The sequence below is a fragment of the Gottfriedia acidiceleris genome, from assembly GCF_002128425.1.
Taxonomy (GTDB): Bacteria; Bacillota; Bacilli; order Bacillales; family Bacillaceae_G; genus Gottfriedia; species Gottfriedia acidiceleris.
In genome coordinates this window covers 115344-173014 of sequence record NZ_NESS01000004.1, presented here as the reverse complement: position 1 = coordinate 173014, position 57671 = coordinate 115344, and the positions used below count along the sequence as shown (strand labels likewise).

The 57671-nt window shown below is 32.3% G+C and carries 46 protein-coding genes and 1 riboswitch (1 of these 47 only partly in view); of the genes, 38 read left to right on the top strand and 8 right to left on the bottom strand.

Features of this window, described 5'->3' with window-relative positions:
* The first annotated feature begins 30 nt into the window (after window positions 1–30).
* The 7 genes from B6K90_RS09380 to B6K90_RS09350 all read left to right on the top strand — a co-directional run bounded on the left by B6K90_RS09380 (window position 31) and on the right by B6K90_RS09350 (window position 8275).
* A complete protein-coding gene (locus tag B6K90_RS09380; protein ID WP_088012479.1) occupies window positions 31–1803 on the top strand; it encodes an ABC transporter ATP-binding protein in 1773 nt (590 codons plus the stop codon).
* A 108-nt stretch (window positions 1804–1911) separates the two neighbouring features.
* Window positions 1912–3033 carry a polysaccharide deacetylase family protein gene (locus B6K90_RS09375; protein WP_235821765.1) on the top strand — a complete coding sequence of 374 codons (1122 nt, stop codon included), beginning with the start codon at window positions 1912–1914 and terminating at the stop codon, window positions 3031–3033.
* A 29-nt stretch (window positions 3034–3062) separates the two neighbouring features.
* The gene (locus B6K90_RS09370; RefSeq protein WP_235821764.1) at window positions 3063–3932 is read left to right on the top strand and encodes a 6-hydroxymethylpterin diphosphokinase MptE-like protein; all 870 of its coding nucleotides are present in this window, start codon (window positions 3063–3065) and stop codon (window positions 3930–3932) included.
* A 232-nt stretch (window positions 3933–4164) separates the two neighbouring features.
* Window positions 4165–4905 carry a 3-deoxy-manno-octulosonate cytidylyltransferase gene (locus tag B6K90_RS09365; protein ID WP_088012477.1) on the top strand — a complete coding sequence of 247 codons (741 nt, stop codon included), beginning with the start codon at window positions 4165–4167 and terminating at the stop codon, window positions 4903–4905.
* Between the two features lie 2 nt (window positions 4906–4907).
* Window positions 4908–6527, top strand: a complete 1620-nt coding sequence (locus B6K90_RS09360; RefSeq protein ID WP_167555326.1) for an aldolase catalytic domain-containing protein — start codon at window positions 4908–4910, stop codon at window positions 6525–6527.
* Window positions 6528–6549: 22 nt separating this feature from the next.
* Entirely contained in the window at window positions 6550–7203 is a 654-nt protein-coding gene (locus B6K90_RS09355) for an HAD hydrolase-like protein (protein ID WP_088012475.1), read from the top strand.
* A gap of 166 nt (window positions 7204–7369) precedes the next feature.
* Window positions 7370–8275 (top strand): LCP family glycopolymer transferase, encoded by a 906-nt coding sequence (locus B6K90_RS09350; protein ID WP_139840706.1) that lies wholly within the window; start codon window positions 7370–7372, stop codon window positions 8273–8275.
* 65 nt (window positions 8276–8340) lie between these two features.
* Here B6K90_RS09350 and B6K90_RS09345 read toward each other — a convergent pair whose 3' ends face one another.
* Window positions 8341–10581, bottom strand: coding sequence for a right-handed parallel beta-helix repeat-containing protein (locus B6K90_RS09345; protein WP_167555325.1), 2241 nt, complete (start codon window positions 10579–10581; stop codon window positions 8341–8343).
* 931 nt (window positions 10582–11512) lie between these two features.
* Here B6K90_RS09345 and B6K90_RS09340 point away from each other — a divergent pair.
* Genes B6K90_RS09340 through B6K90_RS09325 form a run of 4 tightly spaced genes read left to right on the top strand, consistent with a single transcriptional unit; the run spans window position 11513 to window position 14689 of the window.
* A complete protein-coding gene (locus B6K90_RS09340; protein ID WP_088012472.1) occupies window positions 11513–12283 on the top strand; it encodes a hypothetical protein in 771 nt (256 codons plus the stop codon).
* 53 nt (window positions 12284–12336) lie between these two features.
* A complete protein-coding gene (locus B6K90_RS09335; protein ID WP_088012471.1) occupies window positions 12337–12912 on the top strand; it encodes a hypothetical protein in 576 nt (191 codons plus the stop codon).
* Window positions 12912–13484 carry a signal peptidase I gene (lepB, locus tag B6K90_RS09330; RefSeq protein ID WP_088012470.1) on the top strand — a complete coding sequence of 191 codons (573 nt, stop codon included), beginning with the start codon at window positions 12912–12914 and terminating at the stop codon, window positions 13482–13484. The genes B6K90_RS09335 and lepB overlap by 1 nt, the downstream gene beginning before the upstream one ends.
* Window positions 13485–13510: 26 nt before the next feature.
* The gene (locus tag B6K90_RS09325) at window positions 13511–14689 is read left to right on the top strand and encodes a hypothetical protein (RefSeq protein ID WP_088012469.1); all 1179 of its coding nucleotides are present in this window, start codon (window positions 13511–13513) and stop codon (window positions 14687–14689) included.
* Window positions 14690–14785: 96 nt separating this feature from the next.
* Here the strand turns inward: B6K90_RS09325 and B6K90_RS09320 are convergent, their stop codons facing one another.
* The 3 genes from B6K90_RS09320 to B6K90_RS09315 form a co-directional block, all read right to left on the bottom strand.
* Window positions 14786–15106 carry a helix-turn-helix domain-containing protein gene (locus tag B6K90_RS09320; RefSeq protein WP_088012468.1) on the bottom strand — a complete coding sequence of 107 codons (321 nt, stop codon included), beginning with the start codon at window positions 15104–15106 and terminating at the stop codon, window positions 14786–14788.
* 62 nt (window positions 15107–15168) lie between these two features.
* A complete protein-coding gene (locus B6K90_RS23680; RefSeq protein WP_167555324.1) occupies window positions 15169–15306 on the bottom strand; it encodes an anti-repressor SinI family protein in 138 nt (45 codons plus the stop codon).
* 35 nt (window positions 15307–15341) lie between these two features.
* Window positions 15342–15472: riboswitch (cyclic di-GMP riboswitch) on the bottom strand.
* A 456-nt stretch (window positions 15473–15928) separates the two neighbouring features.
* A complete protein-coding gene (locus B6K90_RS09315) occupies window positions 15929–16450 on the bottom strand; it encodes a sigma-70 family RNA polymerase sigma factor (protein WP_088012467.1) in 522 nt (173 codons plus the stop codon).
* Between the two features lie 303 nt (window positions 16451–16753).
* Here B6K90_RS09315 and B6K90_RS09310 point away from each other — a divergent pair, with 303 nt between their 5' ends.
* Window positions 16754–17287: a competence protein ComK gene (locus B6K90_RS09310; RefSeq protein WP_088012466.1), complete on the top strand. Its 534-nt coding sequence runs from the start codon at window positions 16754–16756 to the stop codon at window positions 17285–17287.
* Between the two features lie 116 nt (window positions 17288–17403).
* Here the strand turns inward: B6K90_RS09310 and B6K90_RS09305 are convergent, their stop codons facing one another.
* Entirely contained in the window at window positions 17404–18312 is a 909-nt protein-coding gene (locus B6K90_RS09305) for an accessory Sec system S-layer assembly protein (protein ID WP_088012465.1), read from the bottom strand.
* Window positions 18296–20680, bottom strand: a complete 2385-nt coding sequence (gene secA2, locus B6K90_RS09300; protein WP_088012464.1) for an accessory Sec system translocase SecA2 — start codon at window positions 20678–20680, stop codon at window positions 18296–18298. Before secA2 ends, B6K90_RS09305 begins: the two co-directional genes overlap by 17 nt.
* Window positions 20681–20961: 281 nt before the next feature.
* On the opposite strand from secA2, the gene B6K90_RS09295 reads away from it, so the two are divergent.
* Both B6K90_RS09295 and B6K90_RS09290 read left to right on the top strand, forming a co-directional pair.
* Window positions 20962–22608 carry an outer membrane protein assembly factor BamB family protein gene (locus B6K90_RS09295; RefSeq protein WP_088012463.1) on the top strand — a complete coding sequence of 549 codons (1647 nt, stop codon included), beginning with the start codon at window positions 20962–20964 and terminating at the stop codon, window positions 22606–22608.
* 199 nt (window positions 22609–22807) lie between these two features.
* Entirely contained in the window at window positions 22808–23386 is a 579-nt protein-coding gene (locus B6K90_RS09290) for a YARHG domain-containing protein (protein ID WP_235821763.1), read from the top strand.
* A 130-nt stretch (window positions 23387–23516) separates the two neighbouring features.
* On the opposite strand, the gene B6K90_RS09285 is transcribed toward B6K90_RS09290, so the two are convergent.
* Entirely contained in the window at window positions 23517–24899 is a 1383-nt protein-coding gene (locus B6K90_RS09285; RefSeq protein ID WP_088012462.1) for a M48 family metallopeptidase, read from the bottom strand.
* Window positions 24900–25145: 246 nt separating this feature from the next.
* Here B6K90_RS09285 and B6K90_RS09280 point away from each other — a divergent pair, with 246 nt between their 5' ends.
* The 4 genes from B6K90_RS09280 (at window position 25146) to B6K90_RS09265 (ending at window position 32590) form a co-directional block, all read left to right on the top strand.
* A complete protein-coding gene (locus tag B6K90_RS09280) occupies window positions 25146–26444 on the top strand; it encodes a TcaA 3rd/4th domain-containing protein (RefSeq protein WP_088012461.1) in 1299 nt (432 codons plus the stop codon).
* A 262-nt stretch (window positions 26445–26706) separates the two neighbouring features.
* Window positions 26707–27267: a lysozyme family protein gene (locus B6K90_RS09275; protein ID WP_235821776.1), complete on the top strand. Its 561-nt coding sequence runs from the start codon at window positions 26707–26709 to the stop codon at window positions 27265–27267.
* A gap of 333 nt (window positions 27268–27600) precedes the next feature.
* Window positions 27601–30825, top strand: a complete 3225-nt coding sequence (locus B6K90_RS09270) for an SH3 domain-containing protein (protein WP_167555323.1) — start codon at window positions 27601–27603, stop codon at window positions 30823–30825.
* 127 nt (window positions 30826–30952) lie between these two features.
* On the top strand, window positions 30953–32590 hold the full coding sequence (locus tag B6K90_RS09265; RefSeq protein ID WP_088012458.1) for an Ig-like domain-containing protein: 1638 nt from the start codon (window positions 30953–30955) through the stop codon (window positions 32588–32590).
* A gap of 478 nt (window positions 32591–33068) precedes the next feature.
* Here the strand turns inward: B6K90_RS09265 and B6K90_RS09260 are convergent, their stop codons facing one another.
* On the bottom strand, window positions 33069–33725 hold the full coding sequence (locus B6K90_RS09260; protein ID WP_088012457.1) for a sugar transferase: 657 nt from the start codon (window positions 33723–33725) through the stop codon (window positions 33069–33071).
* A 1234-nt stretch (window positions 33726–34959) separates the two neighbouring features.
* Between B6K90_RS09260 and B6K90_RS09255 the strand changes: the two genes are divergently transcribed.
* From B6K90_RS09255 to B6K90_RS09160, 20 genes are all read left to right on the top strand, one after another.
* Window positions 34960–35580, top strand: coding sequence for a YigZ family protein (locus tag B6K90_RS09255; RefSeq protein ID WP_088012456.1), 621 nt, complete (start codon window positions 34960–34962; stop codon window positions 35578–35580).
* A gap of 84 nt (window positions 35581–35664) precedes the next feature.
* On the top strand, window positions 35665–36708 hold the full coding sequence (locus B6K90_RS09250; protein WP_235821762.1) for an LCP family protein: 1044 nt from the start codon (window positions 35665–35667) through the stop codon (window positions 36706–36708).
* Between the two features lie 291 nt (window positions 36709–36999).
* Complete coding sequence (locus B6K90_RS09245; protein ID WP_088012455.1) at window positions 37000–38184, top strand: sensor histidine kinase; 1185 nt, start codon at window positions 37000–37002, stop codon at window positions 38182–38184.
* A gap of 149 nt (window positions 38185–38333) precedes the next feature.
* Window positions 38334–39011, top strand: coding sequence for a response regulator (locus tag B6K90_RS09240; RefSeq protein ID WP_088012454.1), 678 nt, complete (start codon window positions 38334–38336; stop codon window positions 39009–39011).
* 288 nt (window positions 39012–39299) lie between these two features.
* Entirely contained in the window at window positions 39300–40142 is an 843-nt protein-coding gene (locus B6K90_RS09235) for a DegV family protein (RefSeq protein ID WP_088012453.1), read from the top strand.
* A gap of 229 nt (window positions 40143–40371) precedes the next feature.
* Window positions 40372–41715 carry a DEAD/DEAH box helicase gene (locus tag B6K90_RS09230; RefSeq protein ID WP_088012452.1) on the top strand — a complete coding sequence of 448 codons (1344 nt, stop codon included), beginning with the start codon at window positions 40372–40374 and terminating at the stop codon, window positions 41713–41715.
* The gene (locus B6K90_RS09225) at window positions 41712–42392 is read left to right on the top strand and encodes a ComF family protein (protein WP_088012451.1); all 681 of its coding nucleotides are present in this window, start codon (window positions 41712–41714) and stop codon (window positions 42390–42392) included. Before B6K90_RS09230 ends, B6K90_RS09225 begins: the two co-directional genes overlap by 4 nt.
* A gap of 157 nt (window positions 42393–42549) precedes the next feature.
* Window positions 42550–42807 (top strand): flagellar biosynthesis anti-sigma factor FlgM, encoded by a 258-nt coding sequence (locus tag B6K90_RS09220; RefSeq protein WP_088012450.1) that lies wholly within the window; start codon window positions 42550–42552, stop codon window positions 42805–42807.
* 312 nt (window positions 42808–43119) lie between these two features.
* A complete protein-coding gene (locus tag B6K90_RS09215; protein WP_088012449.1) occupies window positions 43120–44940 on the top strand; it encodes an APC family permease in 1821 nt (606 codons plus the stop codon).
* A 278-nt stretch (window positions 44941–45218) separates the two neighbouring features.
* The gene (cspD, locus tag B6K90_RS09210) at window positions 45219–45416 is read left to right on the top strand and encodes a cold-shock protein CspD (RefSeq protein WP_056469532.1); all 198 of its coding nucleotides are present in this window, start codon (window positions 45219–45221) and stop codon (window positions 45414–45416) included.
* Window positions 45417–45690: 274 nt separating this feature from the next.
* Window positions 45691–46236 carry a ribosome hibernation-promoting factor, HPF/YfiA family gene (gene hpf / locus B6K90_RS09205; protein WP_088012448.1) on the top strand — a complete coding sequence of 182 codons (546 nt, stop codon included), beginning with the start codon at window positions 45691–45693 and terminating at the stop codon, window positions 46234–46236.
* Between the two features lie 211 nt (window positions 46237–46447).
* The gene (gene secA / locus B6K90_RS09200) at window positions 46448–48961 is read left to right on the top strand and encodes a preprotein translocase subunit SecA (protein ID WP_088012447.1); all 2514 of its coding nucleotides are present in this window, start codon (window positions 46448–46450) and stop codon (window positions 48959–48961) included.
* 138 nt (window positions 48962–49099) lie between these two features.
* A protein-coding gene (gene prfB / locus B6K90_RS09195; protein WP_235821761.1) for a peptide chain release factor 2 occupies window positions 49100–50198 on the top strand; the annotation gives its coding sequence in 2 pieces (ribosomal slippage) (window positions 49100–49162 and window positions 49164–50198; 1098 coding nt in all).
* A 374-nt stretch (window positions 50199–50572) separates the two neighbouring features.
* Entirely contained in the window at window positions 50573–51451 is an 879-nt protein-coding gene (locus B6K90_RS09190) for a YitT family protein (protein WP_088012446.1), read from the top strand.
* 69 nt (window positions 51452–51520) lie between these two features.
* Window positions 51521–51850 (top strand): cytochrome c551, encoded by a 330-nt coding sequence (gene cccB / locus B6K90_RS09185; RefSeq protein ID WP_235821760.1) that lies wholly within the window; start codon window positions 51521–51523, stop codon window positions 51848–51850.
* Between the two features lie 339 nt (window positions 51851–52189).
* The gene (gene ftsE / locus B6K90_RS09180; RefSeq protein WP_088012445.1) at window positions 52190–52876 is read left to right on the top strand and encodes a cell division ATP-binding protein FtsE; all 687 of its coding nucleotides are present in this window, start codon (window positions 52190–52192) and stop codon (window positions 52874–52876) included.
* Entirely contained in the window at window positions 52866–53759 is an 894-nt protein-coding gene (ftsX, locus tag B6K90_RS09175) for a permease-like cell division protein FtsX (protein WP_088012444.1), read from the top strand. Before ftsE ends, ftsX begins: the two co-directional genes overlap by 11 nt.
* Before the next feature lie 135 nt (window positions 53760–53894).
* Window positions 53895–55265, top strand: coding sequence for a murein hydrolase activator EnvC family protein (locus B6K90_RS09170; protein ID WP_088012443.1), 1371 nt, complete (start codon window positions 53895–53897; stop codon window positions 55263–55265).
* A gap of 231 nt (window positions 55266–55496) precedes the next feature.
* Complete coding sequence (locus B6K90_RS09165) at window positions 55497–56960, top strand: catalase (RefSeq protein ID WP_088012442.1); 1464 nt, start codon at window positions 55497–55499, stop codon at window positions 56958–56960.
* A 178-nt stretch (window positions 56961–57138) separates the two neighbouring features.
* A protein-coding gene (locus tag B6K90_RS09160) for a S41 family peptidase (RefSeq protein WP_088012441.1) crosses the window boundary here: on the top strand, window positions 57139–57671 show its 5' portion. It continues 901 nt past the right edge of the window; only the first 533 of its 1434 coding nucleotides appear in the window; it begins with the start codon at window positions 57139–57141; the stop codon falls past the right edge of the window.

Here is a 57671-nt window from a genome sequence, read left to right as displayed (position 1 = left end):
TTAATCTACGAAAGTAAAGGTGTGAATGAATTGGTAGATACTACGAAGAAATTACTTCTCTTATTTGACAGAGGGGAAAAGAAAAAATTACTTATATTATTTTTTATGATGATAATTGCTGCACTTTTTGAAACTTTTGGAATAGGAGTTATCGTACCTTTCGTAGGAATTGTAACAAACCCTTCCATTATCAAAGAACATTCTAGCATCAATTTTTTATATAAATTGTTTAATTTCCAATCTACTACATCTTTTTTAATATTTTCGGTATGTATACTACTTATAATTTTTATTTTGAAAAACTTATATATCATTCTTTTCCAAAATGCACAAAATCGAGTTATTTTAAATCAACAAGTTAAACTATCTAGAAGATTATTTAGAGAGTATTTATCTAAGCCATACATATTCCATATTCAAAGAAATTCCTCAGATTTACTTCGAAATGTAAATATAGAAGTGCAGAATCTATTTCAAGGAATTATTATGTCGGCATTTTTGTTATTAACAGAATTGCTTGTAATTGCTTGTATATTAGGATTGCTACTTTATACAAACACACTTTCAACCCTTGTGGCTTCTATTTTATTAGGGGGAAGCGTGTATTTATTTTTTAAAGTTTTTCGAAAAAAAGTAAACGAACTTGCAAAAGAGCAACAGGCTGTTAGCGGTACGATGATCAAATGGGTTAATCAAGGTTTAGGAGCAAGCAAGGAAGTAAAAGTTTCAGGCAAAGAAAGCTTTTTTGTTAATGCATATACAAGTAAAAGCCAAATTAATGCAAATATCAAAAGGTATAAAATAATGTTAGAACAATCTCCTCGTCTTTTTATTGAAACTATTTTAGTAATAATAGTATTAGTAATGGTTTTAATCATTATTTTGCAAGGTAAAAATACATCTAACATAGTATCTACAATGGCACTCTTTGCCATGGCGGCGTTTCGATTAATGCCATCAATAAATCGTGTTATGGCAGCAATAACAAGCATTCGCTTTAGTAAGCCTTCTTTATCTGTAATTTACGAGGACTTATTTACTAATAATAATATTTACCCAACTCAAATAAATTGTGATTCTAAATTAAATATAAATGAAAATAAAGCATTTACAGATTCTATTGAGTTAATGAATGTTTCATTTCGTTATCCGAATCAACAGGAATACTCTTTAAAAGATATTTCATTATCAATTCAAATAGGACATTCTGTGGCATTCATTGGTGAGTCGGGTGCTGGTAAAACGACATTAGTAGATATGATTTTGGGGTTATTCGAACCAGAAAAAGGCAGTATTTTAGTGGATGGTAAAAATATAGTTGAATTGAAATCTGTATGGCAAAAGAAGATTGGTTATATTCCACAAACAATATTCTTAACTGATGATTCGATTAGAGAAAATGTAGCATTTGGAATTCTGAAAGATCAGATTGATGATCATGCAGTTTGGAAAGCATTAGAGCAAGCTCAGCTAAAAGGTTTTGTTAAAAGTTTACCAAGTGGATTGAATACACCAGTAGGAGAACACGGAATAAGGCTTTCTGGAGGGCAACGTCAACGAATTGGAATTGCTAGAGCTCTATATCATAATCCGGAAATAATATTTATGGATGAAGCAACTTCAGCTTTGGATACTGACACCGAAAAAGATATCATGACTGCAATTGATGGTTTAAAAGGGGAAAAGACTTTAATTATAATTGCACACAGATTAAGTACAATTAAAAATTGCGATACAGTTTTTAAAATGAGTAATGGTAGATTAGTATCGATGGAGAATAAGCTAGGAATGTCAGTGATATAGGGTTGTACAATAAATAAAGAGATTGTGGGGTAAAAAATGAAGAGGCAAATTAATGAAACTTTTAGAGATATAATTTCGATATATTATAAAAGGAAGTTTTGGAGAAAGGTGATTTCAAATATTAAAAATGACAATAAGAAATCTAATGAGTTAAATTTTAATGAGCAAAGTATTACATATGTTAATAAACCAGGTATTGCATTCTCATTTGACGATAGTTTTAGAGTAAACGATTGGTATAAATACGGAAAAGATATGTTTGGACATTATGATGTAAAAGTAACTTTTAATATAAATGCCTTCCATCATCATGAAGATGAAAGGGAGCATACACAAGAGGAAATAGATAGAATAATTGAGTTGCAAGCAATGGGACACGAAATAGCTCACCATGGATTCAGACATCAAAATGCTGCTAATTACGTCAAAGAAAATGGATTAAGTACATGGATTGATAATGAAATAGAAGCTTTATTTAATTGGGTTGAAAATCAGGCTCATTCAAAAACGAGAGAAAAATTAAAAAAACCTGTTTCCTTTGCTTTTCCATTTTCCAGTTACACTGAAAATATTATTTTAGAAATTTGTCCCAAATACTTTAAATGTGTTAGAGGAGAATTAAACAGTACTAATCTAGTTTCGTTAAATCATACAGGCTTTGTTCCATCGATTTGTATAGATCAATTAATATTAGATGATGTTAGTTCCGTTAAAAAGATCCTTAAAATAGCAAAAGTTGCTGGAAAGAATGTAATCTTTATGTGTCATTCAATCTTACCAAATGATGTAGACTGGAAAGATTTTGGTTGGGGCGAAAAATCAGAGGAAAGTGGGAAATGGAGAATATCTACCGATACAATGAAATCTATTATTGAGGAGGCTAGAAAGCTCGACTTAGAGTTTTATACAACCGCAGAAATTGGGGGTGTAGCTACTTTTATTGATCGAAATATGGAAAAAGCAGTAAGAGAAAAAATAGAAACCCCATTTGAACAGTGGATATCAATTTCAAAACTAATTGAGATTACAGAACTAGATCTAAGTGGAAGAAACATTAGTAACCTAGATGGAATTCAATATTTTATAAATCTAGAAAAGGTTAATCTAAGTAATAATAATATTTCTGATTTTAGACTTTTGGATAAACTCCCAAAATTAAACAAGCTAGATATTAACAACAATCCAGGAAACGATGAGCACTATTATTCTAAAAAAATTGCAAAAAGATAATAAAAAAAGTAGGTAAACGCGAGGGGTGAATGATTCTGAAACTCTATGAAGCACTACGTAAAAATAGATTTACATATTTTTTTATTTACCATATAAGCCGAACTAAAACAAAACTACTTAATCATGTATTACCTAGAAGCATTTTTAACCTAAATAAATTCTTTCGAGTGATTAGACTATATAAAAATAGCCAATATGAACAATTGAAATTAGTAAAAAATAAACATAAAGGTCAGAGATGTTTTATTGTAGCTACTGGTCCTAGCTTAACAACCACGGACCTTGAGCTATTAAAAGAGGAAGTAACGCTAAGTATGAATTCAATCTGCTTAGTGTTTGACGAGACAGACTGGAGACCAACCTACTATGGTATTCAGGATGTAGGTGTATTTAATTTGTTGCAACCTTCGATTGAAAAATATGATTTACAACATAAATTTATAAGTAATTCAATTTCGAAACAAAAGCAGGTAACGAAGGGATATCTTGTTTTTCCATTAAATTTGTTAAATCACATGATCTTTCATAAAAAATATAAAACAAAATTTAGTGGAGACGCTTTTAAAGTAATATATGATGGATATTCCATTACATATTCAATGATCCAATTAGCAGTCTATATGGGATTTAGTGAAATCTATTTGTTAGGTGTAGATTGTAACTATTCACTTAATAGTCCACAACATTTTAAGGACTATGGATATAAAGAAACTTCATCTGAGGCAGTTATTAGAATGATTAGTGCATATAAAGAAGCAAAGAAATATGCAGAGCGTAATCAAATCAAAATCTATAATGCTACAAGAGGGGGAATGCTTGATGTATTTGAAAGGGTAAACCTAGATGATATTTTAAATAAGAATGATAACCAGCCATTATTAAGTAAGAGGACCATTTAGTTATAAAAGCTGGATCATTAAGATTTAGATTTTAAGTATAGAATTGAAACAAAAAAATTCTATCTTTGCTAATTGACACTACTATAAATAAGTGATAATTTAATTTTACTAATTGTTCTTTATTGTGAACAAATTGGTTTAATTATTAATTTTTTGTAAGTAATTATCATAACTTTTATATAATTTTGTTCGTTATAAGAAACACAGTTCATGAAATTAGGAGGAGGATTTTATGGAAATGATTGGAGTTATTCCGGCTAGATTTAATTCATCAAGATTTAAAGGTAAACCTTTAGCTGATATATGTGGGAAGCCAATGATATGGTGGGTCTATCAACAAGTAAAGATGGTGGAGGAACTTAGTGAAGTTTATGTAGCAACAGATGATATAAGAATTCAAACTGTTTGCGAGGAGTATGGTATTAAAACGGTGATGACGTCTGAAAGTCATAAAACACATTTAGATCGACTTTATGAAGTTTCTACTAAGGTAGATGCTGATTTTTATGTAAATGTAAATGGAGACGAACCATTAATCGATTCTGAAGCTATTTCTAAAATATTACCAAAAGATGCTAATCCAAGTTCAATTTATGTAGCGAATCTTATGACGGTTTTAAAAAATCCGTTAGAAGCGGTAGACTTTTCAAAAATAAAGGTTACAACAGATATATTCGGTTATGGACTGTATATGGCTAGAAGTCCAATTCCATATCCAAAAGGTACTTATGAATTTAATTTTAAAAAATTTGTCGGCGTGCAATGTTTTACTAAAAGTGCTTTAGAGTTTTGTTATAACGCTAAAAGGGGACCTATTGAAGAAGCGGAAGATATCGATGAATTTAGATTTTTAGAAAACGGACAAAAAATCAAATTTATTGAGGCTGAAGTTACTACATTATCCGTTGATACCCCTAAGGATTTAGATAAAGTGAGATTGATCATTAAAAATCGGTTAGAATGCGTGGTGTAAATATGAATAATATTAGGTTACTCGACTGTACATTACGCGACGGTGGTTATATAAATAATTGGAATTTTGGGCAAAAGAGCATAAAGAAAATAATTGAAAAATTAGCGAGATCAAATATTGATATTATTGAATGTGGTTTTGTCAGAGATGTTGATTTTGATAAAAACCAATCAATTTTTAATGATGTTGAAAGGATTAAAGAATTTATAAGCCCAAAGAATAAAAACATTACTTATGTAGGTATGATCGATCAACCTTATATTTCAATCGATAAAATTAAGGATAATGATGGTACATCCATAGACGGTTTTCGAATAACATTTCACGAGAACGAAAAAGAAATTGAAGAGGCCTTAGCTTATGGGCAAATGTTAATGGATAAAGGATACAAAGTTTTCATACAACCAGTTGGTACTACTAGCTATTCTGATGAAAAGCTCCTAGAGTTAATTAAAAAAGTAAATAAGTTAAAGCCATTTGCATTTTATTTAGTCGATACACTTGGCATTATGTATAAAAATAATTTGTTAAGAATGTACCACCTAACTGATCATAATTTAGATGAATCAATAAGTATAGGGTTTCATTCACATAATAATCTCCAATTATCATTTTCAAATGCTCAGGAACTACTAACACTCCATACTAAGCGAAATATCATTATTGATTCCTCAGTATTTGGAATGGGGAGAGGAGCGGGCAATCTATGTACTGAGCTGGTAACTCAATATATTAATGAAAATATAGAGAAAAAGTACAATGTTGTCCCTTTACTGGAAATTGTTGATGAGTATTTAAGTAAGTTTTCAACCGAGTCTAATTGGGGATACTCGGTCCCATACTATATTGCAGCTATAAATAATTGCCATCCCAATTATGCTTCATTCTTAATAAATAAACAAACCATTTCAGTAAAATCTATCAATACAATTTTAAAACAACTCCCAATTAAGAAAAGGGATATTTATGATGAGTTATATATAGAAGATTTATATATTAATCATCAAATTCATTTGGTTGACGATTCAGAAGAACTAGAAGTTTTAACCGAAAGAATATCCAATAAAAAGATACTAATAATCGCGCCAGGTAAATCCATTGAATCAGAAGGAGAAAAAATTTCTAATTTTATTGAAAATCAAACCCCTTACGTTTTTAGTGTAAATTTTATGCCAGAACAGTATAAAATTGATGCGTTATTCATAAGTAATATCAAAAGATTCAATAGTATGTTGGATTCTATCAAAGAGATAAAAAATTCTACATCAATTATAACTACTTCAAATATTCCTAATACGTTAGAGTCTGGCTCACTTATAGTCAATTATTCTGACTTACTCGTAGACAAGGTAACAATATCCGATAATGCTGGTTTAATGTTATTAAATCTATTAAATCGCTTGTCGGTAGATACAGTATATCTTGCTGGCTTTGATGGTTTTACTCTAGATAAAAGGACAAACTATTTTTCTGCTGATTTGATTAACAATATAGAGATGGAAGAGCTTGTAAAGAAGAACGAAGATATGGGAAAGCAATTAACATTACTTGAAAAATCAATGAAAATAAACTTTGTAACGCCCACTATGTATTGTGATATGAGCCTACTTAATAAGGCTTAAACTTTAAATAACTGGAGGTAAAATGAAATATTCTACTGTTATATTTGATTTAGATGGAACATTACTGGACACATCAGAAGGAATTATGGTAGGCGCTAGTTATACAGCAAATAAGATGGGTGGTCCAGATTTAACATCAGCTCAACAAAAAAGCTTTATTGGTCCATCACCTTTTTATTCCTTTATCCGAGAATGTGGTTATAATGAAAGCGAAGCGAGAGAAGCTGTAAAAATTTATAGAGAAAGATATAAGGAAAAAGGTCAATTTGAAGCAAAACACTATGAATTTATTCGTGAACTATTAGTTACATTAAAAGAGAAAGAGTTTAAAACTGCAGTAGCTACTCTTAAAAGAGACGATTTAGCAAAGGAAATCTTATTAAATTTTGAGTTAATGTCATACTTTGATTCCATTAATGGGATTGATGAGATGGATACGCTTAGTAAAGCGGACATTATTCAAATGTGTCTAAAAGATTTACAGCAGAATGATTTATCAGAAGTTGTTTTAATAGGTGACAGCATACATGATGCAGTTGGGGCTGAACACGCCGGTGTTGATTTTATAGCTGTAACATATGGGTACGGTTTTAAAAATAAGGAAGAAGTATTAAATAGTAAAAATGTTTTTATAGCAGAAAATGTCAAAGACATTATGAAATTCTTAGATTTATAGAGTTTATTTTATAATCTATTTAAATTTTTGGGGCGAAGGTTCAATTTTCTAATATGCTGTAGTAATTAAAAATTCAACTAAGTTTTGTTCTTAATAAAGAATCGTCTGTTGGTAAAAGAGAGCTGTTCTTATTTATGAACATATAGTGTAAAAGGAGTAAGTAATTGTGACGTGGAAAAAGATCCTTTTAAGATTGGGTTTAACATTAATAGGTTTAGTAGTAGTGGCTGGTTTGACTGGCTTGTTCATTTATCATCAAGTAGAGAGTACAGGCAAAGTCATCTATCAACCGATTAAAAAAACAACTAGAAGGCCTGAGCCAGTAAATGTCGTTAAGAAAGATCCATTTTCTATCTTGTTACTGGGTGTTGATAAACGTGAAGGTGATAGAGGGCGGTCTGACTCATTAATGTTATTAACTGTGAATCCAAATACTAATACAACGAAAATTATAAGTATTCCTCGTGATACCCGTACATTAATTGTTGGGAAAAATAAGGTAGATAAAATTAATCATGCCTATGCTTTTGGTGGAGTACAAATGTCAATTAATACAGTAGAAAAATTCTTAAATATTCCAATAGACTATTATATGGAAGTAAATATGGAAGGGTTTAAGGATGTTGTAGATTCAATTGGTGGTGTAAAGGTTGATAACGGATTAGATTTTTGGAATGATGGAGTTCATTTCAAAAAGGGGTCTATTTCACTTGATGGGCAAGATGCACTTAGTTTTACACGTATGCGCCACGATGACCCTAGAGGTGACTTTGGTAGAGAAGAAAGACAAAGACAAATTATAGAAGCTGTTATCCACCAGGGGGCAAAAATTGAAAATTTAATTGCTTATAATGATATTTTAAAATCCATTCAAAATAATTTGGTAACAAATTTTACATTACAAGAAATGTATAATATTCAAAAAGACTATCGCCAAGCGGGTGGGAATGTTGAACAAGAACAGTTGCAAGGAAGCGGAGAAATGATTAAAGGGATCTACTATTATCAAGTCCCTGAAAAGAATCGCCTAGCACTCTCAAGTGAATTACGTGCACAACTAGAATTAGAGTAAAGGTTTGATTAGAAAAAAAGCGGGATCATTTGATCTCGCTTTTTTTAGCTTGTCCAATTCATATATTAGTTAAAGATATTATTTTGAACAGAAGGTAGTAAGACTTTTGGAACAGTAATCTTATTGACCGCATTACCAGTTAAGGTATTATTTATAATGGAGACATTTGTTGGCGGAGTAGTATTTTGGTCTAATTCAATTGCTGCGCCAGTGTGCCATGCATCACCTTTATCTGTAGTGTAAGAAATAAGGTTCCCTGAAATAATTAACCCAGATAACGAGCCTTTTTTTCCACTGGCTGTTTGGTAAAATCCATTTTTACCAGAGGAAATCGAGTTGTTTGTTATATTTATGTTAGTCATAGGCCCATCTTGAACAATTATTGAAACACCGGAAACTCCATTAAAAGTATTATGATCAACTGTTACATTTTTTGTAGTTCCCTTAATATTTACTCCATAAGAGCTAATATTTTTAAACGTATTGCCTTGAACCGTGAGTCCATCTACTTTTAGAACGTCATAAATATTATAATCAGTGACAATCCCGGTATCAAAATTCGTAAACGTATTATCAATGAAGGAAGTATTTTTTATATCTGTCACGGATGCAAAAGTATATACAGCTGCGCCAGTACCATTTCCAGTAAAGTTATTTCTCGTAAATTTTGTGCCTTCTGACCCTGCCACGATTGTAACTGCATTTTGGTTTGTAGAAATGACGTTATCGTAAACTTGAGTATTTACAGAATTGATTCCCCAAGTGCCCTCTACTCTAAAACCTTCCTCTGTATGAATTTTATTATTGTAAATTTCTAGTTCCTTGTTTTTTATCCAAATAAAAAATTGTTCAACATTTATATTATTATCGTGAATTTTTGCGCCATTTGTTTCCATTACTAAAAATCCGCCAGTAGTACAAGTAACTGTATTATTGTAAAATTCTACATGATTAAAATAGTTATTATCATTCTTCCCACCTTCAAGCTGAATACAGTATGCTCCATCGGTTGCATTAGAGGTAAAAGTATTGTTGTATATTTTTGCATCATCAAAATTCATTTCTTCCCAAGGTTCAAAGTGTAATGCAGGACGTCCTATTGTGCTTGTACTAATATTATTGAAGATTTTTAAATGATTTGCTTGTTCAACTACTATATTTGAACGACCATTATTTTCTAGAATATTATTAGAAATTGTCACATCGTTACTAGCAAGTGTGGAGCCAGATATAGAGACTCCATCACCAACAGCATTTATTAATCGGTTGTTATCTATTACGATTCGATCCGCATCATATGCAAAAATACAATGCATATGCTCAATACCATCCGGGTGTTTTATTGCATTTCCATCACATGTAATATTTTGTATCTTTGTATCATTTGCCATTGTTATGACACGATAATAACCAGAACCACTTGTATTGGATAATTTTAAAGTTACAGTATCACGGTTATCACCAACTATGTTTACAAATGGTTTTAAAAAGATTGGATTTAAGCTATAAGTGCCTGCGGGAACAAATACAGTACCTCCACCTCTTGAGCCAAGATAATCAATTGCTGATTGAAAAGCGGCAGTGTCATCAGTTGTACCGTTACCAACTGCACCAAAATTTTTAACATTGACTTGCCCAATCGGAGCTGAGACATTTACTAGAATTGACTGAGTTAAGCCGCCGAAACTAGCGCTGATTGTAGCTGACCCAGCATTAGTAGTCGTTACAACACCTGAAGTGTTGACGGTTGCCACATTTAGGTTAGAAGATGAAAATACACTTTGAGAAGTCACGTTTACTACTGATTGATCTGAATAGTTTGCTTGAACGACGAGGGGTTTAGATTGGTTCGTCGTTAGATCGAGACTACTTGGAGCGATATTTAAAGATACTAATGTCTTGATAGGGGGAGCAGTAGTATTAACCTTAATGGTAGTAGTTGCAATTACACCATTCAGGCTTGCCGTTAAAGTTGTTATCCCATTACTTTTAGACTTTATTAAACCAGCACTACTTATTGATGCTACTAATTTGTTTGAGACTGAATATTTAGCTGAGTTTGTGACGTCTTTTTTAGTTTGATTTGAATAAGTAGCCGTTACTTTAACTTGTTGGGTTTGATTAATTTTGGTAAATGCGTAGTTTGATGAATTAAATGATAGAGAAGTGAGACTAACTATTTTTGCTTGTTGTGTTTTATCGGTTCCTGAAGTTGATTTCTGTGGATTTTTAATTGCAACAACATTTCCTATTACTATAGCAAGCAATAATATTGCACTAATAAATAGAAATAATGTTTTTTTCAAGAATTTAACATCTCCAATTACTTTTGATATATGTAATATATTATGGTCTTAATCTATTATGGTGATAGTAGATTAGTGGAAATTAGTTGCATAGCTATATCAATTTACTTAACTGTTGCAATTCTTTTTAAGTAAATCATATTAATAGGATTAACAGATTAATAGAAGTTTATTCAATTTCAATAATTTTTTTAGAATTAGATAATTTTTTTTAAAGATTAATATAAATGTAGTACAAGAAAATAAACCAAAAGAAATTTAATAATTTTAGGTTTTATTACTTTAAAGATTTAGTACTATAAACTAAATTTTTATATAAACTTTAATAGATAAAAGCTATATTTAGCACCAATCGAATTGCGAGAACAGTTGGGGTTACACAATAGTTTTTAATTCTAGGCTGTAAAATTTAGCACCCGATATGTAATGTAGTTTAAAAGTACATTTACATATTGGGTGCTTTTTTGGTTCGATTGGACCTACTCATGTTGAATTAGAACGATTAGGTAAGTCCTTTCACTAGTCCTCGGTTATTTCTACAAATTTCTACATTTTTGTTATTCGCATGTAAATCCCTATTACAAAAGAACTAGTACTTAATCCCGGTTTTTCCACTGAAATATGACACTAAATTGAGACTAAAAAGTATTTACGTCTGTGTAAATTCTAATTTTATATGTAAAAAGTACTAATAAATAGAGTAGTAGATAGTAAAGTTCTGTTTTGACAACAATAAATAACGAATAAATACAATTTTTGTCAAAAAATGATATAAAAAAATGATAATTATGATGTTTTTTGTCGTAATAACACTTTTTATAAGGTTTCAACTCAATTGTTAGATTATTTAGTCTTTTGTATAGTTAAAATGTATACGTTCTCATAGAAGAACAAAATACAAACTATATACATTTTAGGGAGCGAGAAAGAAATGAAAAAAGTTAAGAGTAAAGTTGTAATAGGGATTGTATCTGCTGGTTTAGTTATTTCTGGAGGAATTGCATTCGCAAGTACTAACGCAGGGGAGTTATTAACGAACTGGGCTAATTCGAAAACTTCTGATGCGAAAACAGATCTTTCTTCATCATATAAATCAAAATATGATACTTCTGTTGCAGATATGAAAACTGATGTAAATAACTACAAAGTTGATGCTGCAAACACGATCGAATCAGTAGGAGATGCTCAAACAAAATTAGCAAATCAACAAATTAGTGCAGCGTTAAATGAACATATTACTGCAATTTCTGAAGCTATGGCAGCTTTAAATATGAGTATTCCAGCTGATTTTGCTAACTATGTTTCAACAACAAATGGTAAAACAACATCTGATTTAAATGCTTTAGCAGATACATTAAACAGTAGCTTTAACGCGCAACTATCAGCGGTTGCTAAAGGTGCGGATTCAAAACTTCAGTCTAATTTAAATTCGTCTCGTACATCAGCTGTGAGCACTTTAACGCAAAAAATTAATGATGCTAAAACTGAGATTTCTACTTTAATTAATGGACAATCATCTGATTCTGAAAAAGCTGTATTAGAGCATTTATCATCTGAGATTGCTCGTATTGAAGCTTCACTTAAAGCTGAAATTGATGCCGAAGAAGCTGCTTCTATCAAAACTTTAGAGGATACACAAAAGCAAACTGTTAGCAATGCAACTAAAGAACTGCAAGATTTAGTAGATGCAATTAATAAGTAAGAAGTAAATTCCTTAAAAGTTTGTTTTTCATTGTAGTCATTGGGAGGTAAATTATGCAGAATAATACTGAAAAAACTAAAAAACAAACATGGATCTCCAAAAAATTTAATAAGCTTTTAATTGGATCTGTTACGTTAAGTGGCGGGTTACTAATTGCAACAACGTTTTCATTTGCTGATACGAATTTACCAGCAGCAATGACTGCATGGACAAAAAAACAAACTCAGGAAGCAAGTGATTATATTATTAGCATGACAGAAGCAGAAACAATAAAGCAAAAAGCACGCTTAGTTAAAGAAGTGCAAGAAAAGTCTTATGAATCTGCAGAAGAAATTCAACAATATGCAACGCAAAAAAGCTTAGAATCACAAGAAGAGCTTCAAAGGTATGGAGATCAATTGATCAAACAAATAGATAGTAAGAACGAAAAAGATGTACAAGAAGCAAAAGCAAGAATTGATAAAATAATACAAAATGCTCAGGAGCAGGCAAAAGAAGAAATTAATAAGCAGGTTCCTAAGGCAAATTCAAATAATGGAAATAAATCCAATGAAACATCAAATTCGAAAAATGATGATTCACAAAATACAAACAGCCAAGATCAGTCTAGCGGGGAAGGTCAACAGTAATGAATGCTTCAAAAATTGAAGAACAAAAAACAGTAGAAGATAAAAACGCAAAAAATATTGGTCAGTCATTAATAGAATGGATGAGGTTCTTTCTTATTTTAAGTGTTCTTTTAGTAGTTTTACTAAATACAGTTGGACTTACAAAAGTTAGCGGATTTTCAATGTACCCTACTTTGAACGATGGGGATTTAGTATTTGTGAATAAATTAGCTCGTTACACTCATGATCCTGAACTTGGTGATGTTGCGATTATGAAATTACAAGCTGAAGGATTTGATGTTGTAAAACGAATTATTGGAGTTCCTGGAGACACTGTTTTTATAAAGAATGGAATTATTTACGTAAATAATGAACCAGTGCCGGAAATCTCGACAAACGGGACTTCTGAAGATATGGAAAAAATAACGGTTCCTAAAAACAAGATATTTGTTGTTGGTGATAATCGAGAGCCGGGAATAAGCTTCGATAGCCGAAGTAAAGATTTTGGATTTATACCTATTAAAGACATTAAGGGTTATGTACTTATTTCAATATTACCTATTCATAAAATTGCGAAACCACTTAAAGTGTAATCTGTCTAATGGAGGCACGAACGAAAATGGAGAAGAAATCAATTAAAAAGAAAGTTGTAGTCGGTATATTGGCTGCAGGAATTTTAACAACAGGTACAGCATTTGCATCTACAAATGCTGGGGAATTATTTACAAATTTTGCCTCTCAACTATTAAAGGACGCGCAATCAACTGTAAGTAGTACATTAGGTGCGAAAACTTCAGATGCAATTGGTGCGATGAAAGATCGATTAGGTTCTTTGTTATCTAACTCAGAAGATGGGGTAAATAATAAACAAGGTGAATTATCTCAAGCGGGAGTTAATACAATTAATGATCAGTCGAACGAACACGTTGAAGCGATCAACAACGCTTTAACGGGCATTAAACAAAATACGCCAAACGAATTTACTCAATTAGTAGATCGACTAAATGGACAAACTACTAGTGGAGTTGAATCTGAAGTAAACGGATTAAAACCAGACTTCAGTTCACAAGTTGCAAACGGTAAACTATCAATAACTGCTGAGCAAGCAAAGGCACTTGATGCTTTAGAAGAGGAATTAGATAAAGCGAAAGCAAGTTTAGCAGAATTAATTGAAGTACAAAAAAACACTAGTGATGCAAAACTAAAAGACTATTTAGCAGGTGAAATTGCTAGAATAACAGATGTCATTAATACTGCAACAAATGATTTAGAATTTAAAAAATCAAAAGCATTAGCTACTAAAGCGACAACAATTAAAAACGATACGATTAGCCAGTTAGATGCTATTGTTGGTGATGTGTATAAGCCACAAAACAGTACTTTAGAAGATTTTGAGGGTGCAAGTTCACCTTTCTCTATTTCTGGTGATTGGGAAAGAATTAAATCAAATATAGATGGGAAAACTGACTATTATTTAATTAGCAATAATATTTCTAATAATAGTTCTTCTACTGCTGAAGTGACAATTAATGTACCGGATAACGCTTATAACGCATTCTTATCTTTTGATTATTTAGTTCTTTCACAACTAAATAAAGATATCTTAACAATTTCATTAGATGGCGATGTTCTTGTCGATGCATCAGGAACAGATAACCACTGGTCTAAAGTAAATCTTGGGGTTAAACCAGGTAAACATGTGTTAAAACTTACGTATGCTAAAGATAAGTCTGGAAGTGCAAGCAAAGATGCTGGATATATCGATAACATATCTTTAAAATATGATTTACGTAAATAAATAATAAGAAGGGCACTCTCCGTTTGAAGAGCGCCTTTCTTATCTTTGTGCAAAAAAAACCTTCAAATTAAAATGGAAACATTTTAATTTGAAGGTTTATTTGCCTTGCTTATACTTATTAAACTCAATAAATTTTATTAATTCATCTTTTGGTATACCTGAATTAATTGCTTCTTGAAGGATGTCCATCCATTCAGAATCAATTATTTTTGTTGGATCAATATCATCTTTCAGGAGGCTTTCTGCCGTTGTATTGAAGACGCCAGCAATTTTTTCAAGTACTTGAATTGAAGGATTGCTTTGTAGATTTCGTTCAATCGAACTTATGTAAGATTTTGCTATACCAGCACGTTCTGCAAGCTCTGTAAGTGACATTCCATGTTGTAAACGTAGTTTTTTAATTCGTTCTCCAATCATATAAGCTACTCCATATCTTTTTGACTATTACAAAAAGTATATCATAGTAGGGAGTAGTTCCTCTAGTTTTGACATGAATCTTTAACGCAATTGTAAAGAAATGACCGCACTTCATCAGGACTTATGCCTACTTCAATGCACTCTAGTAGTAAGTCGATCCAGTTTAATTCGGCAGAATGATTTTCCAATTCACTGTACATGGATAATGGCCTCCTAAAATTAAGGTATAAAATACCTAGGTAACCCTGCTATCTTAGTTCGTTTAATAGTTAAAAAATACAGTGAACCAGTGCTTTTTCTCTATATTTACAACTAAGATCAGTGGCTTTGCGTCCCAATCTCTCAATTGGTTTGCCTTTTTCTAGAGAGAGTTCCGATATAATTATTACAATTTTTAAAAAATTTATAAAACAATTATATAATGAATCCAATACGTAGTTTGTAGGAATTTGTAGTATCAAAAAAAACAATAACATTAATAATATTTCAATTATATTAAATACATTAGATAAATCAATGAGTTTTTTCACACTTGAAATATTTAAAAAAATTTTACGGAAAAAAATTTCGACATTTGTTGAAAAAAATGTCGAAACATCGATATCACTTGGTAAAATTTAGTAATTTTAGAATAATATTAAAGTCTAGGCCAAAATGGAAGAAAACGTTAAAAATGTGTAAAGTTCTACTTAAAACGGCACGGTTTTAAAATTGGTGAAAGTAGGAGGAAAGTAATAGGTCATTTGAATGGGACTGGACTTGTGTTTGGTTGACTAAAAAAAATAAAGTAATCAAAAATTAGATTACTTTATTTTTTACACTTTATTTTGACTCTCTTAATCTTTTTAATGCATAACGATAACTAGATCGTACACTGGATTCTTTCATATTTAAATATTTTGCGATTTGAGGAAACTCGTGATTGTAATAGAAGCGTTTAATTAGAATTTGCTTCTGTAAGGGGGAAATACCATCTAGTAAACTTATAAAATTAACAAGTGAAAACGCCTCTTCACAATATATGACATCTTCTATACTGTGCTCGAGGACTATGTTTCGTTCATCGTATTTACTTGCTTTGGATAACTCATTTAGTAAATAGCCTCTTACTGTAAAAAATGCATAAGTTGAAAAGCTCCCTTTCTCACTTTGATACTGTTGATAAGCCGTCCATAATGCTATTTGACCAATTTGATAATATTCATCAAAGTTTTTATATAAATGTAACTTCTTCATAATTGCTTTTATCATTCGGGAATATTGGTTTAAGCATTCCTCAAATGTATTTGGTTTCAATTTTCCTGAAAAAACTTGATCATCTACATGTTCTTCACTACGTTTCATACTTACTGCCTTTCATAAGGCATGCCCTTAAGTTTATTCCGCGGTGAAGTAACTATATATAAATATAAGAAATATATCATATTTGGAAACATGAATTAAAAGTAAAAAAAATAAAGTGAAATTTGAGTATTGAATCTAAAACTTCAAATTTTCCAGAAAGAATCAAATGAAATTTTATGTATTTATATTTTTAAAAGAAGTAAAGTTTACTAAAACACTAGCAATACGGTCATAGAAGTTTCAAAAATACGGAAAGATAATTTTGATATAATCGATATGTAAAAATCCTCAAAGGAGGCATATATGTCAAAATTAGATTATGTCGTATCATATGAAACAATGTTGATTGAAGCTGCAGATCACCCAGAGTATTTAACGAAAATAACAGATAAAAACAAAGGAGTAATCTATTCAAAACGGCCAATGAGAGCAATCTTGAAAGAATCCGCCCTCTACCATAATCAATCCATTAAAGGTCATCTCGAAGTCGTAAAAAGTAAATATCCAACTATGAAAAAGATTCCTCTTATGATTAATCCCGCATTATCAATTATTATGATTCCTACATCTTCGCAAAATAACATATCTTGCAAATGGCTAAATTTTATCCAAATAAATAAATATATAAAAGAAAAAAGAAAAACAAAAATACAGTTTAGGAATGGGGAAGAGAGGATCTTGCCAATTTCTTATTACATTTTTGATAAACAAATCAGTAAAGCCACAAAGATAATTAGTATGTATTTAAGTCAGAAAGTAGAGTATAAACTAAAATCAGATGAAGAAAAGTTAATGATGATTAAGGAGTTAATAGAAGGATATTCAGCTGATGGGTAGGTTAAAGGCAAGTAATTATTTTAAGCAGGGGCCAGGAAATACAAAAAGCAGGCCTCAAGATCTTACTTGATCAAAAATCCTGCTTTTAAACTTTGGAATCTAGTCTTTATTCTGCCTTAAATAACTTCTTGATCTGGTATTCTAATTGTCCATTGTGAGAACTCTTTTATTTCTACTAGTTCTTTAGGGAAGATAAATGTCCATGGTTTACTTGTATTAGCATGGAGTGTTAATGGTGGTAATGTGAATAAACCTTTTGCAATTATTTCGCCATTTTCATTTAACAATTCTAGTGGTAGTAATTCTAGATTAACTGCTTGTGTTGATCCATTTCGAACTAAAATATTAACTCCTAAGTTTCCATCTTCATTATAGCTTGCTCTTAAAGCGTGTAAGCTTACTTCATTTATACGTAATTTAGGTAAAGAGTTTACAAGATTGCTTAATTCTGCAATTTGTTCGTCATTAAGTCGGCCTTCCCATGTTGGATCGATATCTAATCTGTGGATAGTTTTTGATAAATCAAATGCTAACTCAAAGCCTTTTTCAGGCAAGTCCTCTTTTAGTAAATACTCTCGTTCAAATACAAATCGCCATGGGCGGCTACTGCAAGGAGGCATTTCGCCAAGCTCTTCTAATCTAAATCCCTTTTTAGCTAATAGCTCTCCTTCTTCACTAATCAATAATAGAATAGCATCCTCTAAACGAACTAATTTTTCTAAACTGTTACGAACGAATGCTGTAACAGTTGCACTTCCGTCATCATTGGTTTCAAGTTCGATTGCAGATAATGACAATTGATTTGGTTTTAAAGGAGAAAGCTCGTTATTTAAAAATTGATAAACATATCGTTTTTCATCTTCAATATGCATTAGTGGATGAAATGAAATTTTAGGAAAAATTTCAACCATTTCGTTTTCTTCAACCTGAACTGCTTGATCAGTAGATGTTTGTTGCAATAAATCACTCGATGAAACTGTTGAATCTTTACCCATTTGTAATAAACGCTTAATCGATGATAACATTTTGTTTTTCTACCCCCTGTGGACAAGATAATTCTTGAAATGTTGAAGCAAGACTTGCTGATATTTCTTGTTGTATCGAGTTATAAGTATGTTCAAACAGAGTGAATCCATCAAATTCATATAGTCGAATTGGATCTTCTTGTTGATACTGTCTTAAGTGTATCCCTTCAATTAATTGTTGTAAATGTTCTAAATGTTCAGTCCAATACAAATCTATAGTACTTAATGCCATGCTTTTTAAAATACTAATAAGCTTAGATTTTTTCTCTTCCTCTATACCACGTAATACATCTTTATATACTGAAAAAGCTTCTTTGACGTTATGCCAAATCTCTTGTTCATTATTAAAATGTTCAACATCTATTCGAAGGGGTGGTATAAGTTGTTCAAGTGCTGTTTTTCCTGCAAGTGGATCCCAATCTTCAGGTGTACTATCTTTAGGATAGAATTGCATTAATAAGTGATCAACAGTTTCTTCAACTTGACCAATAAACCAGTCTATGCCAGTTTCATTTTGTAAGAAATTATTTCTTAATCTATAAATAATACGGCGATGTTCATTCGCGACATCATCTAATTTAAGCTGCCAATTACGAACTGAGGACTGATTTCCTTCGCAATACTTTTGTATAGATGTAACAAACTCTTGTATTGTAGAGTTTAGTACCTTTCCAAATTGATCAACTTGTAGATTCTTATATAATTTCTCTAGCTTTACTGGATTATGTCTTACAAATAACTCATCCTCTAATGAAAGATAGAATTGAGATGAACCTCGGTCTCCTTGTCGGCCAGCACGTCCTTTTAATTGTAAATCTATGCGCACACTCTCATGACGTTCGGTTCCAATTATGTGAAGACCTCCTAGATCTGACACACCTTCAGCTAGTAATATGTCAGTCCCTCGCCCTGCCATATTGGTTGAGATGGTAATCATACCTATTTGACCAGCTTGGGCAATCATCTCTGCTTCTTCTTCAACATTTTTTGCATTTAAGAGCTGAAATTTTATCGATTCTTTTTCTAATAATTCTGCAAAAATTACAGATTGACGAATGGAGGTTGTACCAATTAGAATTGGTTGTCCTTTTTTATTTCGTAATTTTATATCGGCCAGAACTGCCATGAGCTTTTCTTCTGTTTTATCAAATACAAGATCCTCGTGGTCAATACGAATTACCGGTTTATTAGTAGGAATTTGAATAACTTCCATGTTATAAACATGTAGGAATTCTTTTGCTTCTGTCTTTGCAGTTCCAGTCATGCCGGAAAGAATAGGGTACATACGGAAATAATTTTGTATTGTTACAGACGCAACGGTATGATTTTCTTCAGTTGTTTTTAATCCTTCTTTAGCCTCGATTGCTTGATGGAGACCGTTACTTAATGAGCGTCCTTCCATAATTCGGCCGGTAAATAAATCAATTAGTTGAATCTCACCTTCGTGAACAATATAATCAACATCGCGTTGAAATATTACATTAGCTCGCAATGCGTTATGAACATAGTGGAAAAGTGTTGTATGTTCTAGCTCATATAAATTTTCAATCATAAAGGCTTTTTCAATCTTTGAAATACCTACTTCAGTTAAAGTAATTGCCTTAGTTTCTTCATCTAATAAATAGTCCCTATCTTTAATAAACGTACTTATAAAGCGCGCACATAGCGAGTATAAGTGTGAATGTGCAGGTTTTTTTTCTGCAATAATAAGTGGTGTTCTTGCTTCATCTATTAATATTGCGTCAATTTCATCAATAATTGCATAATGATATGGGCGTTGAACTTGTTCCATTAAAGAGGTGGCCATATTATCACGTAAATAATCAAATCCGAATTCTGTTCCGATTCCATAAGTAATATCTGCTTTGTATGCAGCTTTTTTAGCTTCTAAAGTTAAATCGGGAATGTTCAAACCTACAGTAAGACCTAAAAATTCATGAATTTGACCAATTTGCTCTGCATCACGTCGGGCTAAATATTCGTTTATGGTAATAATATGTACACCTTTTCCTTCTAGCGCACGAGTATAAGCAGGTAATGAGGATACCAATGTTTTGCCTTCACCAGTTGGCATTTCAGCAATATTTCCATCTAGTAAAGCAAGTCCACCGATTAATTGAACATCATAAGGGCGCATCCCTAAAACACGTTTTGATGCTTCACGCACTAGAGCAAAAGCATCTACCGTAATTTCATGAATAACAGCTTCGTTATTAGATATTTTTTGCTTCAATAGATAAGTAAATTCACGCAAAGACTGATCTGTATGACTTTCAAAGAATGGCTCCTTTGAATTTATCTCTTGAACAATTTTTTCATACTCCTTTAATTTCCGATTGCCAATTATTTTTTGCAAAGTCTGGATCAAGGGTGTTCCCTCCTGAGCTGGTAATCTATCAAACCTCTTCTTTAAATGTATCATAAGTTATAACGTACTCAAGATGTAAATAGTTGGAATTTATCGAAAAGATTGAAAATTAAACTGTCAATACTGGTGTACTAGGTTTTAGCATTCAAAATGTTGCTATCGATCTTTAAGTAAAAATAACTAGATGATTTCAAGATGTGACAAAATGCTTACTTCCTATTATATATAATCTTAGTAGTTTCATATAAATAGTCTACTAAGATATGAGGGAGAGAGCTTAATTGAAGACAAAGATCGGTATAATCTTTTCTGCTGCAATACTTTTAACAAGTATATTTAGTTCACCATCGATGAAACATAGAAGCACTAAGCATGAGACTAATTTAATAAGTAATAATGAAGTAAAAGCTGCAACAAATCAAAAGAGTAGAGGACAAGTAACAGTTCAAAAAGTCGCGACAAATCAACAAAAATGGGAAGCACTTCAACTAAACCCACTCCCAAGTAGTAAAAACTTATCTTATAGTTTCAGTAATAGTACAAAAGTTTTTACAAAGCCTTTCCCAGAGCAGTATCAAACTATTAATGGAATACTGAGCTTTCGAGGCGGACCCTTCCGAAATAATGCTTCGATGGGAACGACAGTTATTTCAAAGCAAAAGTTAGTTAAGAGCTGGTCTTTTCAAACTTCTTCTTCATCTGGATGGGGCGGGGGCTCAGGATGGACTGGTCAACCTAGTGTAATTGAATGGAAACCACAAGAACAAAAAATTATGAATTTATATTCTCAATTTAAAACAAAGTCGAACTTTAAAGAAGTAATTTATGGCTCTTTAGATGGAAGAGTTTACTTTTTAGATTTGGCAACAGGTAAAAAAACAAGAAATCCAATTAATATACAAAATCCAATTAAAGGTAGCGTGGCTCTTGATCCACGCGGTTATCCTCTTTTATACGTTGGACAAGGTATACCACAAACTGGAAAAATAGGTATGAGGATTTTTAGTCTAATTGATGGCTCTCAACTAGCATTTATTCCCGGAATTGATTCTTATTCTTTTCGTGGATGGGGAGCATTTGATGGCTCAGCGTTATTTAACCGGGATGATGATGCTATGTTAGTTGGCGGGGAAAATGGATTAGTTTATTTTATAAAACTAAATACCAAATATGATCCAAAGGTTAAAAAGATAAATATTTCTCCAGTAATTTCAAAATATCGATATAAACAAAAAAATAATTCATACCAAGGAATTGAAAATTCAGTAGCGGTATTCAAAAATATTGCATATTTCGCTGATAATGGAGGTGGTATTCAAGCTTTGGATATTATTAAGAAAAGGCCAATTTGGGCAAATAATGCATTTGACGATACTGATGCGTCAATTGTTATTGAGAATTCTAATGGTAAACCCTATTTATATACAGGCTCCGAAATTGATAAACAAGGCACTAAAGGCTACGCACGTATTCAAAAATTAGATGGTTTAACCGGTAAAGTAATTTGGGAGAAAAAAATACCGGGTTATTCGATAAAAGGTAATCACCCTGTTAACGGTGGGCTGTTAGCAACACCAATTGTTGGAGTTGGTCCATTAAAGGGACAGGTTATTTTTAATATTTCAAGGTATAAAAAAATAAATGGTGGCTTACTAATTAGTTATGATACTGTTACTGGTAAAGAAAAATGGCATTTGGACTTACCTAGTTATGCGTGGTCATCGACGGTAGCAGTATATACAAAAGATAGTAAGGCTTACTTAATCCAAGGAGATTCAGTTGGTAACTTGTACTTAATTAGTAGTAGCGGAAAAATTGTTAATAAGATTAATCTAGGTGCCAATATCGAAGCTTCTCCAGTTGTAGTTGGACAGCAAGTAGTCGTAGGAACTAGAGGAGGTAAGTATATTAGCGTCAATTTACACTAAATATAGTGGTGGATAATCCCTACTTTCATTTGAAGAGTAGGGTTTTTTTGTTTGTTTGATATAATATTTTTTAAAACGGTCTTTTCAATTGTGTTAATAACATATTAAACTTGTATTAAAATAATAGGATTTTTTATAAAATGATTAGATAATATTATGAACCTACTTAATTATAAATGTATTAGAGGAGTGAAAAGATTTGGCTTATAAGGCAGAAGATAAAGTTGAAAGTCGTTCAGAACATAGAAAACTTAAAAATAAGGAAGATGGTTTTATTAATAAACGATACTTTTCGTTGATACTCTCGATAGCTGGAGTACTTATAATAGGTGCTACAGCAGTATTTTATGTTTATCCAAAAATAATGAATGATGGTAATATTCCCCCGAAAAATGCTTATACAGAGACTGTAGCGAATAAAGATGTAAAAAAAGTTTCAAATAGTGAAAAGAAAACTGAAACAAAATCTAAGGAAGTCGCTAAAGAAACTACTACTAAGGAAGCAAAAGCTACCGATGCAGAAAAGCAATCAAAAGATTATTTATTACCAGATAGTAATAGTAGAAAACTAACGAATGCAGATCTAATTAAATTAAATCCAAATGATTTGCGTATAGCCAGAAATGAAATCTATGCTAGGCATGGTTTAGTATTTAAATCTAGTGACTTGACGATTTATTTCACTTCTAAGTCATGGTATAAGCCTAATCCAGCATACGGCGGAGAGCTAAATGATGTAGAAAAATATAATATAAATTTAATTAAATCAAAGGAATAGTTAGAAAAGTTTCTTAAATTGTATCAAGTTATGCATTTAAGCTATTAAAAAAAGCAAAGTTCAGTGATTAATGAACTTTGCTTTTTTAATATCATACAATGCCTATGATAAGAAAATTCTTGTGTATGTCTTATAGTTTAATCTCGGTTCCTTGACTATCAAACCATTTTAAGATTTTCTTTGCTCCATTTTCCTCTGCGACTTCTCTTACTGTCATTCCATCCACATTCTCTATTGATAAGTCTGCACCTTTCTTAATAAGGTACTGGAATGTAGTTAAATCGTCTACTTCATAGATTGTATCAAAAATAGGGGGCTCTCCAGCATTGTCAGGCTGGTTAATATCTGCTCCATATTTTAGTAGTAAGTCAATTGCTTCTTTGTCTCCCAAAGCAGCAGCACAGTGTAAGATTGTCCAATCATCTGCATCTCCTATAGAAGGATCAGCTCCGTTATCAAGTAATAACTTTACCATCTCTAAGTTAAGATGGTCCTCATCAGTATATGAAGTTTTGAGAAGTGGGGATTCGTGATCACCATTCAATTCATTTACGTCTGCGCCTTCATCAATTAACTCTTTAACTTGTTCAATATCATTATCAAGAACTGCCTGTGTTAGAGGTGTTTCTGTAGCTAAGTAACCATCAACGAATGATTGTGCTAGTGGAATCGCTTTTTCTACTAATAAACCTGCACCGACTATAATTCCGACTGACAATGCGAATATCATTACAGCAATCCCGTATACGCGTTTTGGTGTTTTAAATATAATATCGCTCTCTATATTATTAAAATGATATAAAGCATTAATACGTTTTGGTAAAGTGGGATGGGACATTAATCGTTCACTTAACCAAATTAAAAATCCTTTTTCGTTGCTACTATTTAATAAATATTCACGCTGATCAATTCGTTGATAATATTTGCGACCAACTGCTAACATTGTAAGTGCTTGAGTCGATGCTTCAAAATCATTTATATAATGACTAGCCATTCGATCACTTGTATACTCGCATGCACGAGAATAAGCCGAACCTAAAAAAGGAATCCAATTTGCAGGCAATACAACCGCTTGTTTTAAAATATGGTTTCGTTTAATATGTGCAAGCTCATGTGCAATCACGAAATCAACTACTTTTGGATTTGATTCCATTTCTTCGAATAGATCTGAATATAAAACAATCATATTTCGTCCAAAGAAACGTGTAGCAAAGGCATTTAATAGTCCTCCAGATTGGATTACATAAACATCCGGTAGAAAATAAAAGCCCATTTCCTTTGAAATCTCTCTTGTTCTCAAATATACTTCTGGAAATTGTTTTTCAGTAATCTTAACGCCATTTATCCGTATGTGGGCAGTAAAGATTAAATGGGCAAAGAGCGGTAAAACTACTAAAATTCCTAAAATAATAAGACCAACACCACTAAAAATAAGTAATAAATAAATTGGAATACTAGTAATTAAAAGTAATATAAAATAAATCGATTCTTTCCGATTAACTAACGGCTTCAATTTCTCTCCTCCTATATCTCAATTCTTTTAGTTTAACAATTAAATGGATAGGATGTCATACATATATTTAAGAGAAATGAAACCAATTACTTCCACTAAATTATAAAAAAATTTCTTTTTACCCTTTAATTAAAAAATAGTATGATAGACTATAGTTTACCTTTTTTAAGTATTTATTTAGATTCAGTTTATATATTAAAAACAAACATTTTATAGAATGAAAATTTAAGGGGAAGTTAAAAATAAATGGAAACTCAGTTAAGAGAACAAAATTCCTTGTCAAGAGCGGGTATACGAACAATGCGAAAAAAACGAATACCTAGTTTTAAAAGAAAATGGATGTTTATTTTTATACCAATTATTGCGATATTAATTACACATTTAACATTAAATTACTTGAATTCACCTAAAAGATTGGTGAAGATTTTTGATAAAGCTGTGTCAGATAATAATTATAAAGAAGTCACACATATGCTACAAAAAGGCGGTACTGGAGCATCTTTAGATGAAGACTCAGTGATCGCATTTATGGATTACATGAATAGTAATGACATGTTAGATAAAGTAGACGAAATGGTTCAAAATAATTCAGTGATTAATAGTAAGTTAATAGATAGTCGTGGAAATTATGTGCTTTCAATAAAAAAAGGTAGTAAATTTTTAGGGATTTATCAAACCTATTTAATAAGTGCCCAACCATTTGAATTAAAGATTTCTTCGCCAATTGACGACATTGAACTAAAATTAAATAATCATATTACACATTTGAAAAAAGACGAGTACGAAACAACATACCACAAAATTTTACCAGGAAAGTACACTATGGCTGTTTCATATAAAGGTATTTATAGTGATATTAAGGACGCAGTTGATATTGATTTTTCAGCTGCTTCAAAAAATAGGTTATCTCAGGAATTAACCTTTAATGTTAGTTATGTACAAATTTACTCAAACGAACCTGATGCTGAACTTTTTGTAAATGGAAAAGACACTGGAGAAAAAATAAGTGAACTAGATCGATTTGGTCCGTTTTTATTAAATGGTAAAACTGTTGTTCACGCTGAAATTGAAAAGAATGGTAAATTATTTAAAACGGATGATATTCCGGTTACAGGAAAATATGTGGATTTAATGTTTGATACGCCAGTTGAAAATCCAGACGAGACAGATGAAAAAGATGGTTTCTTTGCAGGACTTAACCGATTTTTTGATAAATATTTACCTAGTCCTAAGCCTTCTTCTGATTTAGAAGAAAACCAACTAATCAACGGATTGTTTAATCAAAATGGCCAAGCATTCTTACAGTCTAAGGAATATCAAAACAAAATTAAGAAAAAGGATACAACTCAAAAACTCACAAGTTTTTCTATGAAAAATTCAAAGCAAGATGATTCGGGCATGATCATTACAACAAATGAGACGTATGAGATAACTGATAAAAAAGGTAAAACTAAAATGAAATCGTTTGAAATTACTTATCACTTCTCAAGAGAAAATGATGAGTTAAAAATGGATCGTATAGTTGAAGTGAAAGAGATAAAATAAATTATAGTAAAAAAGTCCAATTGCAGGTTGGACTTTTTTTATGGCTTCGGAGTTAAAGGAAAAGCCATTTTTTAATATAAGGGGACTGTTATAAGAAATATTTCTTTTTTCACATTTTAATGTCAAATATATGTAGTTTTGACACATTGCTTTTTTAAATATGAATATTCGTTATAATGTATTAAAGAGAAATGTTTGGAGGTAATGAAAAAGAATAGAAATGTGGAAATTTATTAAAAGACTTCTTTTATTTACACTTCTAATGTCAATTATAGGGTTATTTGCGATCTATCGTTACTATTTCCAAGATGTGTTGAAATACGAAACACAAGTTTATACCGAATTAAAGACGTCTGATTTAGAAGAATACACTCCTTTATTACTAGGACTTATGATGCAAGAAACGAAGGGTAAAGGAAAAGATCCAATGCAGGCTTCAGAGTCACTAGGACTTGCAAAGGATACTATTCAAGATGCTACAAAAAGCATTCAGCAAGGGGTAAGTCACTTTAAAGACGTATATTCTTATGGTAAAAAACAAGGCGTTGATTTACAAACTATAATACAAAGTTACAACATGGGAATTGCATATATTGATTTTGTAAAAACACATGGCGGTAAACATTCAGCTCAACTTGCTAAAACTTATTCTTTATCGATGGTAGAGACGAATCCTGAGCTTTATACGTGTAATAATAATAAGAAAAATTTCAGATATCCATATTGTTATGGTGACTTCACATATAGTCAAAAAGTAATGAAAAAAACAAAGTTCTTTGAGATTTTAGTCCCACTTAAACATAATATTGCGGGAAAACCATAGTCCATGAAGGAGAGCTAAATGTCTTCTTTATGGGCTTTTTAACTTTTTTTTAGAATTGTGTCAATTTTATTACAAAATGGTTGTCGTTTCGATAAAACAAAACAATTTCCATTTTTTACCGATATAATTATTGAACAAAACAATTCAAATTCTGACATTTTATGACTTATACTTAACTTTAGTGTTTATTTTTTTGTTAAATTAATTGTTTTTGGAACTTATAGTTTATTTATTTTACTAGTTTAATAGAATTTGACTGTTTTATTCTATGGTTTAAAGTAAAAATGGTAGGAAAGGAAAGTAAGATACATGAAGAAAATGGGAAGAGTCCTTTTGGTATCAACAGGGATTTTAGTAGGCACCTCCAGCATTTCCTGTCCTAATGTTGGTTTGGAAACACCAAAAGCGAGTGCAGCAATCGTAAATATTAAAACGAAGTATCAATCGACAGCAAATCTCAATTTAAGGCAAGGTGCAGGTGCAACCTATAAGTCACTGTTGACGATTCCAAAAGGAAAAGTAATTACTGCAACACAGAAAAATGGTAACTGGTATAAAGTAACCTACAGTGCAAAAACTGGTTGGGTAAATGGTACCTATTTAAAGGAATATTATACATATACTACTCAAAGTACGGCTTATTATCTTACAAATAAAACTACAAAGCTATATCCGACACCTGATACAAAAAAAGCTGCAGTATATACTGTAGTTGCAAATAATGGATTTAGCAGTACTCAAAAAGTAGTAAATAGCATTGGCCAAACTTGGCTCCGCGTCAGTTATAATGGCAAAACATTATATGTAAATAGCACTGATGTTACGAAAAGTACTGCAGCTACATTTGCTCAGACAGAGTATAAAGCAATTAAAATGGCTGGTCTATATCAATCATTTGGAAATTCCTCTAAAGTTCTAGCGAAAATTCCAATTGGTACTATTGTTTCATCATCAAAACGAGTTGGTAACTGGTATTACGTTACGTTTAATGGAAAATCAGGTTATGTTTATATAAGTAACTTTACTAAAGTAAATAATACATATATTACTCAAAGCACGGCTTATTATTTAACAAATAAAACTACAAAGCTATATCCAACACCTGATACAAAAAAAGCTGCAGTATATACTGTAGGTGCGAACAATGGATTTAGCAGTACTCAAAAAGTAGTAAATAGCATTGGCCAAACTTGGTTCCGAGTCAGTTATAATGGCAAAACATTATACGTAAATAGCACTGATGTTACGAAAAGTGCTTTAGCTACATTTGCACAGACAAAGTATAAAGCAATTAAAGTGGCTGGTCTATATCAATCATTTGGGAATTCGTCTAAAGTACTAGCACATATTCCGATTGGTACCGTTGTTTCATCATCAAAACGAATTGGTAACTGGTATAACGTTACGTTTAATGGAATAACAGGTTATGTTTATATAAGTAACTTTACTAAAGCAAATGAAATAAAATATGAAACAACAAGTACGGCATATTATTTTACGAAAGCAGTTTCTAACTTATACGCAACTCCAGACGCTACAAAACCTGTAGTCACTACAGTTAGTGGAGATAATGGCTTCGCTTCAACTCAAAAAGCGACAGATTTGGTAGGGAAGATCTGGTATCGAATTAATTACAACGGACAAAATCTTTATGTTAAGAGTGAAGATGTAACTGCAAATAGTTATACAACATTTACAACTACGAATTATAAAGCACTTAATGCAACTTATTTATATCAATCGTTCGACAATGCATCAAAACAGCTTATTCAAATTCCAAAAGATACTGTTCTTCCGATTAGCAAGAAAATTGGTAATTGGTATAACGTTACGTTTAATGGAAAAACAGGTTATGTTTATATGAGTAACTTTACTAAAGCAAATGAAATAAAATATGAAACAACAAGTACGGCATATTATTTTACGAAAGCAGTTACTAACTTATATGCAACTCCAGACGCTACAAAACCTGTAGTAACTACAGTAAGTGGAGATAATGGCTTCGCTTCAACTCAAAAAGCGACAGATTTGGTAGGGAAGATTTGGTATCGAATTAATTACAACGGACAAAATCTTTATGTTAAGAGTGAAGATGTAACTGCAAATAGTTATACAACATTTACAACTACGAATTATAAAGCACTTAATGCAACTTATTTATATCAATCGTTCGACAATGCATCAAAACAGCTTATTCAAATTCCAAAAGATACTGTTCTTCCGATTAGCAAGAAAATTGGTAATTGGTATAGTGTGAAATATAACGATGTAAATGGATATGTAAGAGCAGGAGATTTCGGAAAAAGCGATGTCGTAACGATAACTAATATAACAGATACGACATATATTACGACTTCAGATTTAAATTTACGTCAAACGTATGATGCAGCTTCACCATTGCTTACAGTAGTTCCGGTTAATATGGTTTTAGTAGTGACTGATAAAACTTCAAATAATTGGTATAAGGTTAGTTACAATGGGAAAACGGGATATGTTTCAGGATCATATATCAAACAAGTAAAAACTGGTGACCCATTGACATCAAGAGATAGCTACCAGTTTATTGATCTGCGTACACCATCGACTGTAACTGCTACGCAAATTAATAACTATATTGCTAGTAAGGTGAAAAGTGGCGTTCTGAATGGTCAAGGACAATTATTTGTTGATGCTGGCAAAAAATATGGTGTGAATGCTCTTTATTTAGCAGCTCATGCAATTCATGAAAGTGGATTTGGAACTTCCCAAATTTCACTAGGAAAAAATAACTTATTTGGATTTGGCTCATATGATACAACACCATATATAGCATCATACAAATTTATGAGTGTACAAGAAAATGTAGAATATATTGCACGCTCAATAAAATCAACTTACTTAAATCCAAGTAACTGGAAATATCATGGTGCATACCTAGGTTTTAGTACAAAAGATATGAATAATGTAAGAATGGATGCAGCGAGTGAAGGGATGAATTTTTATTACGCGACTGATCCAAACTGGGGTGCATTGATTGCTCAGCATATGCAAAAAATTCTTCCATTTGATAAAGCGTACTATGATAAAGCTCAACCAAATACTACGATTCCTGGTAGTCCATCTACTCCTGTTGGTAGTGATATATTCCCTGCTAATATCCAAGCGGTTGCAAAAGGAAACATCGATCTATACAATGCAAAAGGCGATACGAGTAAAGTAAAATCGATAGCAGCTAGTACAGCTTTCCTTCTTCTTGAAAAAACAAATAATTATTGGATTAAATTATCAATTGATGGAAATGTATATTGGACAAACAGTATCAAGTTAAATGCATATAGCCAAACTTTATCTGTTAAAAACTTAGGTAGAACAACTGATGTAGTAAATGTACGCTCAACTGCAACTACAGCTGAAAACAACATAATCAATACGTTAAACCTTAATACTTATGTAAGTATTGTTACAAATACAGATGGTACTTTAACAATGGATAGTACAAAAAAATGGTATAAAATCCAATTGCCGAATGGTAGCTTTGGATGGGTTTCTTCAAAATATGTTAAACAAGAATTAAAATAATTTTTTAATGGCTCAGGAAAAACTGGGCCATTTTTTTATGAGATTTATAGAGAAATAGAAAGTTAAGAAATGAAATATGATAGAATAGATATATTGTTTCATATTTAGGTAGATTGGAGAATAAACAATGAAATCTTTTTTACTGAAATTTGGCTTAGTAACAGCTTTAACAGTAAGTTTGTTTAATGGAAAAGCTAGTGCAGAAACAAACACAGCTTGGGCTACGAAATGTGGCGATGCTAGTAAAGTGAAATCACCATCGAATCAACAAATTAATTGTTTGCTGACTTACGCTGCAATTAACGCTGATATTCCGCCTGAGGTCGTAAAGACAGTTGCGTGGAGGGAATCAGGTTGGAAACAATCAAAATTGGCATCTGATGGTGGAATTGGTATTATGCAAATTACAAATCAACCTAGATATGATCAGAAGAGATTAAAAACTGATATTGCATATAATATTCAAGCTGGTGTTGAGATTTTAAACGAGAAATATAATTGGAAAAATCAAGATGGAACGTACAGATTACCAAGAATTAAAGATGCAAATCGTCATATTATTGAAAACTGGTATTTTCCCATAATGGCCTATAATGGAATAAAGCGGGTTAATAGTCCGATTATTAAAACACCGGGAGCTAACTATGGCAAAATAAATACTACTGCCTATCAAGAAATTGTATTAAATTTGCTTGAAATGCAGAGTTACTTAAAAGATGAAGATGGTCCAAATATTTTAGCAAGATTCCCATTCACGACTAGTGATTTTGATTACAGTCCTGATAGTGATGAGGATATTGTATTCAAAACTCCGCTTTATACAATAAATAAAAGCCTTCATGAATCGCCATTTTTTATGAAAAAGGGAGATATGGCGTACGTTACGGCGGATAAAGTTAAATTCCGACCTGACCCAAATACTTCGAAAACCGAATTAGAAACACTTGCTAAATACACAACCGTAACAATTTATGATGTATTTAAGTTTGATACAAGTAACGACCATAACCAATTCGTTTGGTTTAAAGTGAAAAATAAAAATGGAAAGATAGGCTTTATTCCATCTGCTTACCTTAATCCTATGGTAACTGGGGTTGCTAACGGAGCATTCTATAATAAAGACGTAAAAATCCATGTTAATGAGGCAGTTGCGACATTAAATGGAACTCGTATTAATAATGACTATTTAGTTTCAAAAGCGGGCAGTTATACACTTTTTGTAAAAGGTTCAGTAGCGAATACAACTATCAACTTTACGGTCGATAAAACAAAACCTACCACACCTACAATGAATACAGTTTCAGATCAATCAACTACTGTAACAGGATCAGCAGAAGCAGGTTCTACAGTTAAACTATATATTAATGGCAAGCTTCAAAAAAGCACAACAGCTGCTTCAAATAAAAGCTACAAATTTACAATTTCAAAGCAAAAAAGTGGAACGACAGTTAGTGTAACTGCTACTGATAAAGCTGGAAATGTAAGTGCAACAAAGTCTTTAAAAGTATTAGATAAAACACCACCAGCTCTTCCAGTTGTTAATAAAGTTACTTCAAAATCAAAAACTGTAACAGGTAGTGCTGAGAAATATGCTTCGGTGAAGGTTTATCGAGGAAGCACATTAATAGGTCAAAGCTCAGTTAATTCTAGTGGTAAATTTTCTGTGTCAATAAAAGTACAGAAAGCAAACACATATTTAAAGGTTTATGTCATTGATAAATCTGGAAACAAAAGTAATGCTCGTACAATTAAAGTTGTAAAATAGTTAAAATGTGATGCGATAAGAGTATTTCTTATTGCATCTTTTTTTGATTTTTAGAGTTCTCAATCGATAAAATAAACGGGCATATATTTTTACATAAAATTTATTTAAGATAAATGCAATTTGTTTTTAATATGTGGATAACTTGTGAATAAAATTATGATTTATCGACAGGAAGAAAGGTTTAATATTTTTCATTTTAGGAGAATTTTGTCGTATCTTTATATTTCTTCACGACTAGAACTAATTTATAAACAAGTGGCATGTGGATAAGTATTATATGTTATCCACAAATTGTTAATAAACTACTGAAATTGTGGGTAATTTTCGGAATTTAAAATGTTTTTTATTAAATATTTTAATTCTCAATACAGTTTTATTATTTAAAGAATTACAAAGGCCTTTTCCCATTAGAGAAAAGGCCTTTGTAAACTATTCTTTTTTTAATAAAGAGAGAAATTTTGAACATGTTTTATTTTACTTAACGAGCGCCTTCACCAGTTAAGACAACTTTAATTGTTTTAAACATAATTCGTATGTCCAATATGATTGATTGATGTTCGATATAGTGTAAATCCAAGACTAACTTCTCTTTTGGTGTTAATTCATACCCGCCATTTACTTGTGCCCAACCAGTTAAACCTGGTTTGACTGTTAAGCGATTAGTGAAGCCTGGTACTTCATGATTAAATTTAACTAGAAAAAACGCTCTTTCTGGTCTAGGACCAACAAGACTCATATCTCCACGTAAGACATTGACAAACTGCGGCAATTCATCGATACGAGTTTTTCGAAGGAAGTGACCAAGTTTCGTAATGCGAGGATCATCCGTACTAGCCCATTGTGGTCCATTAATCTCTGCATCCATACGCATAGTTCTTAACTTGTAAATATTAAAAATTTTCCCGTTTAATCCAACTCGTTCTTGGATGAAAAGAGCAGGACCAGGAGAATCAATTTTAATTAATGCGATAAAGAACAATACGAATGGTAAAGAAATAACAAACGCAAGCGACGCAAAGACAATATCCAATGTTCTTTTTATAAATGAATAAAAAATACTTTTCTTTTTTAATGACTCAAATTGTTGAATAGTATATCGGTTTTCAACCTTTTGTTGAGTATTCTGTAAGGCCATTTAAACACCCCAGTTTATAATTTAGGCCCATCTTTGCAAGTGCAATGCAACATGTCCTAATGTATAACGTTTACGTTTTATAACATCATAACAATTATAAATGTTCGCAGAAAAAAATCAAATTATTTTTATGTTACAAGCTTATTACTCCACATAAAAAGTTCACAAGGGTACCTTACACTTATAGTGTGTGCAAGAATGATTTATTAATCGGCATTACAATAATTAGTAATTGATCAAATTTTTGTCCAGGTCGACTTTTTAGGTATTATTATTTTAGCATAAAGTAAGTAGAAAAATACGTCGCGTTAAATAGCACTTTTCCAAATAAATTTAAAACTCCCATATAGATATAGAATTAGCAGCTATTTATCTTCTTACTTAAACGTATTAATCATAAGTTATTGTAAGAAAATAATTTGCGTCATATATTAATCCTTTTTACCTTCTTTTTGTTATCAAGTATGTAATAACAATATTTTGATGATTCTCCTTATAATGTATTATGAATAAATTTAGTTTTTTTATCCTTTTTTAAGCAATCCTGTTTTCTTTCCTTCCGAATATCAACTCCCTCTATCATAATTTTTAACTTATGCATCTTTTCATTGCTGTTATATTTGACTCTGAATTTAAGTGGCACAATTTATAATTTATTTAGTCTCCCATAAAGGACAATTCAGAGTGGAGTATTACTTTTTTAATTAAATAATTGTAATCAAAATGCTCTTATTTAATTTACTTTTTTAATTACCGCATTCTTAAGCTTATTACTGCTTAAGAAATATGATTCTAATATTTTTTGATCATTTAGTATAATCTTTTTTTTTTTTTAGACGCAAGCAGGTTAAACATTTGTATAAAAATTTTATTGTTAAAGGAAAAACAAATAAATTTGTGGGGACATTGTTAGATTTGACTTGAGATGAAATGGATTTATCACTTAGTTTTCAATATTGTTATATTTAATTTAAATTGTGTAGAAATCTCTTGAAGTGGTATTAGTAATTGATATAAATTTTTTAGTGGGAAAACAGTTTGATCTACGAATTAGCTTAAAGTCTCCAACCAGGTATATTAAGCATTATTACTAATGTTACTGTATAAAATCTTGTCAGTAAATACTTACTTTTGAAGAATGTTAGTGATTTTTAAGGAATGGAATGAATAATTGTAGTAATATATTGAAGTGAGTCGAAATTTTGTTTGATTTAGTCGAAAGGTTAGGTGTTAAATGCTAGCGAATTATTTCACTGTTCGTGGCTTTGGAAGTCATGAGATTGAGATTGAAAAATCGAAATTTATTTGTTATATAAATGAAGCGAAAACTGAAGTTGATGCGCAACAATTCATTTCAGAAATTAAAAAAAAGCATTTTGATGCGTCTCATAATTGCTCAGCTTATTTAATCGGTGAAAATGATGAAATTCAAAAAGCCAATGATGATGGTGAACCGAGTGGTACGGCTGGAGTTCCGATGTTAGAAGTTTTGAAAAAGAGAGGATTAAAAGATACTGTTGTTGTCGTTACAAGGTATTTTGGCGGTAAAAAGCTTGGAGCAGGAGGTTTAATTCGTGCTTATGGACAAGCAGTCAGTGAAGGGTTAAACGCTGTTGGGATAGTAGAGCGCTCATTAGTTAAAGTAATGCAAATAAAGATTAATTATAAATTGTTAGGTAAAGTAGAGTTCGCCCTAAGGAACTCACATTATCATTTAGAAAATGTTAACCACATGGAAGAAGTAAGCTTTGAGCTTTGGATTAAAATTGATGAAGTAGATCTATTCAAAAACTGGATGATTGAGTTAACGAATGGTAGTTGCCATATAAATGAAAGTATTGTTAAATACATGTAGTAGTATAGCTTTTTTAATAGTAAATTTTTGACTAATTTCAAATAGAACAATCATACTAACTTTAAAGGAGGTCTCTTCGAACATATGAATCAGAAATATTCTCGAAAAATGGCCAAGAAAAGAAGAAAGAAAAAGAGAGGCTTAATCCGTAGGGTATTATTACTTATCATTATAGTAGCCTTAGTTTTTGTAGGATATAAAGGCGTTAGAACATATCTTGAATTAAATAAAGCAACAAAAGGAGAAGACATTTCTTCAAACTTAAGAAATGAAAAAGTTGCAATATCGAAAGATCCAATATCGATACTCTTCTTAGGAATTGAGAACTATTCAACTGGTGGAAAGGGTGGACGAACTGACTCGATGATCCTTGCTACTTTCAACCCTAAAGAGGAGACAATTAAAACAATGAGTATTCCTCGTGATACTTATGTAAGTATCCCAGGACACGCAGAAAAAACTAAAATAAACCATGCATATTCATATGGTGGATTACAATTAACTGTTGATACAGTTGAGCAATTCTTAAATGTACCAATCGATTATTACGTTACTGTCGATTTTAATGGCTTTAAAAACATAGTTGACGCAGTTGGTGGAATAGATGTTGATGTACCTTTTGACTTCTGGGAAAACACAGATACTACACCAAGGAAAAAGGTTTATTTTACAAAAGGTATGATGCATTTAGATGGGCAACAGGCATTAGCGTATTCTCGTATGCGTAAACGTGATCCTCGTGGTGATTTTGGTCGTGAAGAAAGACAACAACAAGTAATTAAAGCGATCTTAAATGAAATAAAATCACCTCAAACAATCGTGAAAATGGATGAATACGCGAAAGTGTTCAGTAAAAACATTAGTACGAATATGAAAATGAGCGGTGGTATTTCACTTGCCAAGCATTTACCTAATATCACTGAAAATGACTTAGAAACAATAAAACTAAAAGGTCATGATGATACGATTCACGGTATTTACTATTATGTTCCTGAAGAGGAAAGTGTAAGCGAAATTACTAACAAATTCCGTGTTCACTTAGGTTTGGAAAAACCGCCTACAACTAATACAGCAAATTCAATTAATTCAGATAATAGTTCTGAAAATGAAAATAGTACCAATCAATAAATAGGTAAAAAGCTGATTCTTTTACAGGAATCAGCTTTTTTATTAGGTAATTTGTAATAATATTGTAATACTTGTTAACATTGTGTTAAGGATGTTATAGAAGGGTATGTATTTTTTAAAAATTATAATAAAATACCAATATACATTGGTAATAAAAGGGTTGAATCGGAAAATATAAAAATTTTTGCTTATTTCAAATTTTTGTACAATTATAATCCTAATTACATTATAATATTAGATATACATAAAATTATTAGTCATTTAGTAATAGGCTAATGGGGGAAAAGGTGAATGATAGCTAGGAAAATGGACAATCAGACACTAGACGAAATCATGGATAGTATGCTCTCATCCGTTATAGATAGTAAGTCCCACGTGTTTGGAATTGTTGAAGATACTCGCTCTGAATACGAGAAATTAAGAGTAGAGCTTGAAGAAGTAAAGTTACAAGTAGTAGAGAAGATTGAAAATACGGTTAGATTAGATTTATTAGCTAAAGAGGCACGCAAAAAATTAACTGAAGTAGATGGGGCTTGTACTGAATTTGAAGTAAAGGCAGTATATGAAACCGCCAAAAATATCCAAGAACAGTATTTTCTTTCATTAAAGGAGGAAAAAGTTCTAAATCATCGTAGAAAAGAATTAGAAAATAGACTTCAGGCTTTGTTAGAAAAACTACAAAAAGCTGAATTGTTAGTTGCCCGTATTTCAATTGTTTTAAACTACCTTAATACAGACTTTAAGCAAGTTAATCATTTACTTGAAGATGCAAAACGAAAACAAGAATTCGGATTTCAATTGATACAAGCTCAGGAAGAAGAGCGGATAAAGTTATCACGCGAAATACATGATGGGCCTGCCCAAACGTTAGCCAGTATATTAATGCAATCAGACTTTTTAATTAAAACATATCGCCAAAGACCAGAAGAAGATGCAAGAAAGGAACTACGTGATATGAAGGAACAAGTCCGTTGTGCACTAGGGGAAGTAAGAAGAATTATATACGATTTACGCCCTCTGGCATTAGATGAATTAGGATTAGTTCCAGCCCTTAATAAATATTTCCAATCGCTTGAGTCGTATAAGCATATTGAAATTAAATTTGAATTTTACGGTCAAAGCAAAAAAAGACATAATTCAAAATTAGAAGTTGCGATCTTTAGGATCATTCAAGAGGCAGTTCAAAACGCATGTAAGCATGCCGATGCATCAACAATTTTTGTAAGATTAGAGTTTCTAAGAAATAAAATTAATATTTTCGTTAAAGATGATGGAGTTGGTTTTCCTGTTGGAGAAAGCCAGAAGGAAAACTCTTTTGGATTAATAGGAATAAAAGAACGTGTTGAGTTATTGAATGGTGATTTTAAAATCGAATCTATACTAGACTTAGGTACGACAATTAGAATCACATTAGATGTAGAAATAGAGAATGAATTAGAAATGGCATTTCAAAATGAAACGTCTGAAAATTTCTAAAAGTAAAATTTTATTTCATGTTTTAGGAGAATTGCGTCGAAACTATCAACAAAATGTGTTAAAATATACTATAATTTAGAAAAAAATACCAATTTCTACAAATTTCGATAGATAAGCAAACTAGAATAAATAACCAGAGGAGTAATGAAATGAAAACTAGAATTGCAATTGTAGATGATCATAAACTATTTCGTGAAGGAATTAAGAGAATCCTAGATTTTGAAGAGAGTTTTGATGTTGTTGCTGAAGGTTCAGACGGTACAGAGGTTGTAAGTATTATGGATCAACATCAAGTAGATGTATTTATTGTTGACATTAACATGCCGACAATGAACGGGGTAACTGCTACAAAAGCATTACTAGAAAAACATCCTGATGCAAAAGTAATTATATTGTCTATTCATGATGATGAATCATATGTAACTCATGTTCTAAAAGTTGGTGCAAGAGGCTATTTATTAAAAGAAATGGACTCAGATACACTAATTGAAGCGATTAAAGTCGTTACAAAAGGTGGATGTTATTTACACCCTAAAATTACCCATAACCTAGTAGAAGAATTTAGAAGACTATCACTTAAAGAACAATTATTTAAATCCCGCGAAGTAGAAGTGCGTCGTCCATTACACTTACTTACTAGAAGAGAATGTGAAGTGCTTCAAATGTTAGCAGATGGTAAAAGTAACCGTGCTATTGGTGAAGCTCTCTTCATTAGTGAAAAAACGGTCAAAAACCATGTAAGTAATATTCTGCAAAAGCTAGAAGTAAATGACCGAACTCATGCTGTAGTAACGGCAATTCGTAACGCTTGGGTAGAAGTTAAATAATTAGTGTGCGAAAAACAGAGTATCGGGTGATCGGTACTCTGTTTTAGTTTGTAGACAAAGTATTAATTGAATTTTAGTCTGAAATATAGAATCTCTAATAAAATGCCCACTTTTTCTTTTCAATAAATAGGCTTTTAAGTATAATAAGTCTTTCTAAGTCTAACTGAGTTGTCGAATTGACTCAGAGTAAAGAGAATGAAATACAATGATTTTACTTAATTAGTTGTGTAAAATTAAACCATTAAATACATAGTTAAACGTTACTATATAATAAGAAAGGATATGACAATGAGAACTGCGATAGTTACAGATAGTACATCTTATATCCCTAAGGAAGTAAGAGATTCTTTAGATATACATATGTTGCCTCTTAATGTAATCTTCGGGGATGCTTCCTATCAAGAAGAAGTTGAAATTACAGCCGAACAATTTTTCCTCAAGGTCCGTGAACAAAAAGGTCTGCCAAAAACTTCACAGCCAGCATACGGTACAATTATTGAAAAGTTTGAACAGCTATCAAAGGAATATGAGGCTGTAGTGGCAATTACTTTATCAAGTGGAATTAGTGGCACATATCAAAGTATTGTATCAGCTGGTTCAATGATTGATAACTTAGATGTAGTCGCTTATGATTCAGAAATTAGTTGCATGGTACAAGGATTTTATGTCATTGAGGCAGCGAAAATGGCAAAGAATGGAGCCAGGCCGTCTGAAATCATTGAGCGTTTAGATGAAATAAAACAATCGGCAAATGCTTACTTCATGGTTTTTGATTTAGATCACCTACAACGCGGTGGAAGACTTTCAAGTGCACAAGCATTTGTAGGAAGTTTATTGCAAGTAAAGCCAATTCTAACATTTGTAGACAAACAAATTGTAGCATTTGAAAAAATCCGAACGGAAAAAAAGGCAATGAAGCGCATTACAGATTTATTTGGCGAAGTTGCTTCAAAAGGCGAAAAAATGAAAGCAGTCGTTATTCACTCTAGTCGTGAAGAAGATGCAAAAAAGTTGGCCCAACAACTTAGTGAAACATATCCGAATGTTGAAATAGAAACTTCATATTTTGGCCCAGTAATTGGAACGCATCTTGGTGAAGGTGCTTTAGGATTGGGTTGGTATGTTGTTTGAGTAAGAGCTCCTTTGATTAGGGGCTTTTTTTGTCTGTACAGTGAAAATTGGAAAACTTGCTACCATACATAATGACACAAATTATTTAAATTGCTGACAAGAAATTTTCACTAGTGTTCACGTTATTAGTGACTGATTGAATGTAATATTGAATGAAGCTCATGTGAGTTTTGTTATAATCAACTACATTTTTTAATTCGAAAATTTATTAAAAGAAAGCAGGTTAAAAATGGACAAATTCTTCGGTAGAAAACTCCAACTTCTCCCCGCAATGAACCTTCATGACATCCCTCTAACAAGTCGAATCATTCAAGCGGTTCAAAAAGTTAAAACTCGTTATCAATGCTTTCGTTGTGGTAATCAAGATCAACACTTTTTCGCTACTCATTTTTGTGCAAAATGTTCGTCACAGTGTACGTATTGTCGAAAATGTATCATTATGGGAAAGATGTCGACATGTACAGAGCTTGTTATTAATGAAGTTGATATGAAATTAGATGATTCAATTACTGGCCTCCAATGGGATGGCAAACTTTCACCGCAGCAAAAAGAAGCATCTATTAAAGTAGTTGAAGCTGCGTGTGAAAATCAGAATTTGCTACTTTGGGCAGTTTGTGGTGCAGGAAAAACAGAAATGTTATTTGAAGGGATTGAAGCTGTACTTTTGCAGGGGAAATTCGTTTGTATTACAACTCCTCGTGTAGATGTTGTTTTAGAGCTAGCCAATAGATTCAGACAAGCCTTCCCTACTATTTCAATTGCGGTACTTTATGGAGGGAGTGAAGAGATATGGGATGGAAATAGGATAACGATTTGTACAGTTCATCAGTTAATGAAATTCAGGCATACATTCCACTTATTGATTATCGATGAAGTTGATGCCTTTCCTTATAATATTGAAACACATTTGCACTGGGTTGCAAATGAAGCAAGAACTATTAAAGGTTCTACAGTTCAACTGACTGCTACCCCCACTAGTGATCAACAACTACTTGCACTAAAAGGTAAAATCAAAAATGTAATGGTCCCCGCAAGATACCATAGGCAACCTCTACCGGTACCGAGCTTTGAATGGATTGGTAACTGGCGTAAAACAATTCGCAAATCACAAAAACTTCCAAATTCTTTAGAAAAATGGATAAAATTATTTATTCAAAAAAACTGCCCCATCTTTTTGTTTGTCCCTACCATTAATGAATGTGTCTTAATAGAAGAAGCTATTAAAAAGATAACAGTTAAATCAGCATCAGTTCATAGTCAAGATCCACAAAGACATGAAAAAGTAAGTGCATTTCGAAATGGTGATATTCAAGTCTTAATCACAACGACAATTTTAGAGAGAGGCGTAACGATATCGAATAGCCAAATAGCGGTATTAGGTGCTGATGAGGAGATTTTTACTGAAAGTGCACTAGTTCAAATTGCTGGGCGTGCTGGTAGGCATATTGAATATACAAATGGTGAGGTTGTTTTTTTTCATAATGGAATTAGTGAAGAAATGGTTAAAGCTAAAAAACAAATCCTTCTAATGAATCATTTAGGTATGGAGAAAGGTTGGTTGGATAAAAAATGATTTGTGTATATTGTGGTGTTCGATTTGTTGAGAAGTTTTCCTTACATAAATTATTTTTTCAAAGCAATGAATCAGCTTGTTCACAATGTCTAGCGAAATTTAAAAAGATTATTGGTCCAGTTTGTGAGATTTGTAGCGGTTACGTGATGGAGAATCAAAAGCATTGTCAAAATTGTATAAAGTATATGAGTTTAAAGTTAGATATGCCGTTAATTATTAATAAGTCGATATTTCATTACACAAATGAAGTAAAAGAGTGGCTCAATTATTTTAAATTTTGTGGTGATGTTCAATTAGCATCTATATTTGCAAGTGATTTGAGGGAATACTATGAAAATTCTTTCAAAAATTATAAAATAGTTCCAGTACCTCTCAGTGATGAGAGACTAAAGGAAAGAGGTTTTAATCAAGTAGAAGTGCTTGCACAACATGCCGGTTTAAATTTAACAAATTGTTTGAAAAGAATTCATACTGAAAAACAAAGTAAATTAAACCGCTATGAAAGACTAAACAGACAACAAGTTTTTTCTTTTTGTGGTGATGAAAAAATCGATAACGAATCGATCGTAATACTAGATGATGTATATACAACTGGTAAAACGGTACAAGATGCCGCAACCATTTTGTTACAAAATGGTGCTACTGAAGTTTATTCACTCACTTTAATTCGAGCATAAAGAATGGCGGTTTATGTGTAAAAGAATTTAATTCTACTATGAATTTTAACGATATAAATAATAATCATTGGAGAAAATAGAACAAATAAATAGATAAAGGATATTTCCTTAATAATAAAGTGTGAGGTATAAAACGATTAGCGATGAGGTGAGAAAAATGAAGGGTAATACATCGAATGAGGATAAAGTTCATTTAAATCAAAACAACGTAGAAAAAATCGAACAAAATAAAAGAGAACAAGAAGGAAAAATAGAAATCTCCCCTCAAGAAAACGATAATCAAATCGCCAATCAGATAATCTCAAAACGTAATGAACGTATACGGCAATTAAAAAAGCAAATTGACAAGGGAACATACAAAGTTCAACCAATGAAAGTAGCAGAGAAAATGCTTAATTATTTTAAGGAGAAATAAAGATTATAAGAAGGAAGAAAAAATTTGAAAGGACTTAGCAAAAATGTTAAGTCCTTTCTGTGTGTAGGTATCTAAATAAAAAAGGATTTTGCATACTGAACGAAAGTCCCTGTCATTCGAGATGCGAAGTATTATAGTGGTCATTCATTTTATAGTATTTTAAATTGATTTGGAGGAAAGTTAATATTAATTATTTTGACAAAAACTTAATAAATTAATGGAAAGATTTTCTTAATATATCACACAATTTCTTCTAATAATGTGATAAACTCAAATGGTTTAGATTTTAACTTTTTATGTAGAGGTGTACATATGTTATCGATTTTAAAACGATACTTAATTGGTAAACCACTTAAGTCAACAGAGTTAAGTGAACAAAAGTTATCGAATACGAAGGCATTAGCAATCCTATCGTCAGATGCGCTTTCTTCAGTAGCATACGGTCCAGAGCAAATATTGATCGTTTTAACTACTGTTGGAGCCGTAGCATATTGGTATTCGGTTCCGATTGGTATAGGCGTATTGATTTTATTATTAGCATTAATTTTATCTTATCGCCAAATTATTTTTAGTTATCCTCATGGTGGAGGCGCTTATGTCGTTTCTAAACAAAACCTCGGTGTTATTCCAGGTTTAGTAGCCGGTGGATCCTTACTAGTTGATTATATATTGACAGTAGCAGTTAGTGTGTCAGCGGGAACGGATGCGATTACGTCTGCCTTTCCAATTTTGCATTCTCATACAGTCTTTATTGCTGTTATTTTGGTTATATGTATTACAATTTTAAACTTACGCGGACTAACAGAATCTGCTTCGATATTGGCATATCCAGTTTATTTATTCGTTGTAGCACTTGTTATTATCATTATCGTAGGTTTATATAATGTCTTTACAGGCCATGCACCACAAACAGCACATTCAGCTATCGGTACGGTTGTTCCAGGGATTTCGCTCTTTATTCTATTAAAAGCATTTTCATCTGGTTGTTCAGCCTTAACTGGTGTAGAAGCAATCTCAAATGCTATTCCGAACTTTAAAGTACCATCAGATAAAAATGCCGCAAAAACACTATTGATGATGGGTTCGATTTTAGCAGTACTATTCTCAGGAATAATGTTTTTAGCTTACTGGTATGGAATTGTACCAAATGCTGAAGAAACGGTTATGTCTCAATTAGGTTCTGATATCTTCGGACGAAATGTAATTTATTTCTTTATACAGGGGACAACAGCGTTAATCCTTGTATTAGCAGCTAATACAGGATTTTCAGCATTCCCATTACTTGCATATAACTTAGCAAGTGATAAATTTATGCCTAGAATGTATTTACTTCGAGGGGACCGTCTAGGTTATTCAAATGGTATTATTACACTTGGGGTAGCTTCAATTTTATTAATTATTGCTTTCCAAGGGAAAACAGAAGAATTAATTCCATTATATGCGGTTGGTGTATTCGTACCATTTACACTTTCTCAAACAGGTATGGTAATTAAATGGATAAGAGAAAAACCGGCTGGCTGGTTCCCAAAATTAATTGCAAACTTCGTTGGAGCATTTATTTCAGCAACAGTTTCGATTATTTTCTTAACTACAAAGTTAAATCAAGTTTGGTCAATATTTGTTTTCTTGCCTTTGATTGTTATTTTATTCTTAAGAATTCGTAAGCACTATGAAGCAGTAGGTGACCAATTAAGATTAAATAATGATATTCCTGAAAAAATTAGTGGAAATATCATGGTTGTTCCTGTCGCTGGAATTACAAAAGTAGTTGAACGTACAATGCAATATGCGCAAGGGATCGCTGATGAAGTCTATGCTGTTTACATTTCTTTTGATAAAGAAAGTGAAGAGGTAATGAGAGAAAAATGGGAAGCATGGAATCCTAACGTAAAATTAATTGTTGTTCACTCTGAGTATCGAGAAATCACTAGACCTCTTTTAAAAGTAATAGATGAAATGGAAGCTAAAGCTCATGAACAAGGTTTTGAAATTACAGTTTTAATACCACAGTTTATTACGAGAAAAAATTGGCATAATGTTTTACATAATCAATCAAGCTTATTACTACGAGCGTATTTACTTCATAAACGAAGCGTTATAGTAACTACTGTACCTTATAGATTTAAGGTATAGAAGGCGTGGGTTTTGAAGAAGGAAAAGATGCAGTGCATTAAAAACTTTAGTAGGAAAAATGATATAAATTTTCTTTTTAAAAAAATAGGAAAATAATAATGGGACAAGTCAGAAGGTAAGCGAATATGATAGGTAAGGAAATAATTAGAATTTTTCGTTATTTGTCGAATTCGTGAAAAAAAAGGCGATAAGCTACTTTTGACTTGTCCTAGTTTTATGATGTATAGTTGAAATGTGGAGAAGATTCACAAGTTTTCGACTGAAGGGAATGGATTTGAATGCAAGGTAAAGTAAAATGGTTTAATGCAGAAAAAGGTTTTGGATTTATCGAGCGTGAAGATGGAGACGATGTATTCGTACATTTCTCAGCTATCAACGCAGAAGGTTACAAATCTTTAGAAGAAGGCCAAGCAGTTAGCTTCGAAATCGTTGAAGGTAACCGTGGACCTCAAGCTGCTAATGTGACTAAAATTTAATTTTTCCGTTAATAAGTAAATATTTGCTTATATAGATTCGGACCACGAGGGCTTACTCATTTGAGTAAGCCTTTGTTTGTGTTTGGAAAAAAATTAAAGAATATCTTTAAATTATCATTAAATAAATAGACTAATATAAACTAAAAAAGTTCATTAAATAGACACAGAGATTTCTCATAATTGACAAAAATTACAAGGAGGAAATTAAGATAGAGGTGTAGAATATATGTATGACAGCTTTCATTTTTGGAGCTTGATGAAGGAGGAAACCCATATGATGCTAAACATCCGAGGCGAAAATATTGAAATTACTCCAGCAATTCGTGATTACGTAGATAAAAAATTATCGCGATTTGATCGTTATTTTGACGAAGAGTTAACGGCGAGAGTTAATGCTAAGGTATTCCACGACAAGCAAAGAATTGAAGTAACTATTCCTGGAACGTATATGTTATTACGTGCAGAAGAAGAGCATGCTGATTTGTATGCAGCTGTCGATTTAGTTATTGATAAACTAGATCGTCAAATTAGAAAACACAAAACGAAAGTGAATCGTAAGTTAAGAGAAAAAGGTTCATTAAAATTCATGTTTGCACCATCAACTACTGATTCAGCTGTTGCATTAGAAGAGCACGAAAATGATATTGAGTTAGTTCGAACAAAGCAATTTGATTTAAAACCTATGGATGCAGAAGAAGCAGTGCTACAAATGAATATGTTAGGTCATAACTTCTTTGTATTCTTAAACGGTGAAACGAATAAAACGAACATCGTTTACGCTAGAAAAGATGGGCGTTATGGTTTAATTGAAGCCAAATAAAATTAACTAAATAATAATAAAAGGACTGAGCTGAACAATCAGCTTAGTCCTTTTTTGGTTTTTATTTATTTTCTAAAATATTAATTAATTCTAACAGAACATTCTCGACATTAGGTTGTCACTTATCTTCATTTAATGATAAAATTAGAAATAGTATCTACTAACTTAATGACATTTTAGTTTATGACTTTATAATAGAGGAGCGTTACGAATGCTTGGAATGATAAAAAAGGTTTTTGATCTTAATCAGCGACAATTAAATAAAATGCAAAAACAGGTTGATCAAGTTTTATCTTTACAGGATCAGTTTACAAAGTTATCTGATGATGAACTTAGAGGTAAAACATTTGAATTTAAAGAGCGTATTCAAAAAGGTGAAACTCTTGATGATATTTTAGTTGAAGCTTTTGCCGTTGTTCGTGAAGGTGCTACTCGTGTGCTTGGTATGACTCCATATCCGGTACAATTATTAGGTGGAATTTCTTTACATGAAGGTAATATTTCAGAAATGAAAACCGGGGAAGGTAAAACTTTAACTTCCACTTTACCTGTTTACTTAAATGCATTAAGTGGCGAAGGTGTTCACGTTGTGACAGTCAATGAATACTTAGCTAGTCGTGATGCTCGTGAAATGGGTCAATTATATGAGTTTTTAGGACTTACTGTTGGTCTTAATTTAAATAGTATGGAACCAGATGAAAAGCGTGAAGCATATGCTTGTGATATTACGTATAGTACAAATAATGAATTAGGTTTTGACTATTTACGTGATAACATGGTTGTATACGCTGAACAACGAGTACAACGTCCACTAAACTATGCTATTATCGATGAGGTTGACTCAATTTTAATTGATGAAGCACGTACACCATTAATCATTTCTGGACAAGCAAAACAGTCTGCACAAGCTTACATTGCGGCGAATGCATTTGTTGGAATGCTTAAACTAGACCAAGATTATACGTACGATGTAAAAACAAAATCTGTTTTATTAACTGAAGATGGTATTTCACGTGCAGAGAAAGCTTTTGGCGTTGAAAACCTATTTGATTTGAAAAATGTTAATTTAAACCATCATATCACTCAGGCATTACGTGCTCACGTTACGATGACTCATGATGTAGATTATGTAGTTCAAGATGGTGAAATTGTTATCGTTGACCAATTTACTGGTCGTTTAATGAAAGGTCGCCGATACAGTGAAGGTCTTCACCAAGCGATCGAAGCTAAAGAAGGATTAAAAATCCAAAACGAAAGTATGACGCTTGCGACAATTACTTTCCAAAACTATTTCCGTATGTACAAAAAACTTTCGGGTATGACAGGTACAGCTAAAACTGAGGAAGAAGAATTCCGTAATATTTACAATATGAATGTTCTAGTTATTCCTACGAACCGTCCAATCGCTCGTATGGATAAACCTGATCTAGTATATAAATCAATGAATGGAAAATTTAATGCTGTTGTTGATGAAATCGTTGAACGTCACAAAGCTGGGCAACCTGTTCTAGTTGGTACAGTAGCGATCGAGACTTCAGAGTTAATTTCTCAATTGTTAAAACGTAAAGGTGTTAAACACGAAGTATTAAATGCGAAAAACCATGAACGTGAGGCTGATATTATCGCATTAGCTGGTCACCGTGGCGCAGTTACGATTGCGACAAACATGGCTGGTCGTGGTACAGATATTAAATTAGGTGAAGGTATTCGTGAGCTTGGTGGGTTAGCTGTTATTGGTACAGAGCGTCATGAAAGCCGTCGTATTGATAATCAGTTACGTGGTCGTTCTGGTCGTCAAGGTGACCCTGGTGTGACAACTTTCTATTTATCAATGGAAGATGAATTAATGCGTCGTTTCGGTTCAGAAAATTTATCAGTTATGATGGACCGTTTAGGATTAGATGATTCTCAACCGATTGAAAGTAAAATGGTTTCTCGTGCAGTTGAATCTGCACAAAAACGAGTAGAAGGTAATAACTTTGATGCTCGTAAACAATTACTTCAATATGATGATGTATTACGTCAACAACGTGAAGTTATTTATGCTCAACGTTCTGAAGTTATTGATTCAACTGATCTACAACCAATCGTTAAGAATATGATTGAAGGTACTATTAACAGAGTAGTTCAAGCTCATACTCCAAACGAGCAGCTTCAAGAAGAGTGGAATTTAGAAGGAATCATTGATTTCTTAGAAGCAAACTTATTAAATGAAGATGAAATTACAGTTGAACAATTACGTGTAATTGAACCGGATGAAATGGTTGAATTAATTCAAAAAACAGTATTCGAGCGTTACGAAGAAAAACAAGTAGCTTTACCAGCTGAACAAATGCGTGAGTTTGAAAAAGTTGTATTATTACGTACTGTTGATAGCAAGTGGATGGCTCATATCGATTCAATGGATCAACTTCGTGAAGGAATCCATTTACGTGCATATGCACAAATTGATCCACTACGTGAATATCAAATGGAAGGCTTCGCAATGTTCGAAGAGATGATTGCTTCAATTGAAGAAGAAGTATCTCGCATTATTATGAAAGCTGAAATTGAAGCTGACGTAGAGCGTGAAGCTGTACAAGGCGAAGCAATTCATGTAAGTAATGATGGTGAAGGTGAAGTAAAGAAAAAACCAATCGTAAAAGGCGAAGAGACTGGTCGTAATGAAGATTGTCCTTGTGGATCAGGTAAGAAGTATAAAAACTGCCACGGTAAAGGAATCTAATAAAATAAAAACTATATGAAAAGGGGCAAGGGCAAGTAGTTATTAAAAGAGAGGAGTAACTCTAAAGGTTATTCTTACTTTACTACTTGTCTTTACCTGCTTTTTATTGTTCGTAAAATTTAATCGAGGTGTTATGTAATGGAATTAGTAGAAGTAAAGCAAGAACTAGAAAAGATGGCGAAACGCCTTCAAGCATTTAGGGGGTCTCTTTGACGTCGAAACAAAACAAGCAAGACTAGATGAGCTTGAGGCGTTTATGTCAGAGCCAGATTTTTGGGATGATCAAAAAGCTGCACAAGTAGTAATTAGTGAAGTAAATGGTTTAAAAGAGGTTATTAATGAATTCAATGATTTAAATGATGGATATGAGAATCTTGAAGTGACATATGAGTTAGTTAAAGAAGAAAATGACGATGAACTATTTGAAGAATTAATAACTGAAGTAAAATCTTTAACTGGAAAACTGAATGATTTCGAACTTCAATTATTATTAAGTGAGCCATATGATAAAAATAATGCAATTCTTGAGCTTCATCCAGGGGCAGGCGGAACCGAGTCTCAAGATTGGGGTTCAATGTTACTACGTATGTATACTAGATGGGCTGAGAAACGTGGATTCAAAGTCGACACTTTAGATTATTTACCTGGTGATGAAGCTGGAATTAAGAGTGTAACTTTAGCGATTAAAGGTCATAATGCTTATGGCTATTTAAAAGCAGAAAAAGGCGTTCACCGTTTAGTTCGTATTTCTCCATTCGATTCATCAGGTCGTCGTCATACTTCTTTCGTTTCTTGTGAAGTAATGCCTGAGTTTAATGAAGAAATTGAAATCGATATTCGTACAGAAGATTTAAAAATTGATACGTATCGTGCAAGTGGAGCGGGTGGTCAGCACATTAATACAACTGACTCAGCAGTACGTATTACACATATTCCTACTAACACAGTAGTAACATGTCAAACAGAGCGTTCACAGATTAAAAACCGTGAACAAGCAATGAAAATGTTAAAAGCAAAACTATATCAACGTAAAATAGAAGAGCAACAAGCTCAATTAGATGAAATCCGTGGAGAACAAAAAGAAATTGGCTGGGGAAGTCAAATTCGTTCATATGTTTTCCATCCATACTCAATGGTTAAAGATCATCGAACAAATACAGAGGTTGGTAATGTACAAGCAGTAATGGATGGAGATCTTGATCCATTTATCGATGCTTACTTACGTTCTAAGATTTAATGTTGAAAAATAGGCTGATAAGATTGGAGGGGGAACTTCAGTCTTACCAGCCTTAATCTTTGGGGACAAAAGAGGTATTTTTTTATCATTCAGATAGCATCTCTTAACCTAAAACATCTTCTAATTGAAGATGTTATTCTTTTTTAGTTTTATTCTCTAGGAGGTTAGTAAGGATTTTTTTCTTACTAATGTGGGGGAGTTACATGAATCATATTTATTTTCAAGTTGTTTTTCAAATAGATGAAAGTAAATTTTGTTTAAATGTAATTAAATCTTATTGTTTTTTTCATAATAAAAAATAGAGAGAGTATCCGATAAAAAGGATATAAAATAGAAAAGTTGTCTGTAAGTGAGAAATTTTGAGGGGGATAAGTTTGAAAAAGGTTAGATATTCTACTGCTCTAACTGTAGGGTGGGGAAAAACGTTTTTTGAGTACTTTTTTGTATTAATTGGTTCTGCAATTATTGCTGTCGCATTTTGTGTGTTTTTATTACCAAATCATATTGCTTCTGGTGGGGTAAGTGGTATTTCGACGATTTTAAAGAGCACGATGGGGTTTAATCCTGCATTTGTACAATGGTCATTTAATATCCCTTTATTTATTGCAGGTGTATTTTTCTTAGGTAGACAATTTGGCGCAAAAACATTAGTTGGAACTATTTTTATTCCACTTGTTGTTTATTTAGTTGATTTATATAATATAAAGCCTGCAACTGATAATCCACTTTTAGCTTCAATTTTTGGTGGACTATTTATTGGTTTAGGTTTAGGAATCGTGTTCCGTGGGAAAGCATCTACTGGTGGAACAGATTTAGCAGCTCAAATTGTTCATAAATATACTGGTTTATCACTTGGGATTTGTGTAGCATTTATCGACGGATTAATTGTTCTCACATCTGCAATCGTGTTTAATCTTGAAAGCGGTATGTATGCACTAATTGCACTTTTTGTTACAAGTAAAACAATCGATCTAGTTCAAATTGGTCTTGCTAGATCAAAAATGGCACTAATTATTACTTCAGAAGTGGAGCCTGTAACAGCCGCAATTGTTCATGAATTAGATCGTGGAGTAACTAAGCTAACTGGTGTTGGTGGATATACTAATGAAGACCGTTTAGTTTTAATGTGTGTACTTGATCAAACTGAATTTTCTTCTCTACGTGATATCGTTCGGACAGTTGATCGTAATGCTTTCATTACAGTCGTAGATGCAACAGAAGTTCTTGGAGAAGGTTTCACGAATTTGACATAAAATGGTAAAATAAATACTTTTATTAGTAGTAGACTATAGTAATGGGATTTTTAAAGGGGCGATGATTTTTTGAAAAAACTACTTCTTGCTTTTATAACTGGTGGTATGCTGTTAACTATTACAGCATGTGGTTCAAATAATAATACAAGTAAAAGTAATGATTCAGGTGAGCCGGTTTCAGTTGCTAATGGAGAAAAGTTATTTAAACAAAGCTGTGCTAGCTGCCATGGTGGAGAACTAGAAGGTATTGTTGGGCCAAGCTTAAAAAAGGTCGGAGCGAAGTATTCTGAAAAAGAAATAGAAAATATCATTCATGATGGTAGAGGTTCAATGCCGAGTGGTGTTGTTCAAGGAAATGACGCGAAAAGTGTAGCGAAATGGCTTGCTACTAAAAAATAAAATGTTTTAAATCTTATAGAATAAAACTAAAGAAACGGACAATTTTCTGTTAATTAGAAAAGGTCTGTTTCTTTTCATTTTAGTTACATTTTTCCATAATTTGTTAAACAAGCCCGTAAATCGCCCGAAAATAATCTTGACTATTATTAAAATGTAACATAAATTTATCAATTTTGACATTTTTTAAGTGGTATAATAGAGGAGCTTAGCTGAAATTATCGAAATATGTAAATAGCAGGCGAAATAATAAGATCAAGTAAAGTTAAGTATAATTTCATCCAGAATGGATCTTATATAGTTTGATAGAATAAAACGGAACAAAAAATTAAGGAGAATGTCATGATTGAGTTAAAAGATGTTTATAAGACTTATCCTAATGGTGTTCTTGCGGTAGATGGTATTAATGTAAAAATTCGCCAAGGTGAATTTGTGTATGTCGTGGGACCAAGTGGTGCCGGGAAGTCGACATTCATTAAAATGATGTATCGTGAGGAAAAACCATCAAAGGGTACGATCTTAATTAATGGAATTGATTTAAGCCATATGAAGGATAAAAAAGTTCCTTTATTACGTAGAAATATTGGGGTAGTTTTCCAAGACTATAAATTATTGCCGACTTTATCAGTTTATGAAAATATTGCATTTGCACTTGAAGTTATTGAAGAAAATCCGAAAACAATAAAGAAGAGAGTTATGGAAGTACTAGACCTTGTTAAGTTAAAACATAAAGCGCGATTCTTACCAACAGAGCTTTCTGGTGGTGAACAGCAACGTGTTTCGATTGCACGTTCTATTGTAAATAATCCACAAGTAGTGATCGCCGATGAACCAACGGGTAACCTAGACCCTGAAACTACATGGGAAATTATGGATATCTTTAAAGAAATCAATGAACGTGGAACAACTGTAGTAATGGCAACTCATAATAAGGATATCGTAAATACGATTAAGCGACGTGTTATTGCAATTGAGTCTGGAAAAATTGTACGCGACCAAGCGAGAGGAGTGTACGGTTATGAAAGCTAGAACTGCAAAAAGACATGTTCGTGAAGGACTACGTAGCTTAAAACGAAATGGTTGGATGACGTTTGCATCAATAAGTGCTGTTGCAGTTACTTTAATGCTTGTTGGCGTATTTTTAACCGTAATTTTGAATGTTAATCACATTGGGACAACTTTAGAAAAAGATGTTGAAGTCCGTGTTTTAGTTGACTTAACAGCAAACAAAGAGCAACAGGCTACTTTAAAAGAAGAAATCAAAAAGTTAGATCATGTAACGACTGTAAGGTTCTCGTCGAAAGATCAAGAACTAAACAATCTAATCAAAAGTATGGGAGAAGACGGGAAAGCATTCCAACTGTTTGAACAGCAAAATCCTTTAAATGATACGTATATTGTTAAAACAGATTCTCCAGAACAAATTGCACCAGTAGCCAAAAAAATTGAAGGCTTAAAATATATTGATGAAGTAATTTATGGTAAAAAACAAGTTCAAAAATTATTTAATGCAGTTTCAGTAGGTCGTAACATCGGTTTAGTGCTGATTTTCGGACTATTATTTACTGCAATGTTCTTAATCTCTAATACTATCAAAATTACGATTATGGCAAGACGACGCGAAATTGAGATTATGAGATTAGTAGGGGCAACTAATAACTTTATCCGTTGGCCATTCTTATTAGAAGGTTTACTGCTAGGTGTGTTAGGATCAGTTATTCCAATTGCTTTACTATTAACTGGCTATAAGGTCATTTATAATATGCTAATGCCAAAATTAGCAGGAACAATGTTTACATTATTACCATTTTCACCGTTTGTGTACCAGCTATCTGCAATTTTAATAGCTATTGGTGCAGTAATCGGGATGTGGGGTTCTGTTATGTCAATTCGTAAGTTTTTACGTAAATAAGATTAAATTTTCATTTATAGTTTTATTGTTTTAATAGTGTAATACGATTGATAAGCTCTAGTTCCCAATTTAACGTCAGTCTGAGTTGATACAGGTACTAGGGCTTTTCTATATACATATAAGGAGGGATCTTAGATGAATAAGAGAAAATCATCGAAAGTAATACCGATTGTGTTATGCAGTACTTTCATCATCGGTGCTATCCCATCCGTTACTTTTGCTGAGAGTAAATATCAATCTGAAATTGACCGCATTAAACAAAAGCGTAGTGAGGTTAAGGATAAGACGGATGCAACAAATAACAAAATTGCTGATATAAAGCATGACCAGCAAGAAGTTGTTGCAGAGCTTGAAAAACTTGATGCTCGGATGAAACTGACTAAGCAAAAAGTTAACCAAACTGAAAATGCAGTTAGTGATGGGAAAAAGCAAATTTCAAAACTAAAGGAAGAAATTAAGTTTATTGAAGAACGCATTAAATCTCGTGAAGAACTATTGAAAAACCGTATGCGTTCTCTTCAAAAAGCTGGTGGAATGGTATCTTATATTGATGTCATTTTAGGTGCTAATAGTTTCGGAGATTTAATTCAACGAATGAGCGCCGTACAAATTATTATGAAGGCTGACGAAGATATTATTAAGCAGCAAAACATGGACTTAAAAGAAGTTAGTGCTAAAAAAGATGATTTGACTATAAAGCAAGCAAAAATCGAAAGAGATTTAGCGAACTTAAAAAGTCTAAATAATCAACTTGCAAGTCAGGTAAGCGAAAAGAACAAATTAATGGCTTCATTAAAAGCAAAAGAAAGCGAAGCTCATGAAGATGTTTTAGATTTAAAAGAACAAGATCAATTATTAGCAAGTCAGCAGGCTGCAATGCAAAAAGCGCTTGAAATCGCTAAGAAACAAGCTGCTGAAAAAGCTGCTGCAGAGGCTAGACGTAAAGCAGAGGCTAAACGTAAAGCAGAAGCTGCTGCAAAAAGTGTAAAGCCATTTACTAGTTCAAACCATTCAAGTGGATCTGGAAGCTCCAGTAGTTCAGGTAATTCTAGTAACTCAGATAATACCGGTGGTTCTGATAATACACCAACCGTGTCTAGTGGCAACTTTACAAGACCAGCAAACGGTTATGTCTCTTCTGGATTTGGACAACGTTCTTTTGAGGGTGGAGAGTTCCATGAAGGTGTCGATATTGCCTCAGCGGGAAGTGTACCAGTTGTAGCAGCAGGTGATGGGGTTGTAATTCGTGCTTATGTTTCATCTTCTTATGGTAATTGTGTATTTATTACACATAACATTGATGGACAAGTATGGACGACCGTATATGCTCACTTAGCTAGTTTTAATGTATCAACTGGACAAGCTGTTTCAAAAGGTATGAAAATTGGTTATATGGGAAATACAGGTCATTCTACTGGACAACATTTACACTTTGAATTACATAAAGGTGAATGGAATTATGCAAAATCAAATGCAGTAGATCCTATGAAATATATTAATTTTTAATTTACTAAAAACCTATCCTACATTATTAGGATAGGTTTTTTTGATTTGTTATTTGTTTATTGCATCAGCACAAAATAAAAATTATGTTACCTACACAGCTAAGAAGGATGAAAATCAGTTAAATTAATTATTAGTTTATAATAATTATAATTTGATATTGATTTTCATTATATATTAGCTTATTATAGAATTATTACTAGATTATAATAATTCTAATTAAGGAGAAACAATATGACAAATAATCGATTAACAACAAATCAAGGCGTGCCAATTGGTGATAATCAAAATTCACTTACAGCGGGACGTAGAGGTCCAACTCTATTAGAAGATTATCAATTAATTGAAAAACTAGCTCATTTTGATCGTGAAAGAGTACCTGAGCGAGTTGTGCATGCACGTGGAGCTGGAGCACACGGTGTTTTCATAACTAAAAATAGTATGAAAAAATATACGAAAGCTAAGTTCTTGCAAGATGCCGGAACAGAAACACCAGTATTTGCTCGTTTCTCTACAGTTATTCATGGATTACATTCTCCTGAAACATTACGTGATCCTCGAGGATTTGCCGTAAAATTCTATACGGAAGATGGTAACTATGATTTTGTAGGTAATAATCTTCCTATATTCTTTATTCGTGATGCAATGAAATTTCCCGATATGGTTCACTCATTAAAGCCTGATCCTAAAACTAATCTACAAACACCTAACAGATATTGGGATTTCATGTCTCTAACACCCGAGTCAACAAATATGCTATTACATGTATTTTCTGATGAAGGTATTCCAGCGAACTATCGTCAAATGAGAGGTTCAAGTGTTCACGCATATAAATGGGTAAATGAGTATGGAAATACGGTATATATAAAACTTCGTTGGGTACCAAAACAAGGGATTGAAAATCTTTCAATGGAAGAAGCTAGTGAAGTTCAAGGTAAAGATTTTAATCATGCAAGCCGAGATTTATACGATTCAATTGAAAACGGAGATTTCCCAGAATGGGACTTATATGTTCAAGTATTAGATCCAGCAGATATGGATGATTTCGACTTTGATCCGTTAGACCCTTCAAAAGATTGGTTTGAAGATGTGATTCCTCGACAATTTGTTGGAACGATGGTCCTTAATCGAAACCCTGAAAATGTATTTGCAGAAACTGAATCAGTTGGATTTAATCCAGGTGTGCTAGTTCCTGGTATGTTACCATCTGAGGATAAGTTACTACAAGGAAGATTATTCTCTTATTCAGATACTCAGAGATATCGTATCGGTGCAAATTATTTACAACTTCCAATTAATTGTCCTTTTGCGAAAGTAGTGAATGGTCAACGTGATGGCCATATGCCTTTTAGTCAGCAAACACATCAAATTAACTTTGAGCCAAATAGCTACTCGGATACGCCAAAAGAGGATTTTGCTTATATTGAAGTAGCTCAGCCTTTAAGTGGTGTTTCTGAGCGTAAAAAAATCGAAAAAACGAATGACTTCGGCCAAGCGGGAGAAGTGTGGAATAGATATAGTAAAGATGAGCAGGATGCTGTTATTAAAAATCTTAGCGCTGATCTAGCAGATGTAGATGAAAGAATTAAGCTTCGTGCAGTTTGTAATTTCTATCGCTCAGACGCAAAATTAGGTAAGAGACTTGCAAGTAAGTTAGGTATTGATCTAGCACCATACTTGCAACATCTACCAAAATAAATTAAACTCTTCTAATAAAAATTTATTAAATCGTGTTCTACTTGCAAACATAAGTGATACAGGCTTATCATATAATAGAACAGAAGTAGCATCACACGTCTGTGTGATGCTTTTTCGGGTACATACACTATTTAATAGATTGGTACGTTCTAAAGGAACGAAAAATAGGAGGTTCTGTATGAATCGTAAAACAACAGCTCTACTTGCAACAGCAACATTTGTTGTTGGTATGGGGGTAGGTACATTTGCATTTAATGATGGTACAAGTACAATCGTTTCGAAATTATCTGAGAGTAAAGAAGTAAAAGCTTCTGAAGATGAAAATATTGCTAAAATACAAAAAGCTTACGAAATTATTGCAAATCAATATGTGAAAAAAATTGATCCTGATAAATTAACTGAAGGTGCAATTCAAGGGATGGTAACAACTTTAGATGATCCTTTTTCTACTTATATGGATGGTAAGACTGCTAAACAATTCCATGAATCATTAGGTTCATCTTTCCAAGGAATTGGAGCGGAAGTTTCTAAAGATGGTGAGAAACTAATTATTGTTTCTCCAATTAAGAATTCTCCTGCGGAAAAAGCCGGACTGAAACCAAAGGATGAAATTTTATCAGTTGATGGTAAGAGTGTAAAAGGTTTATCTCAATATGATGCGGTTTTAAAAATCCGTGGTAAAAAAGGAACAAATGTTACGATTGAAGTAAA

Bases quoted from the DNA above. Each gene is read 5' to 3' on its own strand.
- cspD (WP_056469532.1), top strand. From the start codon at position 45,219: ATGCAAGGTAAAGTAAAATGGTTTAATGCAGAAAAAGGTTTTGGATTT.
- B6K90_RS09310 (WP_088012466.1), top strand. From the start codon at position 16,754: ATGTCAAAATTAGATTATGTCGTATCATATGAAACAATGTTGATTGAA.
- B6K90_RS09225 (WP_088012451.1), top strand. From the start codon at position 41,712: ATGATTTGTGTATATTGTGGTGTTCGATTTGTTGAGAAGTTTTCCTTA.
- B6K90_RS09170 (WP_088012443.1), top strand. From the start codon at position 53,895: ATGAATAAGAGAAAATCATCGAAAGTAATACCGATTGTGTTATGCAGT.
- B6K90_RS09365 (WP_088012477.1), top strand. From the start codon at position 4,165: ATGGAAATGATTGGAGTTATTCCGGCTAGATTTAATTCATCAAGATTT.
- B6K90_RS09315 (WP_088012467.1), bottom strand. From the start codon at position 16,450: ATGAAACGTAGTGAAGAACATGTAGATGATCAAGTTTTTTCAGGAAAA.
- B6K90_RS09230 (WP_088012452.1), top strand. From the start codon at position 40,372: ATGGACAAATTCTTCGGTAGAAAACTCCAACTTCTCCCCGCAATGAAC.
- B6K90_RS23680 (WP_167555324.1), bottom strand. From the start codon at position 15,306: ATGTACAGTGAATTGGAAAATCATTCTGCCGAATTAAACTGGATCGAC.
- B6K90_RS09370 (WP_235821764.1), top strand. From the start codon at position 3,063: ATGATTCTGAAACTCTATGAAGCACTACGTAAAAATAGATTTACATAT.
- B6K90_RS09360 (WP_167555326.1), top strand. From the start codon at position 4,908: ATGAATAATATTAGGTTACTCGACTGTACATTACGCGACGGTGGTTAT.
- B6K90_RS09280 (WP_088012461.1), top strand. From the start codon at position 25,146: ATGGAAACTCAGTTAAGAGAACAAAATTCCTTGTCAAGAGCGGGTATA.
- hpf (WP_088012448.1), top strand. From the start codon at position 45,691: ATGATGCTAAACATCCGAGGCGAAAATATTGAAATTACTCCAGCAATT.
- B6K90_RS09275 (WP_235821776.1), top strand. From the start codon at position 26,707: ATGTCAATTATAGGGTTATTTGCGATCTATCGTTACTATTTCCAAGAT.
- secA (WP_088012447.1), top strand. From the start codon at position 46,448: ATGCTTGGAATGATAAAAAAGGTTTTTGATCTTAATCAGCGACAATTA.
- B6K90_RS09355 (WP_088012475.1), top strand. From the start codon at position 6,550: ATGAAATATTCTACTGTTATATTTGATTTAGATGGAACATTACTGGAC.
- lepB (WP_088012470.1), top strand. From the start codon at position 12,912: ATGAATGCTTCAAAAATTGAAGAACAAAAAACAGTAGAAGATAAAAAC.
- ftsE (WP_088012445.1), top strand. From the start codon at position 52,190: ATGATTGAGTTAAAAGATGTTTATAAGACTTATCCTAATGGTGTTCTT.
- B6K90_RS09245 (WP_088012455.1), top strand. From the start codon at position 37,000: ATGATAGCTAGGAAAATGGACAATCAGACACTAGACGAAATCATGGAT.
- B6K90_RS09340 (WP_088012472.1), top strand. From the start codon at position 11,513: ATGAAAAAAGTTAAGAGTAAAGTTGTAATAGGGATTGTATCTGCTGGT.
- B6K90_RS09220 (WP_088012450.1), top strand. From the start codon at position 42,550: ATGAAGGGTAATACATCGAATGAGGATAAAGTTCATTTAAATCAAAAC.
- B6K90_RS09335 (WP_088012471.1), top strand. From the start codon at position 12,337: ATGCAGAATAATACTGAAAAAACTAAAAAACAAACATGGATCTCCAAA.
- B6K90_RS09320 (WP_088012468.1), bottom strand. From the start codon at position 15,106: ATGATTGGAGAACGAATTAAAAAACTACGTTTACAACATGGAATGTCA.
- B6K90_RS09255 (WP_088012456.1), top strand. From the start codon at position 34,960: ATGCTAGCGAATTATTTCACTGTTCGTGGCTTTGGAAGTCATGAGATT.
- B6K90_RS09215 (WP_088012449.1), top strand. From the start codon at position 43,120: ATGTTATCGATTTTAAAACGATACTTAATTGGTAAACCACTTAAGTCA.
- B6K90_RS09250 (WP_235821762.1), top strand. From the start codon at position 35,665: ATGAATCAGAAATATTCTCGAAAAATGGCCAAGAAAAGAAGAAAGAAA.
- B6K90_RS09305 (WP_088012465.1), bottom strand. From the start codon at position 18,312: ATGTTATCATCGATTAAGCGTTTATTACAAATGGGTAAAGATTCAACA.
- B6K90_RS09240 (WP_088012454.1), top strand. From the start codon at position 38,334: ATGAAAACTAGAATTGCAATTGTAGATGATCATAAACTATTTCGTGAA.
- ftsX (WP_088012444.1), top strand. From the start codon at position 52,866: ATGAAAGCTAGAACTGCAAAAAGACATGTTCGTGAAGGACTACGTAGC.
- B6K90_RS09165 (WP_088012442.1), top strand. From the start codon at position 55,497: ATGACAAATAATCGATTAACAACAAATCAAGGCGTGCCAATTGGTGAT.
- B6K90_RS09325 (WP_088012469.1), top strand. From the start codon at position 13,511: ATGGAGAAGAAATCAATTAAAAAGAAAGTTGTAGTCGGTATATTGGCT.
- B6K90_RS09265 (WP_088012458.1), top strand. From the start codon at position 30,953: ATGAAATCTTTTTTACTGAAATTTGGCTTAGTAACAGCTTTAACAGTA.
- B6K90_RS09260 (WP_088012457.1), bottom strand. From the start codon at position 33,725: ATGGCCTTACAGAATACTCAACAAAAGGTTGAAAACCGATATACTATT.
- B6K90_RS09235 (WP_088012453.1), top strand. From the start codon at position 39,300: ATGAGAACTGCGATAGTTACAGATAGTACATCTTATATCCCTAAGGAA.